The sequence below is a fragment of the Amycolatopsis thailandensis genome (genome assembly GCF_002234405.1).
Classification (GTDB): domain Bacteria; phylum Actinomycetota; class Actinomycetes; order Mycobacteriales; family Pseudonocardiaceae; genus Amycolatopsis; species Amycolatopsis thailandensis.
Genome location: NZ_NMQT01000161.1, coordinates 1 through 47,973, shown reverse-complemented (window position 1 = coordinate 47,973; position 47,973 = coordinate 1). Strand labels below are relative to the sequence as shown.

Sequence of the window (47,973 nt, the reverse complement as noted above, 5' to 3'; positions counted from 1 at the left end):
CGCGAGCACCACGGCGAGCGGGACGCCCAGCAGCACGCAGGCCACAGTGGACAGTCCGGCGGTGATCAAGGAGAGCTTGAGCGCGTTCAGCGACGACGTCGAGGTGATGAGGTCGGGGAAGCGAGTCAGATCCGAGCGCACCAGCAGGCCGACGACCGGCAGCACCACCAGGGCCAGTGCGCAGATCGCCGGCGGCCAGAGCACCCAGGGGACCCCGCCCCCCGCGTTTCGTCCTCTGAATGCGGTACTTGCGCGTGCATCTACCGCGTCCAGAGGACGAAACGCGTGATCAGGGCGCGCCAAAACCGACCTTCGCCAGTTCCTTCTTGCCTTCGGCGCTCAGGACGACGTCGGTGAACTGCTTCGCGAGAGCCGCCTGCGGAGCGTCTTTCACCACCGCGATCGGGTAGTTGTTGATCGCGCCCGCGGCCTCGGGGAAGTCCACTTTGTCCACCTTCGCGGCCGCGGACGTCGCGTCGGTGACGTAGACCAGCCCCGCGTCGGCGTCGCCCGACTGGACTTTCGCGAGCACGGACTTGACGTCCTGCTCCTCACTCGCGGGCTTGAGCGTGACCCCGGACGACTGCTGGACCTTCTTCGTCGCCGACCCGCACGGCACCTGCGGCGCGCAGACGACCACGGTCAGCCCGTCCTTCGCGAGATCCGCCAGCCCCTTGACGCCCTTGGGGTTGCCCTTGCCGACGGCGATGGCGAGCTGGTTGGTGGCGAACACCGACGGCTGCCCATCGATCACCTCACCCTTTGTGGCTTTGTCCATATTGGCCTGATCGGCGGAGGCGAAGACGTCCGCTTTCGCGCCCTGGGTCAGCTTCTGGACCAGAGCCGAGGAGCCCTCGAAGCTGAACTTCACCGTCACCCCGGCGTGCTGCGCCTCGAACTGCTTGCCGAGCGCCCCGAAGGACTCGGTCAGCGACGCGGCCGCGAACACGGTCAGCGTCTTGGCCTCCGCCTGCTGGGCCGAGGGCTCCTCGGAGCCGCAGGCCGTCGCGGCCAGTGCCAGCGCGAGCAGGGCTGGAACGAGTCTCCTCATCGGCTTCCTTCCGGGGTTTCGATCACGACGGTGGTCGCCTTGACGACGGCGACCGCGAGCACCCCGGGCCGCAGCCCGAGTTCGCGGACGGCTTCGGCGCTCATCAGGGAGACCACGCGATGCGGGCCGCACTGCAGCTCGACCTGCGCCATCACCTTGTCCGTGATGACTTCGGTGACGAGGCCGACGAACCGGTTGCGCGCGGAGCGGCCGACGTTCGACGGATCTTCGGGCTGTTCGGCCTGCGCCTTGGCGAACGCGGCGAGCTCGGCTCCGTCGACGACCTTGCGGCCCGCCGAGTCGTCGAACGCGGTCAACTGGCCCGCGCGCACCCAGCGGCGGACGGTGTCGTCGCTGACGCCGAGCAGACGAGCGGCTTCAGACAACCGAAATTGCGGCATGTCTGGAGAGTACTTGCCGCAGATGCGGAAAAGCTATGGACGTGAAGAATTGCCGGGCAGTTCGTCGCGGAGGCCATCGAGCACCGCGCTCTGGAAACGTTCGAGCACTTTCCGTTCCTCCGGAGAGAACTCCTCAAGGACCGTCTTCATGTTCGTGTACGCGGATTCGAAGAGCGGCGCGTGGCGCTCCATGGCACCGGGAACGACCTCTATCAGGACCTTCCGGCGATCGACGGTGTCGCGGACACGGCGGGCGAGACCCGCTTTCTCGAGTCTGTCCATGACGCCGGTCACAGCCCCCGTCGACAACCCGGTCAGTTCGGCGATCCTGCCCGCTGTCAACGGTCCCGGCGCCTGACCGGCGAGTTCGAGCACCTTGTGATCGGTGGCCGACAGGCCCATCAGCTCCGCGATCCTGGCGTGCCGGAGGACGGTCAGCGTGCTGCTTTCCCTGCCGAGATGGGCGAACCGGGCCAATTCCTCCGCCGAAAGCGGATATTTCGCCATCCGGAAACCCTTCGGGAAGAAACCGATTCACTGGGAATGGAGATTCTAGACAGTCGGCTTTCGCCCGCTTCGGGGTTAGTCTGGTGTCAATGACAGCAGTCGATCTCGGGTTTCCCCGTGTCCCCGGTACACGAGGCCGCCCCAGCGTGCCCAGGCCGGACAATCCCGCTCTGATCGACACCTTCGGCCGCGTGGCGACCGACCTCCGGGTGTCGCTCACCGACAAGTGCAATCTGCGCTGCACCTACTGCATGCCCGCCGAAGGGCTGGAGTGGATGCCGAGCGCGGACGTGCTGACCGACGACGAACTCGTGCTCCTGCTGCGGATCGCCGTCGAACGGCTCGGCATCACCGACATCCGGCTCACCGGCGGCGAACCGCTGCTGCGCCAAGGGCTGGAGAAGATCGTCGAACGGGTCGCGGCGCTCGAACCGCGACCGCGGCTTTCCATGACCACCAACGGGATCGGGCTCGCGAAGCGCGCGAAATCGCTCGCCGACGCGGGCCTGGACCGGATCAACGTCTCGCTGGACACCGTCGACCGCGCGCTGTTCGAGACGATCACGCGCCGCGACAGGCTGTCGCACGTGCTGGCCGGCATGGCCGCCGCGCGTGAGGCGGGCCTGGACCCGGTGAAGGTGAACGCGGTGCTGATGCGCGGGCTGAACGAGCACCAGGCCGTGCCGCTGCTGAAGTTCTGCCTCGCCGAGGGCTACCACCTGCGGTTCATCGAACAGATGCCGCTGGACGCGCAGCACGGGTGGAACCGGCGCGACATGATCACCGCCGAGGAGATCCTCGGCATGCTCGGCGAGGAGTTCTCGCTCTCGCCGTTCCCTGCCGCGCGGGGCGGCGCGCCCGCCGAACGATGGCTGGTCGACGGCGGCCCCGGCGACGTCGGCGTGATCGCGTCGGTGACGCGGCCGTTCTGCGGCGCCTGCGAGCGGACGAGGCTGACGGCGGACGGCGCGGTGCGCTCGTGCCTGTTCAGCAACGACGAGACCGACCTCCGTGCCCTCGTGCGCGCGGGCGCGCGCGAAGAAGAGGTGGCGGACGCGTGGCGGGCGACCATGTGGGGCAAGCTCGCCGGGCACGAGATCAACGAGGCCGGCTTCGCGCAGCCGATCCGGCCCATGAGCGCGATCGGCGGCTGACATGGTGACCATCGTGGTGCGGTACTTCGCGTCGGCCCGCGCGGCCGTGGGCCTCGACGAGGAGAAGGTGTCACTGCCGGACGGCGCCCGCGTCGCCGATGTCGTCGCCCACCTGCGCGAACTCCACCCGGAGAAGCTGGCGAAGCTGCTCGACGCGGTCTCCTATCTCTTGGACGGCGTCGCGGTGCGGGATCTCACGCGGCCGCTGTCCGACGCGTCGGAACTGGACGTCCTGCCCCCGTTCGCCGGCGGCTGACCCGGCTCTGACCTGCGCGAACGGCGAAAAGTGATAGCAAAGGTCCCTTGCTCCCCCGGTGAGGCGTTCCGGGGCCTTTGACCCGCCGTCCGCCCGGAATTCACCACCCGGACGCCGAAGCCGCCGAGGATGCGCCAGTGATCACTCCCCGCCGTATCCTCGCCGCGCTGCTCGCCGCGGTCGCCGCCACGAGTCTGGCGACAGCGCCGGTCTCCGCCCACGAACGCGGCGTCCGGCCGCTGCCGCAGGCGCACAGCCACAACGACTACGAGCACACACGCCCGCTTCAGGAAGCGCTCGATCAGGGCTTCACCAGCGTCGAGGCCGACATCTATCTCGTGGACGGGCAACTGCTGGTCGCGCACGACCTCGCGGACACCCGCCCGGACCGCACCCTGGAGTCGCTCTACCTGGAGCCGCTGCGCAAGCGCGTCCTGGCCAACCACGGCGGCGTCTACCGGCAGCGGCAGGAGTTCCAGCTGCTGATCGACGTCAAGGGCGACGCGAACAGCACCTACGCGGCCCTGGAGAAGCGGCTGTACGACCCGCGCTATTCCTTCCTCTTCTCTCTGTACGCGTTCGGGCACGTCCAGAAGCGGGCCGTCACCGCGGTGCTGTCCGGCGGGCGGCCCAAGGACGTGATGCTCGGACAGCGGTTCCGGCTCGCCTTCTACGACGGCCGCATCAAGGACGAGAACGACCTCGGGATCGGTTCCGACCCCCGGGTGACCCCGTTGGTCTCCGACTCCTGGACCGGACTGTTCACCTGGACCGGCGCGGGCCCCTTCCCCGCCGAAGAGCGGGCGAAACTACACAAACTGGTCAAAGACGCCCACGCGGCGGGTCAGCGCGTGCGTTTCTGGGCCACGCCGGATACCGCTGGACCAGCACGTGAAGCGTTATGGAAAGAGCTGGTCGCCGCCGGGGTCGACCACCTGAATACGGATGACCTGCCAGGGCTGGCGAACTTCTTGAGGGCTCGCTAAAGTGCGCGGCCCATTCGCGCGCGAAGGCGCACGAATGGGCCAGTCATCCCTTAATCCACGTGATGCAAGCCTCACGATCCGTGAATTATCTCGGCCAGGAAACGGTCCGGTAACGGCCCACTGACCAGGGAAAACAGTCGAATCGCCGGAGGTTGCGCGCCGTTACTGTGACGTAGGTCACGGCTCGAATAATTTCCGTTGGGCTCGTTCGTTACGTACCGTCGCTTTTCGGTTGGCCCCGACCGACCACGCAACACCGGGAACCCGTAGCGCCTAGCCCTGTCCAACGGATTCCCGGACCCAACCCCGAGCGAAAGCATTTCCGGACAGGGACGAGGGGACCGAGCCGACGCGGCGTGCGTCAGGCGAAGTCAGCTGGCCTGAGACGGCCGGCCAGACCCCTGGGTCTTCCCTCAGCACCGGCTCGTAGGCGCAGGGAGCGAGATTTACTCACATGTCTTACCGAGGCAAGCACCGCAAGATGTCCGCCGCCACCCGCCACATCGCTCGCGTTGCCATTGCGGGCGTCGCGGTCGGCGCTCCCCTCGCAATCGCCGCGACCCCCGCGTCGGCGACCAACTGGGACGCCATCGCGCAGTGCGAGAGCGGCGGCAACTGGAGCACCAACACCGGTAACAGCTACTACGGTGGTCTCCAGTTCTCGCAGAGCACCTGGCGCGCCTACGGCGGCACCGGCAGCGCGCACAACGCTTCGCGCGAGCAGCAGATCGCCGTCGCCGAGCGGGTCCTCCAGGGCCAGGGCATCGGCGCGTGGCCGGTCTGTGGCAAGAAGGGCGGCTCCGCCAGCCCCGCCAAGGCCAAGTCGAGCGCCCCGAAGGCCACCAAGAAGGTGACCCCGAAGAAGTCGACCGCCCCGGTCCAGAAGCAGCAGGCTCCGGTCCAGGCGCCGGCCGCCAAGGTCGCCAACTCCAACCCGGCCGGTGACTACACCGTCGTGGCGGGCGACACGCTGTCGAAGATCGCGTCCAAGTTCAACGTCCAGGGCGGCTTCCAGAAGCTCCAGGACCTGAACAAGGACTACGTGTCGAACGCCGACTTCATCGTCGTCGGTCAGAAGCTCGCCACCAAGTGAGCTCTTGAGCACCAGTAGGTCGTGATGCCCGCGGGGATCCCCCGCGTGGCCACGTCACGGCTGTCAAGGCCCCACCGCGCTGTTCCCCCGGCGGTGGGGCCTTGTCGTATCCGGAGCCGGTACCGCGTGGGTCGGGCTGGTCGTGAGTGGCGATTCGGGTTCTGGCGAACTCGTTTTTGCCTGCCCACTGGTGTGACCGGTCGAGTGTGGAGGATTTGGGACGTTCAACGTCCCAAATCCTCCACGCTCGGTCTCGTTGGTGAGGGAGACCGGGACTGTGAACGTCCGGATCCGTCGTCGGTGGGGCCTTGTTTCGTCGTGGTGCTGGATGGTGGTGTGGTCGACGGGGGAAGATTCCGGACGCTCAACGTCCGGAATCTTCCCCCGTCACCTCGTCTGCCACCGGTCGCTCCTGGCACGACCTCGATCAACGGAAGATCGGGGACGTTGAGTGTCCCAGATCCTCCGTTGATCAAGGTCCGAAGCCGGGGCGACCCCACGGTGAAGGAATTGGGACGTTCAACGTCCCAATTCCTTCACCGTCGCGCCCGGCAGACGCGAAACCACCACCCTCGCCCAGTCAGGCGCAGGTAGGTAAACACCGGTCCGCTCTAACCCGAATCGCCACTCACGACCACCGAAGCGCTCCACCCCTCGCTACGGCGAATTGACCCACTCGTCGCTGCCATCGGTGAAGTGCTGGTGCTTCCACACCGGCAGCCGCGCCTTGACCTCGTCGACCAGCTCCGAGCAGGCGGCGAAGGCCTGGCCACGGTGCTCGGCCGCCACGGCGCACGCCAGCGCGACGTCCCCGATCGCCAGCGCGCCCAACCGGTGACTCACGGCGACCGCCCGTACCCCGGTCCACTTTCCGGAGAGATCCGCGACGACCTCCGCGAGCACCTCCGAAGCGCTGGGGTGACCTTCGTAGGCGAGCCGTTCCACCGACCGCCCGCCGTCGTGGTCCCGCACGACCCCGCCAAAGGTGACGACGGCGCCCGCGGCCGCGTCGTCCACCAGCCGGGCGTGTTCCTCGACCGAAAGCGGCTCGTCGACCACCGCGGTCCGTGCGACCCGAACGCTCACTGCTGTGCCTCCCGTGGGTGGTCGCCGCCCGCCAGCTGGTCGACGGCATGGTCGAGGATCCCGTCCAGTACGCCCAGGCCGTCCTTCACGCCACCGCGTGAGCCGGGCAGGTTCACCACCAGGGTCCGTCCGGCGACGCCGGCGACCCCGCGCGAGAGCACGGCCGTGGGCACCTTGGGCAGTCCGGCGGCCCGGATCGCGTCCGCGACGCCGGGGAGTTCGTAGTCGAGGACTGCGCGCGTGACGTCCGGGGTGCGGTCCGTCGGCGAGATGCCGGTGCCGCCGGTGGTCACGATCACCTGGACCCGGGCCGCGACGGCGTCCCGCAAGGCCTCGCCGACCGGTTCGCCGTCCTCGACGACCACGGGTTCCGGCACGTCCCAGCCGCGCTCGGCGAGCCACGCCGTGATGACCGGGCCGGTCGTGTCCTCGTAGACACCCTTCGCGGCGCGGTTCGACGCCACGATCACCCTCGCGACCCGGTTCACGGCCGCTCCCAGGTCCCGGTCTTGCCGCCGTCCTTGCGGATCAGGCGGACGTCGTCGAGGGTCGCGGCGGGATCGACGGCCTTGATCATGTCGTGCAGGGTCAGCCCGGCGACGGCGACGGCGGTCAGCGCCTCCATCTCGACGCCGGTGCGGTCGTTCGTCTTCGCGGTCGCGGTGATGTGCACGGCGGTCTCGTCGAGAGCGAACTCGACCTTCACCCCGGACAGCGCGATCTGATGGCAGAGCGGGATCAGCTCGGGCACCTTCTTCGCGCCCATGATGCCCGCGATCCGGGCGGTCGCGAGGGCGTCGCCCTTGGGTAGCCCGTCCGTCGCCAGCAGGCCGAGCACCTCGGCCGTGGTGTGCACGGTGCCGCCCGCCAGCGCGGTGCGGGCGGTGGGCGTCTTGCCGGAAACGTCGACCATACGGGCGGCGCCCGTATGGTCGACGTGGCTGAGTTCACTCACGCCAAGCAGGCTAGTCCTCAGAACATGCGCTGCTTCGAGCGAACCTCGTCGAGCGCCTTCTCGCGTTCCTGGCGCCGCTCCGGCGACATCGAGCCGAAGTACCCGCCGTTGTCCGCGGCGCAGGCCGTGTCGTGCGCGGGACGCTTGCCGTCCACGAGGAACCGGTTGACGGCGTTGTTGCCGCAAGCGTTCTCCGAGCTCAGCCAGACCCCGTGCCCGCCGTCGTCGACCGACACCATCCGCGCGCGGTCACCCAGCGCGCGCCGTGTCTCCTTGGCCCCGCTGAGCGGAGTGGCGGGGTCACGCAGGTTCTGCACCACCAGGATGTTCGACGGGCCACGGTCGCCGATCCGCACGGCAGGCTCGATCGACTCGGACGGCCAGTACGCGCACGCCCAGATGTTGGCCCCGGCGGCGCCGAACATCGGGTACTTGACCCGGTCCTTCTCGACGTTGCGCTGATACGTCCCGACGTTCTCGGGCCAGTTCGCGTCGTTGCAGACCACGTGCAGCTGGCCGGACAGCACGTTGCCCATGTCGATCTGCGCGGCCTGAGCGGACTGCTTCAGCACGCCTTCGCCGTCGAGCGCCTGCCACTGCTGCGCCAGCGTGGGGAAGGACCTGGTCGAATACAGCGCGCCGAACGTGCCCATCCGGAACGCCGCGCCGTCCACGCCGGGGACCGCGCGGCCGTCGAGCTTGGCGGCGAGTTCGTAGAACTTCGCCGTCACCTGCCGCGGGGTACTGCCGAGCCCGTAGCTGGCGTGCCGTGCCGCCGCCCACTTCGCGAAGTCCGGGAAGCGGTCTTGGAAACCCTCCGCGAGCCGGCGAGAAGTCGACGGGTCGAGCCCGCCCGGGCCGACCACGCTGTCGAGCACGATGCGGTCGGTCCGCTGCGGGAACAGCGTCGAGTACACGGCGCCGAGATAGCTGCCGTACGAGACGCCGTAATACGAGAGCTTCTTCTCGCCCAGGGCTTCCCGGATCCGGTCCATGTCGCGGGCGGTGTTGGCCGTGGTGATGTACGGCAGGATCCCCGCGGTCTTCGACTCACCGCACTGCTTCGCGACACCGGCCACTTGCGTCGCCCGCTCCGCCACCGCCGCCGCGTCACGCGCGTACGGCGGGACGTTGCTGACCAGCTGCTCGGGCTTGAGATCGCAGGTGACCGGCGTGCTGTGCCCGATCCCCCGCGGGTCGAACCCGATGATGTCGTACGCGTCGAGCACACTCGCCGGCATACCCGCGGCGCGCAGGGATTCCGGCATGGTCAGCCCCGGGCCACCGGGGCCGCCCGGATTCGTCAGCATGACGCCGCGCCGCTTCGCCGGCTTGGTACTGGCGAGCTTCGAAACGGCGATGTCGATGGTCGGCCCGCCCGGGTTCCGGTAGTCGAGCGGGACCTTCAAGGTGGTGCACTGCAGTGTGGGCGCGTCCGGACAGGCTTCCCAGTCCAGCGCACCGGCCGCGGCGGACGCCGAGGCCGGTACGAGTACCGCCGTGGTGACCACCGCGGCCGTCAGTGTCCCGATTTTGCTCAGGACAGAGCGATTCATCCCCAACCCCCGTCATGATCGACTTCTTGGTCGAAATCGAGACTAGGAGCGGGGCACGTGCGGAGTCGTCACCCTGGAGTCGGCCCCCGGGGTCGGCCTCAGTGATGACGATGCCGCCGAATGGAGCAAGGGACCTTTGGTATCGCGCCCTACTGCTGACCTGCTTTGGCCGCCTTCTTGACCGCCTCGGCGACGGCGGGGGCGACGGCGCTGTCGAAGACGCTCGGCACGATGAACGAGGCGTTCAGCTTGCCGTTGTCCACGACGTCCGCGATGGCGTCGGCGGCCGCGAGCAGCATCGAGTCGTCGATGTGGTGCGCCTGCGCGTCGAGCAGCCCGCGGAAGACGCCGGGGAACGCGAGGACGTTGTTGATCTGGTTCGGGAAGTCGCTGCGGCCGGTGGCGACCACGGCGGCGTGCTTCCCCGCTTCCAGGGGGTCGATCTCCGGGTCCGGGTTGGCCAGCGCGAACACGACCGCGTCGGACTTCATGGTCGCGACCTGCTCGGCCCCGAACAGGTTCGGCGCGGAGACCCCGATGAACACGTCGGCGCCGACGAGCGCCTCGTGCAGCGTGCCGGCCTGCTGTTCCTTGTTGGTGTGCTCGGCGATCCAGGTCAGGTTGTCGTCGAGGTTGCCGCGCGCGGAGTGCACGATGCCGTCGATGTCGGCGGCCACGATGTCGCCCGGGTTCTTGCGCAGCAGCAGGCGGATGATCGCCGAGCCCGCCGCGCCGACACCGCTGACGACGATCTTGCAGTCTTCGATGTTCTTCCCGACCACGCGCAGGGCGTTGCGCAGCGCGGCGACCACGACGATCGCGGTGCCGTGCTGGTCGTCGTGGAACACCGGGATGTCGAGCTGCTCACGCAGGCGCTTCTCGATCTCGAAGCAGCGCGGCGCGGCGATGTCCTCGAGGTTGATGCCCGCGTAGACCGGCGCGAGCGCCTTCGCGATCATGATGATCTCTTCGGTGTCCTGGGTGTCCAGGCAGACCGGCCACGCGTCGACGTCGGCGAACTTCTTGAACAGCGCCGCCTTGCCCTCCATCACCGGGAGCGCGGCGGCCGGACCGATGTTGCCCAGCCCCAGCACCGCGGAACCGTCGGTGAGCACCGCGACCGTGTTGCGCTTGATGGTCAGGCGGCGCGCGTCCTCGGGGTTCGCCGCGATCGCCTGGCAGACGCGGGCGACACCCGGCGTGTACGCGCGGGAGAGGTCGTCACGGTTGCGGAGCGCGACCTTGGGGCTGACCTCGATCTTGCCGCCGAGGTGGATCAGGAACGTCCGGTCGGAGACCTTGCGGACGCGGACGCCCGGCATCGAGTCCAGGGTCTGCGTGATGTCCTGCGCGTGATTCTCCGACAGGGCGTTGGCGCTGATGTCGACGACGATCGAGTCGGGGTGCGACTCGACGACGTCGAACGCGGTCAGCACGCCGCCGACCCGGCCGACGGCCGTGGTCAGGTCACCCGCCGCGGTGGACGACGCGGGGGCCTCCACCCGGACGGTGATCGAATATCCGGGACCGGGAACCGGCATGGCACTACCCCCGCTGAGGAACGCTCGAATAGGTCGATCGAAAACCTACTCCCGTGACGACCGCCACGAACCCTCGCAGGGGGTAACTGACCAGTAGCTTTACCGGTTGATCTCGGTTTCGGGGTGCACGTAGGGCACCGCTTCGAGCGGGAAGGTCACGTCGCCGAACGGGGACAGGGCGCCCTGCCGATCCGATGCGAGCTCGGTGACCGGGTGCTCCCCGTCCTCACCGGGCCACGTCGGGTCGATCCCCGCGCGCTTCTTGTTCTCGCCCTTCGCCACAACGTCCTCCCGAGCATGGTCAAGCCGTTCTCAAGGGACAGTCTGCCCGAACGTGGCTGCCGGGCCTCCACCCGCCCGGTATCCTGGTCCTCTATGCCCGCGCCCTCCCTGGCGGACTGGCTGCGCCAGGAGTCCGACGACGCCCTCGCGGCACTGCTGCGCGCGCGTCGAGACCTGTCCACGCCACCTCCGTCCGACACCATCGTGCTCGCCACCCGTGCAGGCACGCCGGGTTCCGTCGCGCGCGCCTGCGAAGACCTCGACACCTTCACCCTCGCCGTGCTCGACGCCCTGCTGCTCGCCGGAGCGGACACCGATCCGGTCCCCGCGGCCGAGGTATCCCGGCTCGCGGGCGCCGGGATCGGCGCGGCGCTGACGCTGTTGCGCACGCGGGCGCTGGTCTGGGGTGACGACGACGCGCTGCGCGTCCCGCCGTCGGCCCGCGACGCGCTCGGCCCCTTCCCCGCCGGTCTGGGATCGTCTTCGCCCTCGCTCGCCGGAACGGACATCCAGGCCGCGCTCGCCGACGTCGGCGAGGACGAACGCGCCCTGCTGACGACGCTCGCCGCCGGGCCGCCGATCGGCCGCACCCGCGACGCGTCGGCCGACGTCCCGCTGGAGCGGGCGCAGAACCCCGTCCAGCGGCTGCTCGCCCGGGGACTGTTGCTGCGCCGGGACGATCAGACCGTCGAACTGCCGCGTGAGATCGGGATCGCCCTGCGCGGCGGGACGGTGTTCGAACCCGCGTCGCTGCGCGAACCGGAACTCCCCGTGCATCCGCATCAGCAGTCCACAGTGGACACGACGGCGGCCGGCGAGGTGATGGAGTTCTTGCGCCAGACCGAAACCATGCTCCGCTCGTGGTCGGAAACGCCGCCGCCGGTGCTGAAGTCCGGCGGGCTCGGGGTCCGCGAACTGAAGAAGCTCGCCAAGGATCTCGACGTCGACGAGACGCGGGTGACCCTGCTGGCGGAGCTCGCGGTCGGCGCCGGGCTGGTGGCCGACAGCGAGGCGACCACGCCGGAATGGGTGCCGACGACGCTCACGGATTCGTGGCTCGCGTCGCCGACGGCGCAACGCTGGATGACGGTCGCGCAGGCCTGGCTCGAACTTCCCCGGCTGCCCGGTCTCGCCGGCGGACGCGACGCGAAGGACAAGCCGATCGCGCCGCTTTCGGAGGATCTGCGCCGTCCGCTGGCACCCACCTCGCGGCGGCGGATCCTGCTCGCCTTGGCCGCGCTGCCCGAAGGCGCCGGGGTGAAGAGCATCGACGAGCTGGTCGCCGCGCTCGCCTGGCGCGCGCCGCGGCGGGGCGGGCGGCTGCGGGACGAGACCGTGCGCTGGACGATGGCCGAGGCGTCCGCGCTCGGCCTGATCGGGCTCGGCGGGCTCACCACGGCGACGAGGGCGCTGCTGGCCGAGGACCGGCCAGGAGCGATCGAGGCGATGCTCGACGCGCTGCCGCGTCCGGTGGACCACGTCCTGGTCCAGGCCGACCTGACCGTGGTCGCGCCGGGACCGCTGGAAGCCGAGCTCGCGGCCGAGATGACCGCCGTCGCCGACATCGAATCGGCCGGGCACGCGACCGTCTACCGGATCACCGAGACGTCCGTGCGGCGCGCGCTCGACACCGGGCGGACCGCGGGTGAACTGCACCAGCTGTTCACGGCGAAGTCGGCGACGCCGGTGCCGCAGTCGCTGAGCTACCTGATCGACGACGTCGCCCGGCGGCACGGGCGGCTGCGCGGCGGGGCCGCCGAGTCGTTCTTGCGCTGCGATGACGCGTCGCTGCTCGCGGAGGTCATGGGGAGCCCCGTCGCGACCGAGTACGGCTTGCGCATGATCGCGCCGACAGTGCTCATCAGCGCGTACCCGCTCGCCGAAGTCCTCGACGCCCTTCGCGCCGCCGGGTTCGCCCCGGCCGCCGAGGGACCCGACGGACGCGTCATGGACATCAGGCCGTCCGGCCGTCGTCTGCCCGCGAAGGCGCGTGCCGCGCGTCGGGCCCCTGGGGAGCCTGCCGGGCTGACGGACGACCAGGTCGGCAAAATCGTCGCGCACGTCCGAGCCGGTGACGCCGCTTCGGCGCGTCGTCGCGGCGAGACCGTGCGGGCGCCGCAAGGAGGCGGCGCCGGGGACACGTCCGCGACGCTGGCGTTGCTGTCGCAAGCGACCATGGAGCGCCGGGAGGTGTGGATCGGGTTCGTCGACTCACGCGGGACGGCGAGTCAGCGGGTGGTGCGGCCGATGCGGGTCGGTGGCGGGGTCCTGGAAGGGACCGACAACGAGCGGTACCCGCTGCACCGGATCACCTCGGCCGCCCTCGTCGAAGACTGACCTGGCGGTGGCGTGCTTTGCCGCGACGACTGGTCTAGACTGTGTTCGGAGCGTGACGTCGCGGACGTCAGGCGAGTCGCAAGGCCAGGTGCACCCGGGGCAGACCGGGACCCTGGCCTTACGCATGTCCGCTAGCAGTCCGTCTCGACGGCTATCTCGCACACGAGATCCTCGATCAACCGACGATAGCCGAGGCGCCCGTCCTTCCCTGCCTTGATCGCACCGGCGACGATGTCCGCCGCCCAAAGCAGTGGTTCGTCTTTGCCCGGCTCGTGGGCTACCCGGAAAGCGGTGCCCTTCGGAAGGTCGAACCGGGCACCTTTGACCGTTTCGACGTCCCGAGCGTTCAACGTGGCTGTCCGTGACTCGAGCACGAGCATCTCGACGTCGAACGCGGAGAGTTCGAGAACCAACCGCCGGAGACAGCGGGCCCGGGCACGTTCCTGCCGTCGCCGGGGTACCGGGGAACCGATCGCGACGAGGTGAAAGCCGTCGAGTCCGGCGAGCGTCTTGACAGCGGCCTCCTGTTCCGCCGGATCCATCTCGTTCCAGTGAAGTTTCGGGATACGCCGCTTGCCTCGAAGCTCCGACATGACCAGACGGACCTCGTCATGCACGGCTCGGTCGAAGACCGCGGCTGCCAGCACATAGAACCCGTCGACATCGGATTCCTTGAAGGACTCGTCACCGAACGCGCGGATCACCAGCCGGTCATTTGATGACATAGCGTGATTTTATGTCACGACATGCAATCGAATACTTTCGGTACGGTCCCTGACGTAGCCGCAAAGCGCCGGAAAGCACCGGGCCGCGGCACTCACGAAAGCGAGTACCGCGGCCCGGCGAGAACGACATCAGCCCCAGCGCAGACCCATCTCCCACTGAACGGTGAACGGCTCGTTCCGCCCAGTCAGCGTGTAGAAGCTGGCGGGCAGGGTGCAGGTGAAGGACCTCGGCGGGTCCGCGACGTAGGCACCGCCCTTGCAGTTGCCCAGCGTCCAGGTGAAGTAGTAGTTCTGCCCGATCGCGTCGATGTCGACGTGGATCTGCCCACCGGGGAAGAAGCCCGACGCGAGCTTGCATTCCTTGGTGGGCGTGAGGCACTTGGTGCCCCTCTTCTCCTCTGCGCTGGCCACGCCGGCTCCCGCGAGCGAGGCGGCCAGGACGGTTCCGGCCACAAGGGTGACCGCTCCGATTTTCTTCACAATGACTCCCCAGTCAGGTGTTCTTCGCTCGACGGCGAAGTAGCCGAACCCTACCGGACCGGGCAAAGTGGACACACCGGAACTTCCGAGAAAGTCCTAAAGGTCGCGAAGGCCTTGAAGCACGCGCTCCATGAAGGCGCGCGAGGAGGAGTCGCCGAGGATCAGCTCCGTCTGGTGAATCAGCACCAGGCCCGCGTCCGCCATGTCGCCGACGAGCACCTTCACGACGCCCAGCGGCAGCCGCAGGTGCGCGGCGATCTCCGCGATCGACCGGGTGTCCAGGCACAGGTCGCAGATCTGCCGGTGCTCGGGAGTCCGCACGCCGCGATACCGGCGGCCGTCCTCGCTGGTCGACACCAGCGCCTCCAGCGCCAGGTCGTGCGCGGTGCGGGTGCGCCCGCCGGTGCGCGTGTAGGGCCGCACCCGGGAGCCCGAAGTGGGCAGGTAGACCGAAGCGGGTTCCGCCCTGGAGCGAGGCGGCGGCGACTGCCGGATCGGCGAAGGCATCGACGAAAGCGCCGACGGGGGCGGAGGAGGCGTCGGGACCGGCTCCGGCGGCTTGGCCGGGCGCCGCGGCATGACCGTGCTGATCGAGCTCAGCTCGAACCGGCTCGGTGAATCGAAAGACTCGCGTTCGGTGCCCTGATAGAGGGAGTCCCAGCCGGAGGGTTCCGGTTCGGTGAATCCGGTGATCTTCATCGGCGGTTACCCACGTACGCCGCCCTGCAGCTGCGCCCGCAGCTCGGGGGTGATCTGCTGCCCGACCCGCTCGACGAGCAGGGTCATCTCGTAGGCCACGGTGCCGATGTCGCAGGTCGGCGCCGCCAGGACGGCGAGCGAGGAGCCGTCGGCGACCGACATGAGGAAGAGGTACCCGCGTTCCATCTCGACGACGGTCTGGTTGACCCCGCCCGCGTCGAAGCAGCGCGCCGCGCCGGCGGTGAGGCTGATCAGCCCGGAGGCGACCGCGGACAGCTGTTCGGCGCGCTCCTGCGGCAGCCCGTCCGACGGCGCGAGGAGAAGCCCGTCCGCGGAGACCAGCACGGCGTGCGCCGCGCCGGGAACCCGGCGCGCGAAATCCGTGATGAGCCAGCCGAACGAGCTCTGCTGCCCGGATGCCGTCACAAGTCCCTCCTCGCTGCGTCAAGACCACCTGGGCGGCGTGGTCCGGGCGTCTCCCGATGACCAGCACAGACCAGCACCGATCGCCGGTACCGCCGAGCACGAAGACGCCTCCACCCAGCGTATTCGTCCCGCCGATCGTGTCGAGCCCGCCACCCGGCGGAGGGTGTTAACCGAACGTGAACGTCCAGCCGCTCACCGCGTCGACACATGCCGAACCACGCATTCGTGGGTCACCCCTTGGTGGCCTGGGGCGACCAGGGGTGAATCGACGTCCACGCAGGTCACCGACGTTTCGGCCACCCGATCGGGCACTACCGGCACCGGATCGCGTGAAAGGGATCGCCCCGCGTTCGATCCGACAGGTGGCACCATCCCCGAAGCGGGTGAAGCCTGCCGAGTTCACTCCAACGGCCGCATCCGCTCCGGGCTTTCGTCTGTTTTTTACCCCGCGCGCACGCTCTTGTGTCGTCTTTTTACCCCGCGCGCACTCTTTCTCGTCCGGCCTCTACCCCGCGCGCAACGCCGAATCGTGCGCGATGGCGTGCTGCACGACCGAGATCAACACCTGCTTGGCGGACTCACGCTCCCGTGCGTCACACGCCATGATCGGCACGGACGGTGAGATCGTCAGCGCGTGCCGGACGTCCTCGATCTGGTGGTGCAGCAGCCGGTCGAAGCAGTTGATCGCCACGACGTACGGCAGCTTCCGGTTCTCGAAGAAGTCGATCGACGGGAACGCGTCGGCGAGCCGCCGCGTGTCGACCAGCACGACCGCGCCGATGGCGCCGACCGCGAGGTCGTCCCACATGAACCAGAACCGGTGCTGGCCCGGCGTACCGAACACGTACAGCACCAGGTCCGAGTCCAGCGAAATCCGGCCGAAGTCCATGGCCACGGTCGTCGTCGACTTGTTCGGGGTGGCCGAATTGTCGTCGACGCCGGTACTGGCCTCGGTCATCATGGCCTCGGTGGTCAGCGGATCGATCTCCGATACCGCCCCGACCAGCGTGGTCTTCCCCGAGCCGAATCCGCCAGCGACCACGATCTTGGCCGACGAAGTCGGTCCGGTCACCTGCGGCGCATTCGCGTCGGAGTCAAATTCTCCGAAGCCCACTGAGCACCCTCTCCATGAACTCGATACTCGGCCGGTCACCCACGTTCTGGCTGGCGGTGTGCACCAGGACCAGACCGAGGCCGGCCACGTCTCCGATCAGCACCCGGACCACGCCGAGCGGCAGGCGCAACAGCGCCGCGACTTCGGCGACGGACCGGGTGTCCAGGCAAAGGTCGCAGATCGACCGGTGTTCGGGGACGCGGACCCGGTCGAGCACCCGTCCCTGTTCACTGGTCGAGATCAACGCCTCGATGGCAAGGTCGTACGTCGGCTTGGTCCGCCCCCGCGTGCGGAAGTACGGCCGGACCAGGCCGGAGGATTCGACGTCGGTGGTGTACTGCTCGTCGACGTACTCGTTCTGCGCCTGCTGCGGCAGTGCCGCGGCGAGCGGGTCGGCGGCCGCTGCCGCCGCCCTTCGTTCCTCCTCCTTGTCGAAGGAGAACCTGGCGAACTCGCCGGAGTCGTAGAGCGGACCACTGCCACCACCGAACAGTTCCGCCCCGGGGCCGCCGAGGAGGCGTTCCCGGTAGTCCGAGACGCTGAAATCGGCGGGTCCCTGTCCCGCGTTCGAATCGGTCAGCCAGCGGGAGGCCTCGTCCGGGGACACGGGGTCGCTGTCCGACCCCTGTGCCCGGCGCGAGCGCCATTCGCGGTCGACCCGGTCCCGGAAGGACGTCCAGTCCTCCCGGCCGTCGTCACGTTCCGACCACCCGCCGTTGAAGTCGTCACCGAGCCGGCCATCGCCCCTCAAGCGCCCGTCGTCCACGGCAATCTCCTCGGTTCCCGGTCGCTCAGCGGCGGACCGACGCGCCCTGCAGCTGCGCGCGCATCTCCGGTGTCAGCTGTTGCCCCACCCGTTCCACCAGCAAGGTCATCTCGTAGACGACCAGGCCGATGTCACTCTCCGGCGACCCCAGGACCGCCAGGCAGGAACCGTCGGACACCGACATCAGGAAGAGGAAGCCATTAGCCATCTCGACCACCGTCTGCGCGACCGTGCCGCCTTCGAACACCTTCGCCGCACCGCGCGCGAGGCTGGTGAGCCCCGACGCGACCGCGGCCAGCTGATCGGCCCTGTCCTTGGGAAGCCCCTTCGAGGAGGCCAGCAGCAAACCGTCCGCCGACACCACCACGGCATGCGCCGCGCCCGGGACCCGGTGCACGAAATCCGTGATCAGCCAGGCAAAGCTGCTCGTGTGTCCTTTACCCTGCGCCTGGCCGCCAGGCTGCGCCGGACCACCCGGCTGCATCGCACCCGCCCGTGTCACTGTCACTCCTTACTGCTGTCATCGGCAGGGGAATCCGCACCCCTGCCAGTCACCGGAACGCCGTTGTCATCCAGCGCATCGAGCGGGCGGTCCTTCAACGCGTGCCGTCCCGACTTGTAACCCTGCTGGAAGCTTGCCATCCGGCTGCGGGCCGCCGTCGCCGAGCGGGCGATCGCACCCGTACCCGGCATTCCGGAAGTCTTGTCGGCGAACGAGTCTTCCTTCTTCGGCTCGTTCCCGCCGATCGAACCGGGGACGAGGTACTGGTTCGGCACCCGTTTGGGCAGGCCCGCCGGGGTGATCTCGTCGTTCCGATCTTCGTACAGGACCTGCGCCGCCTGCCAGCCGTCGTCCGACGCGCTGCGCCAGCCATTGTCCTGGAGCACCGTCTCCGGCGGAACACTCTGCGGGGTCCGAGTGGGCAATGCCTCTTCGGGCCCGTCCTCGACGGCGGGTTCCGCTGCTTCGTCGCCACCGTTGCGGGCCTGCTCGGGCACGTCGGACCCGACCGGCTCGGTGTAGGTGGTCGGGGTGTCGCTCCCGGCCTCGTCACCTTCGCTGAACCAGCGCGAGAGCACCGACTGGTAGATCGGCAGCCGCCGCGTGGGCACGTCGTCCTCGAGCGCCGACTTGCCGGCGTCCGAAGGCTCCTCGGACCGCCGAGGCGGCTCGGGCGGGGTCACCGGGACGTACTTCGGCTCCCGCTTCGGCAGCACGAGCGGTGCGAACTGGGTGTCCGTGCCGCTGGAGGCACCGTCGCCGTTCGACGACGGGAGGTCGTCCGCCGTCGGCCACGCCGGGGACTCCTCGGCGGGGGCCGCGGGGCTGAGGAACGGCCCCGCCGCGTTCTTGCCCGCGACCAGGTCGTCGAGGCTGATCGGCTGGTCGAGCGGGACGAGTCCGCCTTGCTGCGCGACCGGCTGCGGCGCCGGGGGCTTCGACGGCGGCGGCGGGGTCATCTCCAGGCCGCGGTCGGAGGCGGGGACGCTCGGCAGCGAACTCGACATCTCGGACACCGACGGCATCGAAGGCATCGACGTTTCCGAGCGGTTCGGCGGGGGCGGGGTGTTCCGCACGCCGGGCCGCATCTGCGTGAGCAGCTCGGCGGGCACGACGACCCGCGCGATCACGCCGCCCTCGATGTCCTCGTTCTCCCGGAGCCGGACCTCGATGCCGTGGCGGCGCGCCAGGCGCGCGACCACGTACAGGCCCATCCGCCGGGTCACCGAGACGTCCAGGTCCGGCGGGTCGGCCAGACGCTGGTTGACCTCGGCGAGGCGCTCGTCGGTCATGCCGACACCGTGGTCGGTGACCTGGATGGCGAGCGCCTTCTTGCGGGTGATCACCGCGCGGACGGTCACCTTCGTCTCCGGCTCGGAGAAGTAGGTGGCGTTGTCCAGCAGTTCCGCGAGCACGTGCACGAGGTCGTGGATCGTCAGGCCCTGGACGGCGACCTCGGGGACGATCCCGATCTCGATCCGGGCGTACTGCTCGATCTCCGAGACCGCGGCGCCGATGACGTCGGCGGCGGGCACCGGCTTGGGCACCGACTTCGCGAGACCGGCGCCCGAGAGCACCAGGAGGCTTTCACCGTTGCGGCGCAGCCGCGTGGCGAGGTGGTCGAGCTCGAACAGGCTGGCCAAGTGGTCCGGGTCCTGCTCGTCGGCCTCCAGCCGGTCGATGACGCCCAGCTGGCGTTCCACCAGCCGCTGCGACCGGCGGGACAGGTTCACGAAGATGCCGTTGACGTTCTCGCGCAGGAGGGCCTGTTCGGCGGCCATCTTGACGGCCTGTTCGTGGACGACGTCGAAGGAACGCGCGACTTCACCGATCTCGTCACGCGAAGTGACGGGAACCGGCTCGACCGACCGCTTCGAGGCGTTGACCGGGTCCGGGTCGTCCAAGATGGCTTGCACGGTTTCCGGCAGTCGTGTGTAGGCGACGTCGAGCGCCGTCTTCCGCAGCACCCGCAGCGGGCGCAGCATCAGGCGGGCGATGACGAGCATCAGGAACAGCGCCGCGAGCAGGGCCAGCAGCACGATCGCGCCGCCGATCCAGGCCGAGTTGATCGCGTCGGTGGCCAGGCCGTCCGCCTGGGCCCGCAGCTGGCCGAGCAGGTTCGTCTCGACCGCGCGCAGCTTGTCCAGCGCGACCCGGCTGTCGTTGCCGAGCGCGACGTTGTCGATCGACGGCGTCTGGTTCTGCTGCTGCAGGGAGAACGCCATCGTGGTGATCCGGCGGCGGTCGTCGACCTCGGGGCCCGAGAAGGTGTCCGAGTAGAGCTGCCGCTGTTCGGGGCTGGCGTTGGCGATGAAGGCCGCCGTCGAGGCGTCGCCGCTCGCGACCGCCGAACGGGCCTGGTCGAACAGGTCGCCGGGGAACGAGGAGCGGAAGGAGGCGATCAGCAGCGCCGCGTCACCGCGGGCGATGAACTCCTTGCTCTCACTGATGGCCTGCACGGTGACGCCGAGCCGGAGCACGTCGCGGTTGGCCACCGCGGTGGTCACCTCGCGGCCGAGCTGGACCAGCGAGTCGAGGATGCCGGAGTAGGCGATCAGGACCGGGGTGTCGCCCAGCAGCGAGGTGTTCATCGCGCCGCGCAGCGGGCGCAGCGCGTCGAGCCGCTGCAGACCACGCGAGTAGCGGTCCCTCGTGTCCTGGTCGTCCGGGTTGATCTGGTTCGCCGAAGCCCGCAGGTCGTCGACGGCGCGATCGACCTTGGCGATCTGCGCGTCGAGACCGGTCTGCCGCGACGGGTCACCGGAGGAGATGCGGGCGACGGCGAGCGCGCGTTCGCTCTGCAGCTCGTGCACCACGAGGGTGATCTTGTCGGCGAACGCGACCTGATCGGCCGTGTCCTGGAACCGGGCCGCCTCGCTGCTGTCGTCGATCACGCGCAGCGTGCCGAGCGCGAGCGCGGTCAGCGTCGGGATGATCAGGACGGCCGCGAGCTTGGATCGCAGACGCCAGTTACGCAGGCCGAGGAACGACCCTGCCTTCCCCCCAGGACCGTCTCCGGTTTCCCGCGCAGGGGTCCCTCCCACCCCCGCGGTGTCTTCGTTCGGCACCGCCGCACCACCATCATCTTCATCCGGGCCGGGAAAGCCCATTTTGGACATGCCGTACTGCTGCTGTCTGGGTCGGTTGTCGGAGACCACTACCCGCACGCTCCTGCCGGCCGGCAGGGGGACGCATGACGCGAGTGCTCACTCTGACGAATGAGGAAGTCGTCTTTGACGCAGTCTCTCAAGTGCACTTGGCCGAATTCCCGCCTGGCGTCATTGGTCTGTTCGGCCTAACCCGCCAGTGCGCGAGCGCGCACCAGTGAAGCACGGACGTGTCCGAAGTGTTCAACACCGGGTTCTTGTTCAACACAGAGTGCCTTGCACCTCGGGAAAGGTCCAGAGCGTTCGGCCATCCAAGGCACTCTCTTTCACTACATCAGTGGTCCACACCTCACTACCGGTGCATGAGGGTAGCGAACGGTAGCCCCAGATGTAACCCTTTGGACAAGACCTCCAAGAAGACACCGGACGGGTCTTGACCTGTCCGCGCTCAATCGTCAACAAGTCCCCGGCACGAACACGCCGAGTTGTGTTCACTTCTGACAAACAGCCTGTTCGGGTGATTGTTACCACTTGGGATCATGGGATGACCACCCATTGTGAGCGCGTTGTCCGTTCTCTACAGTGAGCCCGTGACTCCGACAAAGAGTCACTTCCGAATTCCACATCTGGCCACGTCATCACGTGTCCCTCGCTTGATCAGGAGCATCACTTGCTTGGCTCTGCAAGCTCGAAGAAGGCCTTGAGCGCCAGCCGGGGCCGGCGCGGAGCCCTCGCCTTCGCGATGGCGGCCGTCGTATCGGTATCGGTCAGCGGCTGCGGCCTCCTCGGCGGTGACGATTCGTCCTCCTCCGGTGGCTCGGGCAACCTCGAGAAGTCGAAGATCAAGGTCGCCGTGATGTCGACCATCGACCTCGCGCCCCTGCGCCTCGCCCAGGACGGCGGCTACTTCAAGAACGAAGGCCTCGACGTCGAGGCGATCGAAGCCGGCACCGGCCAGATCTCCCTGACCAAGATGATCAGCGGCGAGGTCGACATCGCCTACGCGAGCTACACGCCGTTCTTCATCGCGATGAGCAAGAACACCGCCGACATCAAGCTGGTCGCGGACGCCTCCTCGGCGGGCCCGAAGAGCACGATGCTGGTCACGCTGCCGTCGTCGTCGGTGAAGAGCGTCAGCGACCTGGCGGGCAAGAAGATCGGCATCACCGCGCCGAACACCGTGTCCGACACGCTGTCCAAGTCGGTCATGAAGGACCACGGCGTCGACGCCAGCAAGGTCACGTGGGTGCCGATCCAGCTGCCGAACGTCGGGGCCGCGCTCAAGAACGGCGACATCGACGCCGGCTTCCTGACCGAGCCGTTCATCACGCAGACCGCCAAGCAGGCGGGCACCGTCCCGGTCGTGGACACCGCCACCGGCGCCACCCAGGACTTCCCCACCGCGGGCTACGGCTCGCTCGGCAAGTTCGTCTCGGAGAACCCGAAGACCGTGGCCGCCTTCCAGCGCGCCATGCAGAAGGCCACCCGCGACGCGGCCGACCGCTCCAAGATCGAGCCGCTGCTGGTCAAGTACGCCAAGATCGACCAGGACACCGCCGCGCTGACCACGCTGCTGACCTTCCAGTCCACCTTGGACCCCCGCCGCATCCAGCGGGTCCCGGACCTGCTCCTGCAGATGGGCGCCATCCCGACCAAGATCGACGTCGCCCCGATGATCGCGGCCCAGGCCACGAGTTGATGACGCGCGGTTACTCCGAATAGCCGACTAATCCGGAATTCGGTCACTGAAAGTGATGTTGTCCAAGCGGGTGATCAAGTGATCGGGCGAATGGCCTAAAATGATCACCCGCTCACGACACCCATTGTGAGCAGGTGGGCAAATCTCTAAGGTGACCGCGTGCCTGGCGAAATGAAGCCACGACACGGATGAAAAAACCCAAACGGTGATTCATTGTTTCCGAGGAGCTGGCTTTGTTTCGAAACACCATGAGCAGGAGTGGTGCACGTAGAGGACGGACTGCCGTCGGCGTCGCCCTGAGCGCGCTCATGCTGGCCACATTGGGCGCCTGTGGCGCTCTCGGCGGCGAAGACACGTCCAAGGCGTCCGGTGGGGACGGTGCCCTGGAGAAGCCGAAGATCAAGGTGGCCCTGCTGCCCGTCGTCGACCTCGCGCCGCTGCGGCTCGCGCAGGAAGGCGGCTACTTCAAGGCCGAAGGTCTCGAGGTCGAAGCGGTCGACGCCCCCAGCGGTCAGCAATCGATGACCAAGATGATCGGTGGCGAGGTCGACATCGCCTTCTCCACCTACATGCCGTTCTTCGTCGCGAAGGCCAAGGGCGCGGCCGACATCCGGCTCGTCGCCGACTCCGTGTCGGCCAGCCCGAAGAGCAACGCGGTCGTCACGGTGCCGACCTCGTCGGTCAAGACGATCAACGACCTCGCGGGCAAGAAGATCGCGATCACCGACAAGAACACCGCTTCCCACCTGCTCACCGTGTCGGTGATGAAGGACCACGGCGTCGACACCAGCAAGGTCCAGTGGGTGCCGATGCAGCTGCCGAACATCGCCGCCGCGCTCTCTTCGGGCCAGGTCGACGCGGGATACCTGCCCGAGCCGTTCCTGACCCAGGCCTCCAAGGTCGTCGGCGCCACCCCGGTCGTCGACATCGCCACCGGCGCCACCACGGACTTCCCCCTGGCGGGCTTCGGCGCGCTCGGGTCCTTCGTGGACAAGAACCCCAAGACGCTCGCCGCGTTCCAACGCGCGCTGGCCAAGGCCGTGCGCGATTCGGCCGACCGTTCCAAGATCGAGCCGATGATCGTCAAGTACGCCAAGGTCGACGCCGAAACCGCGTCACTGCTCACGCTGCCGACGTTCGGGGCCACCCTGGACGCCCGTCGCCTGCAGCGCGTGCCGGATCTGCTGCTGCAGACCAACGTGATCGCCGCCAAGCTCGACGTCGCCCCGATGCTCGCCCCTCAAGCTGGATAAAGGTAAAGGTGCCACGACTTCTCCGTGCCCTGGCCGGTCTGGCCGGTTTCTTCCTCCTGTGGGAAGTGATCGTCCAGGCCGGCCTGGTCCGTAAAGAGTTCCTCCCCCCGCCGTCCGTCGTCCTCGTGACGATCGTCGAACAGTTCGGGGAGACGCAGTTCATCCGGGACCTGATCGCCACGTTCCTGGCGTGGGCGATCGCCCTGCTGATCGCCGTCGCCATCGCCGTGCCCGCCGGGCTGCTGCTGGGCAGCATCCCCGGCCTGCGTACCGCGACCGCGGTGGTCGTCGAGTTCCTGCGGCCGATCCCCGCCGTGGCGCTGATCCCGCTGGTGCTCCTGCTGATCGGCGGCGGTCCCGAAGCGAAGATCACGCTGGCCGTGTACGCGTCGTTGTGGCCCATCATGTTCAACACGATCTACGCCCTCGGCGAGATCGACCCCGTGCTGCTGGACACCGCGAAAGCCTGCGGCACGAACAAGTTCCGGACGCTGACGTCGGTGGCGCTGCCGCATACCGCGCCGTTCGTGTTCACCGGGGTCCGGCTGTCCGCCAACATCGCGCTGATCGCGGTGGTCAGTACCGAGTTCCTGGCGGGCGCCAAACTCGGCATCGGCAACTTCATCATGCAGGCCAGCACCGGCTCGACCAGGTTCGACCTCGTGCTCGCCGGCACCGTGGTGGTCGGCGCGCTCGGCTTCCTCATCAACGGCGGACTCGAAATGATCGGCAGGCGGGCGTTCCGCTGGAGCACGGTCGACCGGGAGGCGGTCTCGTGACGACCCTCACGCTGACCAGCCGCGTCGGCAGGCGCGTGGGCCGGGGCCTCGGCATCCTGGTCCGCAACTGGCTGCTGTTCTTCGCCTTGCTCGGGCTCTGGGAGCTGGCGTCCCGGCTCGGGGAAAGCCCCTTCTTCCCACCGCCGACCGAAATCGTGGCCGCGTCGGTGAAGCTGTGGTTCACCGGCCCGGCCTCGCAGCTGTTCCTGACCGACACCGTGTTCGACAACGTGCTGCCGAGCCTCGGCCGGACGCTCGGCGGCTGGCTGCTGGCCGGTGCCCTCGGCGTCGCGCTGGGTGTCGCGCTGGGACGGTCGAAACACGGGATGGACTACGTCGGCCCGCTTTTCGCCTTCTTCCGCTCGGTGCCGCCGCCCGCGCTGATCCCGGTGTTCATCGTCCTCTTCGGACTCGGGCCGGGGATGCAGACCGGGTCGATCATCTTCGGCGCGATCTGGCCGGTGCTGCTCAACACCGTGGACGGCGTCCGGTCGGTGGACCAGGTGAAGATCGACACCGCGAAGTCGTTCAGGACCCCGCGGTCGTACTGGGTGCGCTCGATCGTGCTGCCCGCCGCCGGGCCGAAGATCTTCGCCGGCCTGCGGCTGAGCCTCTCCATTTCGCTGCTGCTGATGGTGATCTCGGAGCTGGTCGGCTCCTACAACGGCATCGGCCGGTCACTGATGGACGCGCAGCAGGCGTTCGACTTCCCGCTCATGTGGTCGTGGCTCGTCCTGCTCGGGCTGCTCGGCTTCGGGTTCAACGCGGCCTTCCTGGCGGTGGAGCAGAGAGTGCTTCGCTGGCAGCCCACCCGCAACGGCCGTATCTAGTTCTTTCGAAGGGTCAGCAAGATGTCAACCATGCTCGAAGTCTCCGGGCTGAACCACCGGTACGGCGCGGGAGAAAAGGCGCACGTCGCGGTCAACGACCTGTCGTTCACCGTCGAAGCGGGACAGCTCGCGAGCATCGTGGGCCCGTCGGGCTGCGGCAAGTCGACGCTGCTGCGCTGCATCGCCGGGCTGATCAAGCCGACGTCCGGCCGGGTCAGCCTGCACGGTGAGGCCATCTCCTCCGGCGTGCCTGACGACCTCGCCGTGGTGTTCCAGGACTACAGCCGCTCGCTGTTCCCCTGGCTCTCGGTGGAGAAGAACGTCGAGTTCCCCTTGCGGTGGCGTGACTTGAGCCGCTCCGAGCGCCGCAAGCGGGCACAGGAGTCGCTGGAGTCGGTCGGCCTGTCGGGGGTCGGTTCGAAGTTCCCGTGGCAGCTCTCGGGCGGTATGCAGCAGCGTGTGTCGATCGCGCGGGCCTTGGCCAGCCGTCCCGCCCTGCTGCTGATGGACGAGCCGTTCGCGTCGGTCGACGCGCAGACGCGGTTCGAGCTCGAGGACCTGACCCGGCGCGTGCAGCGCGAGAACGGGAGCACGATCCTCGTCGTCACGCACGACATCGACGAGAGCGTCTACCTTTCGGACCGGGTGCTGGTGCTGTCGAAGTCGCCCGCCACGATCGTCGCGGACCTGCCGGTCGGGCTGCCCTCGGAGCGGGACCAGATCACCACGCGCGAGTCGGCCGAGTTCGTGACGCTGCGCGGTGAGGTGGCGCGGCTGCTGCACGGTGGCGCGCCCGAAGCCGTCACCGCCGCTTCGGACGCGGCCGAGTACGAACTGGCGCAGCAGGAGGCGGCCGCCGACTCCTCCGCCTCCGCCTCCGCCAAGACCTCCTGACGCCTGGGCCGCTGTACATGAAGGCCCCCTTCACTGCGTCTAGCGCAATGAAGGGGGCCTTCATGTACTTGAGGGGCAGGGCGCGTAAGCGGGCCGTGAGTGGCGTTTCGGGCTAGAGCCGACCGTGTCTTAGGTGGCTGCTGGGTTCCGGCTGTGGCGGAGCGCGCGCCCGGTCCGTGAAGGCCTCCTTGCCTACCCTGAAGGTAGTGAAGGAGGCCTTCACGGACCGGGGTGATCGTCACTTTCAGCTCAGACGCACCAGCGACCACAGCGGCTGCGCGTGAAGGCCCCCTTCCCACGGCTCAGCCGAGGAAACTCGGCCTTCACGGCGGAGCAAGTACATGATGGCCCCCTTCCTTGCGCCAGGCGCAAGGAAGGGGGCCATCATGTACTGGCAAGCGGGCAGGAGCGGCGGTGACCGTTCGGTCCGGGTGGTCGTGAGTGGCGATTCGGGCTAGAACACGAATCGCCACTCCCTCGGCCCAGTGCGGTCCCGTAGGTCGGCGACGTTGCGAAAGCCACTTTCGCAACGTCCTTGACCAGTGGAGAGGCGACTTCGCCGAGCCCCTGACTCGCAAGGTAGAGACAGAAGCCTTCACGACTTTCCCGAGACGGGCACGGCGCCCGGCAGCGCAAGTTTCCTTCCCTGAGCGACGGAAGGCCCTCGCCGGACGTCTCGTGAAGTCCGTGAAGGCCTCCTTGAGGGACCTAGGGTCCCTCAAGGAGGCCTTCACGGACTTGTTGCTGTGTAGGGACGGTCGCCTGGCGAGAACTCCTGACGAACGCCATGAAAGGCCCTTTCATGGCAAATTTTGCAAGGAAAGGACCTTTCATGGCACGCGCGTGAAGGCTCAGGCGGGACGTACCGGTCAGTACAGCGTGCGCGGGTTCGCGTCGATGCGGACGTGCACCAGGTGCGGCCGCTCGTCCGGCAGCGCGGCTTCCAGCGTCGGCTTGAGGTCCTCCGCCCTCTCGACGACCGACGTCCCCAGGCCCAGACTCTTCGCCAGCGCGGGGAAATCGATGCCGCCGAGGTCGACGCCCGGCACCTTCTCGCCACCGGCAGCCTCGCCGAGGATACGCACGGCGGCGTACTCCGAGTTGTCGAAGATCACGAAGGTCACCGGCAGGTTGTGCTGCGCCGCCGTCCACAGTGCCTGGACGCAGTACATGCTCGACCCGTCGCCGAGGATGGCGACGACCTTGCGGTCCGGGCGGGCCAGCGCGGCGCCGACGGCGGCCGGGAGGCCGTAGCCCAGGGTGCCGCTGGCGACGGTGAGGAAGCCGGTGTCGGTGGACTTGATCGGCAGGTGGTCGTGCAGTTCGTTGCGGTGGCTGGGTGTCTCTTCGACGACGATCGCGTCGTCCGGCAGGACTTCCGAGATCGTGGCGTAGGCGAAGCCCGGCGTGATCGGTGTGGTCGCGGCGGGCTTTTCCAGCCGGGTGCGCGCTTTCGGCGCTTCCCGAGGCGCCACACGGTCCAGCAGCGCGCGGATCGCGAGCTTCGGCGTGGCCCGGATCCCGGTGCCCTCGGCGGCCCTGGCGAGGATCTGCTCGTCGTCGCTGATCAGGAACAGCGGCGGCAGCGCGGTCTCCGACTCGCCCCGGTACACGTGATAGGTGAACGCCGGGGCGCCGATGACGACCACGAGGTCGTGCTCGATCAGCGCGCTCGCGAGCATTTTCCGTTCCGGCTGAAGGAAACCGAAGAACTGCGGGTGGTCCTCGGGGAAGGAGCAGCGCGCCCCCATCGGCGGCGCCCAGACCCCGGCGCCCACCTTCTCGGCCAGTGCGACGACGTCCGGCACGGCGCCCTCGCCGTCGATGCCGGGGCCGACCACGATCGCCGGGCGCTCGGCGGCGTCCAAGGCGGACACCAGCTCGTCCACAGCGGACGGATCGGGCGCGAAGCCGCGGATCGCCGGCCGGGAAACGATCGGCTTCGAGGTCTCGACGTCCCAGTCGTCCACGGGTACCGAGACGAACACCGGACCCATGGGCGCCTGCGTCGCGATGTGATACGCCCGCGCCAGCGCCGCCGGGACGTCCTCGGCCCTGGCGGGCTCACAGCTCCACTTCACGTACGGCTTGGGGAAGTTCGTCGCCTCGACCGCACCGAGGAACGGGTCGTCCGGCAGCAGTGACCTGGTCTGCTGACCGGCGAGGATGATCAGCGGGGCGTTGTTGCGGTAGGCGGTGAAGACGTGCCCGAGCGCGTGGCCGACGCCGCCCGCGGAGTGCAGGTTCACCAACGCCGGCCGCCGCGAGGCGCGGGCGTACCCGTCGGCCATCGCGACGACGGACGCCTCGTGGAGCGCGAGCACGTAGGTGAAGTCGTCCGGCCATTCCGTGAGGAAGGCGATCTCGGTCGTGCCGGGGTTGCCGAAAACCGTGGTCAGGCCCAGTTCGCGCAGCAGTTCCCTGGTCGCGTCACGTACGGTGCGGGTAGCCATGGCGCACACGGTATCTCGTCGGACGGCGATAGTTGAAGATGCAACCTCATGTCACCGTGTGTGGTCTGGACCTGACCCGGTGTTCACTTGACCAGGGCCGCCCATTCGCGGACGGCGGCGACGTCCACATCGGACTCCCAGCCGCCGGGCCGGACCGCGCTGCCGACGTGGAAGGCACGCACCCCGCCCGCCCGCAGCAGATGCACCTGCTGCGCCCGCAGGCCACCGCCGACCAGCAACTGGGGCCCGTCTTCACGCCGGGCGAGCCGCTGCAGGACCGAAAGGCCGTGCGCCACGCCGTGCGGATGTCCGGCCGCGAGCACCGTGTCGCAGCCGAGCGCGGCCAGCTGGTCGTAGGCGCGCAACGGGTCCCGCGCGCGATCGATGGCCCGGTGGAACGTCCACGGCAGACCGTCGAGCTCCTTGACCAAGGTCTCGCAGGCGTCGACGTCGATCTCGCTGTCCAGGTCCAGGAAACCGAAGACGAACTCGCGCGCGCCCGCGTCGAGCAGCCGCACGGCGTCCGCGCGCAGCCCGTCGAGATCGCCCGCGGCGAAGGACATGTTGTCGCGCACCATGACCCGCACCGGGAGATCGGTGGCGGTGAGCACCTCGCGCAACGTCCCGACCGACGGCGAAAGACCGTCGCTGGCCATGTCACTGACCAGTTCGAGGCGATCGGCCCCGCCCTCCTGTGCGCGCTCCGCGTCCGCCGCGGTCAGCGCGATCACTTCCAGCAGGCCGGTTTTCGAACTCATGGACCTTCCAATTCGCTAAGCCGAGGGGTTGTCTTCACCCCTGGCGTGGCGACCGCGCCGGAATCCGCCTTGCAGGCTGGTCATCCGTTCGCGGACCGCTTCGGGGGAAAGTGAGAGTATCGGCCTCTCCCCCAGCGGCTTCTCCGGCCTGTCGTCCTGCGACCGGGCCTCGGGGACGACGGCGGGCAGCACCGGCCAGGTCTCCTCCGCCCCGTCCTCCTGTTCCAGCTCGGCGGACGTCGGCCAGGCGGGCTCCGGTTCCTTTTCCTTCGGCTCCGGAGGCGCGAGTGGCTTCAGCGTCGGCTCGGTCGGCTCGTCCGGATCCTGCGCGGGCTCCTCGGGCACGGCGCTCTTCACCGGTTCGAACGACGGCAAGGAGGGCGGGCCGGGCTCGGCGGGCGAGGGTCCTTCACGCGGGCCGCCGTGGTCGAACCACTGCGAAAGCACGCTCTGGTACTTCGGCATCCGCTCGGTCGGCGAGTCCAGTTCGAGATGGTTGGCGGCGTCGTCGTCCGACGAAGGCCACTCCGGCGGGGTCTCCCGCTCGACGACGGGCGCGCGCCGCAGCGGCCCCGGGTCCAGCACGGGCGCGAACCGGGACTCGTCGGCGCTCTCGTCCGGTTCGGCCGGCGGAGGAACTTCCAGCGGCGGTTCGGGCTCCGGCTCGGGCGCGACGACGACGGGCGGGGGTTCCGGCAACGGGGCCGCTTGGGGCGCTTCGACGATGAGCCCGGCGGGCACGACGACCACCGCGGTGATCCCGCCGCCGTCGGCGGATCGCAGGCGGACGTCGATCCGGTGCCGGACGGCCAGCGTCGCGACCACGAACAGGCCCATCCGCCGGGAGACCTCGACGTCGACGTCCGGCGGGTTCGCCAGCCGCGTGTTGGTCCGGTCGATCTCCGCCTGTGGCATCCCGGCGCCGTGGTCGGTGATCTCGATCTGCCATTCGCCGCGTTCGGTCTCGTGCCCCTCGACCTGGACCATCGTGCTCCGGTCCGAATAGCGGGTCGCGTTCTCCAGCAACTCGGACACCACGTGCACGAGGTCGTTGACCGCCTCGCCGCGCACCGCGATCCGCGGCGCCGCACCGAGTTCGATGCGCTGGTAGTGCTCGACCTCCGACAGCGCGGCACCGATGATCTCGTCGGCGACGACGGAACCGCCGTCCTCACGGACGACGTCGGTTCCCGACAGCACCAGCAGGTTCTCGCTGTTGCGCCGCATCCGCGTCGCGAGGTGGTCGAGCTCGAAGAGCCCGGCGAGGGTGTCGGGATCCTGTTCGTCGGCCTCCATGCGGTCCAGCACGGAAAGCTGGCGCTCGACGAGATCCTGGCTCCGCTGCGACAGGTTCACGAACATCGCGTTGATGTTCTCCCGCAACATGGCCTGTTCCCCGGCGAGGCGGACGGCCTCGCCGTGCACCGCGTCGAACGCCCGCGCCACCTGGCCGAGCTCCTCGCGGCTGAACACCGGGACCGGCGCGACGGCCAGCCTTCGCCGCAGGTTTTCCGGCTGCGGCTCGGGATCGCTGAGCAGGCCTTCGACCGCCGCCGGAAGCTGGTGCTCGGCGACCTGGAGCGCGCTGCGGCGCAGGATCCGCAGCGGCCGCAGCAGCGAACGCGCGATGATCACGGAGAGCACTCCCGCGACCACCAGGACACCGAGCACGATGCCGCCGTCCCAGATCGCGGAGGTTCTCGCTTGCGCCGCAAGGGTGTCCGTACGTTCTTGCAGCTGCACGAGCAGCGCCTGCTGCACCTGGTGGACCAGATTGACCGTGTAGGTGGCCGAGGTGTCCCACTGGTTCGCGTCCAGGCCGCCGAGCCCCTGGTCGTTCTCGGCGCGGATGAGCGCCGACTCCACCATGTCGTTGCCGATGTCGACGATCAGGCCGATGACCGTGTCGTCGTACATCCGCTGCTGTTCGGGAGTCGCGAAGGTGCGGTAGTCGTTGCGGGCGGCGGCGAGTTCGGCCTCCGCGCCGAGCAGCGCGCGGGTCCGGTCCCGGTTGAGGCCGCCCTGGGCGAGCGCGGCCGCCAGGATCGCGCGTTTGACCGACATCTGATCCTTGACCCGTGCGAGCGCGTTGCCCGCGAGGCGGAGCTTCCCCAGGTCCGGGTCGGAGACGTCGGCGGCGGTCGAGTCACTGATGTCGAGCAGGCCGGAGATCAGTTCGCTGTAGGAGCGCAGCACCGCGTCGGCGGGAAAAGCCGAGTGTTCCGCGGAAAACCGCAGTCCGGTCAGCACGCGTAGCCGGTCGCTGGTCAGCTGGAGACTGGTCGCGGCCTTGTCGCCGAGCCTGCTCTTGCTTTCGCCGAGCGTGCGGTCGAAGGTGCCGATGGCTTCGTCGGCACGCTTGCGCTGTTCGGTCAATTCGGACACGTCGCCCTTGCGATCGCCCGCGACGAACCGGACGGTGAGGTCCCGTTCGCGCTGAAGCTGGTGCACGGCCTCGGCGACGGTGCTGTCGACCCGGCCACGGGTGGCGAATTCGGCCAGCTGCCGGGCATCCCGCAGATCCGAGTCGACCCGGAGCCCGACGAGGGCGACCACCGCGAGCGCGGGAATCAGGACCACCACGAAGAGTTTGGTACGCAGGTGCCAGTTCCGCAGCCGCCAGCGTCCACCGACGCGAGGGTGCCGTTCCGCCGCGTCGCCCCCACGGGGACGCTTGTCGCGACGGGCCACCTGGTTTCCTTTTCCCACCACGGGACCCTTTCCCATGGCTGATATCGGGGACGAGAGCCCGAACCTACTGTAGAGTAACAAGGTTCGAGAACGATCGAAAGCCGCGCAATCCGGCGTCTCCCGCACGCGATCGTATGGGGCCCGGACCATACGATCCAGAAGGAGGAGCACATTCTCTCGGTAGGTGAGCGGTGACGAAGATGCGCGTCTTGGCGATTCCGCTGGTAGCGGCTCTGCTGGCGACGACCGGTTGCGGAGTGTTTTCCCGTGGTGACGCAAGCACCGACGCGCCACTCGAACGGACGGAACTGCGCATCGGTGTCGGAAGCCCCATCGACACGGCGCCCTTGAGGGTCGCCGTCGCCGCGGGGAAGTTCACCGCCGCCGGCCTTTCCGTCACCCTCGTCGACGTCCCCGCCGACCAGGCGATCGGCAAGCTTTCCGCGGGCGAGATCGACTTGGCGTTCGCCAGCGACGTCTCCATCTTCCGCGCCGCCGCGGCCGGGACGGCGCTGCAGTTGCAGGGCGAGGCCTACACCGCCGGCCGCAACACCATGGCGCTCGTCACACTCCCCGGCTCCGAATACACCGAGCCGACGCTCAAGAAATCGCCGAAGATCGCGGTGAACATGCTCGACGACGTCGGTGTGCTCGCGGCCAGGTCGGTCCTCGGCACCGCAGGCGTCGACGTGAACCGGATCCAGTTCAAGCAGCACCCGTTCGACCGGATGCCGCAGGCGCTCCAAGCGGGCGAGGTCGACGCCGCGTGGATGGTCGAGCCGTACATCACCAGGGCCGAGAAGGAACTCGGGGCGAGCATCCTCGCCGACGGTGCCCGCGGCGCGACGCTGGACTTCCCGATGTCGTCCTACGTTTCGACCGGGGGCTTCGCCCAGGGCAACGCCCGCACGCTCGCGGTCTTCCGGGAAGTGCTCGGCGAAGCGCAGGTGCGGGCCGCCGACCCGGCCACCGTCCGCGACGCGCTGCCGTCGTTCTCCGACATCGACCGGACCACGGCGTCACTGATCTCGCTCGGGAGTTACCCGGTGTCCCTCAACGGCATCCGGCTGCAGCGGGTCGCCGACCTGATGCACAACTCCGGCATGCTCGGCGCCCGGCTGGACGTCCAAGCGATGGTGCCGCGCTCTTAGATGTTTTCGCCGGTCGGCCTGAGACACACGGTGCGCTCGGGCGGCCCCGTGTAGTGCAGCGCGGTGTCGTCCGACGAACAGGCGCTCTCCGACGATCCCCGCGTCACCACGGCCCGGGCCTCCGCGCTGATGTCGGTGCAGCGGACCTTCGCGATCCGCGTCTCATGCACGACGTCGCGCAGACAGTCCCCGGTCTCGACGTTCAGCGCGAGGCAGAGCGTCTTCTCGGCCCTCTTGCTGGACGAACTCCCGTACAGCTCGAACTGGACGTAGTCCGAATCGCGGCATTCCGACGAGCCGGTGCGCACCTCGTCGATGCGGAAGGTCGCCCGGTTCGACGAGCAGCTGGTGGTCGTGTAGCTCTGGCCGCCACCCGCCTCGTCGGTCAGGTACAGGCACTTGCCCACCTCGACCCTGGCGAACTTGCCGGACTGCGAGATCCCCCAGGCGACCAGGCTCCCCAGGCCCAGCGCGGCGATGACGCCGAAGACGATGGACACCTTGGCCAGCACGCTGATCCGCGGCGGCTTCGGGAACGGCGTCGGCATCCCGGTGTCCGCCATCGCGGGCAGCGGCGCGGGCGCGTTGAACGGGTCGTACTCGGGCATCCCGCCGGTCGGTGTAGTCGTCAAGGTCCCCTCCAGTCACCTTCCGCACATCCTTCCACCAGCGGTGCCGCGACGGGAGCCGGTGTGGCCGGAACGTATAAAGGAGGATGTGACCGATGGCCCGCTGATCGTCCAGTCCGACAAGACCGTCCTGCTCGAGGTCGACAACAGCCAGGCCGACGACGCGCGGATCGCCATCGCGCCGTTCGCCGAGCTGGAACGCGCGCCCGAGCACGTCCACACCTACCGGATCACGCCGCTGGCGTTGTGGAACGCCCGCGCGGCCGGCCACGACGCCGAACAGGTCGTCGACGCGCTGACGACGTACTCGCGGTTCCCCGTGCCCCAGCCGCTGCTCATCGACATCGTGGACACGATGGGCCGGTTCGGCCGGCTCCAGATCGCCAACCACCCGGCGCACGGCCTGGTCATGTCGACCATCGACCGCGCGGTGCTGGAGGAGATCCTCCGGCACAAGAAGATCAGCCCGATGCTGGGCGCGCGGATCGACGAGGACACCGTCATCGTGCATCCGTCCGAACGCGGACGGCTCAAGCAGGCGCTGCTGAAGGTCGGCTGGCCCGCTGAAGACCTCGCCGGTTACGTCGACGGCGAGGCACACCCGATCGACCTCGCCGAGGACGACTGGGAGCTGCGCGACTACCAGCGCAAGGCCGCGGAGGCGTTCTGGGCGGGCGGGTCCGGCGTCGTCGTGCTGCCCTGTGGCGCGGGCAAGACCCTCGTCGGCGCGGCGGCCATGGCGCACGCGAAGGCGACGACGCTGATCCTGGTGACCAACACGGTCGCCGGACGGCAGTGGAAACGCGAGCTGATCGCGCGGACCTCGCTCACCGAAGAGGAGATCGGCGAGTACTCCGGGGAGAAGAAGGAGATCCGGCCGGTCACCATCGCGACGTACCAGGTGGTCACGCGCAAGACCAAGGGCGAGTACAAACACCTGGACCTGTTCGACTCGCGGGACTGGGGCCTGGTCGTCTACGACGAGGTCCACCTGCTGCCAGCGCCGGTGTTCCGGATGACCGCGGACCTGCAATCGCGGCGGCGGCTGGGGCTGACGGCGACCCTCGTGCGCGAGGACGGGCGCGAGGGTGACGTGTTCTCCCTGATCGGCCCGAAGCGGTACGACGTCCCGTGGCGGGACATCGAGGCGCAGGGCTGGATCGCGCCGGCGGAATGCACCGAGGTCCGGGTGACGCTGACCGACGCGGAGAGGCTCGCGTACGCGACGGCCGAGGCCGAGGAGCGGTACAAACTCGCGGCGACCGCGGACACCAAGACCAAGGTGATCAAATCGCTGGTGGACCGGCATCCCGGCGAGCCGACCCTGGTCATCGGGGCCTACCTCGACCAGCTGGAGATGATCGGCGACGAACTGGACGCGCCGGTGATCCAGGGCGCGACGCGGAACAAGGAACGCGAGGAACTGTTCGACGCGTTCCGGCGCGGCGAGATCAGGACGCTCGTCGTTTCGAAGGTCGCCAACTTCTCGATCGACCTGCCGGAGGCCTCGGTCGCGATCCAGATCTCCGGGACGTTCGGCTCGCGGCAGGAGGAGGCTCAGCGGCTCGGACGGCTGTTGCGGCCCAAGGGCGACGGACGGCAGGCGCACTTCTACTCGGTCGTCTCGCGGGACACCGTCGACACGGAGTACGCGGCGCACCGGCAGCGGTTCCTGGCCGAACAGGGCTACGCGTACCGGATCGTGGACGCGGACGACCTGCTGCGCCCGATGTGACCCACCGCGCGGCACTTTCGCGTGCCGGCGCCGATCCGCGACGCCGACACCGGTAGGTGGACGAGCCGGTGAACACGTCACTTCGCCTTACCCTCAATAACCCGAATCGCCACTCACGACCGACCTGGCCCGTGCGACACCCGGCGATCATGCCGCGAAAGCCACTTTCGCAACGTTGAAGGTTGCGAAAGTGGCTTTCGCGACGCTTCGGCACCTCCGCCACCCCGAGAAACCGCAAGGCCTGCCGCGAAGGGGACTTCACCGCTCGTGCGATGAGAGGAAAGTCCCCTTCACCTCGCGGAGCACCGGTCTATGAAGGCCTCCGTCGGTTCAAGGAATGAAGCCCGTCTCGGGAAAGTAGTGAAGGCCTCCTTCCCTACCCTGAAAGTAGGGAAGGAGGCCTTCACGGACTTCCAAGACGCCACTGAGCGTCCACTGTGGACGGTGCCACTGGGGTCGTTGTGACACCAGAGGCGAGTGGGGCGACGGTCGCGAGATCCCGCAAACGGGGTATCGAAAACTGTCGGTGCTTCGAACTAGTGTTCGGGTAGAGTTGACCGAACACCAGTTCGAGGGGAAGCCGATGACGATCGCACCGTTCCGCCCGGGTACGCCGCCCGTCCAGACCTTGCCTCCCGGCCGCTGGCACGGCCGGATCTGGGTTTCCGACCTGCCTTTGGCCAGGCCGGAGCGCTACACCGGCTGTGTCGCCGAGTTCGACCGGTCCGGGCTGTGGCCGGTGCTCATCCCGCACGACCAGCGGTTCGCGGCCAACGGCGAGGACTGGATCGACGACCGTGGCAGGCTCGCCCCCGCCGATCACCGGATCGCCTCGGTGGACCCGGGCGAGGTGCTGGCCCGCTGGTGGGACACGTCGTGCTGCGACGGCGCCTGCCTGCGCCCGTTCGGCGCGAAGTTCCCCGGCCTCGCGCGTCGTCCGGCGCGCCGCGCGGATCCGCTGGCCGAGGCGGGCAACACCGGGTCGATCCTGGCCGCGCGCGGACAGCACCGGCTCGCGCTGGTGCAAACGGAGCGGCCAGCCGACATCCCGGCGATCCTCGGCTGGACGGGCATGATCAAGGCGACCGACCAGGTCCACGAGCTGTCCGCCGTCCTGCGCAGCTGGGAAGACCGCTTCGGTGCCACGCTCACAGTTTTGGGCTTCGACTCGATGGAGTTGTCGGTGGCCGCGCCGCCGCGCACCCAGGGCCGGGCGCTCACCGTCGCCGCCGAGCACCGCTCGTTCTGCCTGCCCGAGTTCGCCGGTCAGCCAGGCAACCTGCGCGAGTTCGCCGCCAGCCTGGTCCAGACCCGCCGGTGGCGGTTCTCGTGGGCGTGAGCGGGCGTTTGCGCCGGAAGGAGAGGGGGAATCAGGGCATCGGAAGGCGGTGATCGACGTCGCGGAGCTGAGAATAGGCACTTCGGGCTGGCGCTACCCGTCCTGGCGCGGGGACTTCTATCCCCGCGGGCTGGTGCAGCGGCGCGAGCTGGAATACCTGGCGGGCCGGATGAACTCGGTCGAGCTCAACGGCTCGTTCTACTCCCTGCAACGGCCCGAGCGGTACCGGGCGTGGGCCGAAGAGACACCGGATGACTTCGTCTTCGCCGTCAAGGGCGGCCGCTTCATCACGCATCAGAAGCGACTGCGCGACGTCGAGACGCCGCTGGCGAACTTCTTCGCCTCCGGGGTGCTGGCGCTCGGCCGGAAACTGGGGCCGATCCTTTGGCAGCTGCCGCCGCGGCTGGCGTTCGACGCAGAGCGCGTCGAGGCGTTCTTCGAGCTCCTCCCGCGCACCAGTCACGCCGCCGCCAAGCTCGCGGGTGGGCACGACGACAAGCTGAAGGCCGAACCGCACACCGACGCGAAGCCTCGCCGGAAGCTCCGGCACGCCGTCGAAGTCCGGCATCCGAGCTTCGCCGAACCCGAAAGCCTCGAACTGTTCCGGAAGCACGGCATCGCGCTCGTGGTCGCCGACACCGCCGGGAAGTTCCCGTTCGTCGACGAGATGACGAGCGAGGACTTCGCGTACGTCCGCCTGCACGGCGCCGAGGAGCTGTACGTCAGCGGCTACGGCGAAAAGGCACTCAAGCAGTGGGCTCGCAAGATCGAAGGCTGGCGTCGCGACACGTACGTCTACTTCGACAACGACGTCGAAGTAGAGGCCCCGAAGAACGCGATCGCCCTCGCGAAACTCCTGGCGTGAACCGCGCGAGCTGCACAGTCAGCGCACAGTGAGCGGTGTCCTGTTAAGTAGCGCGCGAGGTCACGGGCGTACTCGCGTGCTGCGACTGGGGGTCGGCACGCCGGGCGCCCGTGCCTCACTCAAGCCTGATCGGCTTGACCGTTTCGCCGACGAGCGACGCGAGCTTCGTGCGGACATCCTCGGCGTCCGGATGCGCGAGCTCGGTCAGCACCCGCACCGAACGCAGCCAGCAGTCCCGCGCCGACGAGGGATCGCCGAACCGCAGATGGATTCCGCCGAGCTGGGCCAGCACGTCGGCCGCCTCGTAGAGCTCGCCGTGGGCGAAGAACATCTCGACGGCGCGCTTCATACAGGCGATGCCCTCGTCGTGGCGGCCGAGCCCGACCAGCGCGGTCCCCTTGGTGTGCAAGGTGAAGCGGGCTTCGTCGGGGAGCGCGTGCGCCTCCAGCGCCAAGGCCTGGTCGGCGAAGTCCAGCGCCTGCTCGAAGCGGCCGGCCTGGGTACAGATGTCACCGAGAGCCTGCAGCGCGCTGGCCTCCATGCCCGCGCCGACGTTGGACTCCCGGATGAGCCGCAACGCGCGCGTCCCGTATTCCCATCCGGTGTCGGGATCCTGGCTGGCCAGCGTGAGGTTGTAGAGCGCCCGTGCCTCCCCTTGCCGGTCCCCGACCTGTCGTTGCAGTTCGACGACCTGCTTGAGGTAGACGATGCTGTCCTCGTACTGGCGGGCGACGCCGCAGGCCACGCCGAGCCCGCTGAGGATGGCGGCCTCGCCCGAGCGGTCTCCCAGGTCGCGGGCCGCGCGGAGCGCCACGCCGAACACCGAACGCCAATCCTCCAGCCGGGCCCGCACGATGAAGTACGACTGGAGCAGCCACGCCAGCTGCCAGCACTCCCGGTGCCGCTGCTCCCGGTAGGCGATGTTCACCGCGGCGATGAGGTTCCCCGCCTCCTCGTCGAACCAGTCCAGCGCCTGTTCGTAGTGCCCGAACTTCAGCCCCGCGCCGTCGAACCGCTCGGGCTCGACGAGCCGGTAGTGCCGGTCCGAACGCAGGAGCCTCGACGCGTTCAGCGCGGAGGCCAGCGACGCGTGGAGCAGCCTGTCCAGCACTCCCGACCGTGCCTCGGGCCCGTCGACCTTCGCCGAAAGCTCGGCCGCGTACGCGCGGATGAGGTCGTGGAACTGGTACCGGCCTGGTCTGGACCGCGCGATCAGGTGCGCGGAGGCCAGCTTCGCCAGGTCCGCGTGTGCTTCGGCGATGTCGACCCCCGCCACCGCCGCGGCGGCGGGCACGCTGAAGTCGCCACCGGTGGGCAGGCCGAGCAGCCGCAGCATCCGCGCGGCCCGTTCGTCGAGCGCCCGGTACGAGTACGAGAAGACGGCCCGGATGTTCGTCTCGTCGCCGTCGGCGAGGTCGAACGAATCCAGCCTGTCCTGTTCGGCTTCCAGCAACCGGACGAACTCCCGCAGCGGGAGATCCGGGAACTGCGCCGCCCGCACCGCGAGGATCCGGATGGCCAGCGGCAGCCCGCCGCAGTACCGGACGAACCGTTCGGTGGCCTCGGGATCCTCGGTGACCCTGTCCAGCCCGATCGTCGAAGCGACGAGCGCGATCGCGTCCTCTTCCGGCAGTTCCTCCAGCGCCACCCGCCGCGCGCCGTGGGTCGCCACGAGCGCCTGCAACTGCCAGCGGCTGGTCACCAGCACCAGGCAACCCGGGCCGGGCAGCAGCGGCCGGATCTGCTCGGTGCTCGCGGCGTTGTCGAGCAGGATCAGCATCCGGCGGCCGGCGCTGTGACTGCGCCAGGTGGCCGCGCGCCCGTCGACGTCGGCGGGGATCCGATCGGCGGGGACGCCGACGGAAACGAGCATGGTCTCGAGCGCGGTCGCGGTTTCGACGGGCTCTCCCGGACCGTATCCGCGCAGGTTGAGGTACACCTGCCCGCCGGGGAAGCGTTCGCCGACCTCGTGCGCGAAATGGACGGCGAGGGTCGTCTTGCCGATGCCGCCCATGCCCTCGATCGACGCGATGGACGTCGACCGTTCGGTGTCCAGCGCTTCCGGGACGAGTCCGTGCAGTGCCTTGAGATCGCGCTGACGGCCGGAGAACACCCGGAGGTCCGCGGGAAGCTGACGCGGGATCAGCGGTTCGGTGCCGAGCCGGTACCGCGTCAGCTCGGAGTCCAATGTGGTCTCGACGGACTCTTCGCCGGTCAGGATCGCCTGGTGCGCCCGCTGGAGCGACGCGCCCGGGTCCAGGCCCAGTTCCTCGGCCAGCACAGCGCCGATCCGGCGGTAGACGGCCAACGCCTCGGCCTGTCTGCCGGAGCGGTAGAGCGCGAGCATGAGCTGCTCGTGCAGGCGCTCCCGCAGCGGGTTCTCCCGGCACAGCCTGGTCAGCTGGGGGATGACGGTGGCGTGGTCGCCGAGGGCGATGAGCGCGTCCGCCCACTGCTCGCGGACGCGTAGTCGCTCTTCGCTCAGCTGATCGGCTTCGTCCCGAAGCAGCGCTTCGGAGTGGACGTTCTGCAGCGCCGGACCTCGCCATTCGGACAGCGCGGCGGCGAACCGATCGGCCGCCTGACGCGGGTCGCCGTCCCCCGCGGCCTGCGCTCCCGCCGCGGCGAGCGCGCGGAAACGGGCCAGGTCGAGCAGGCTCTCGTCGAGTTCGAGCAGGTAGCCGCCGCGTTCGGTACGGAGGGCGACCTCGTCGCCGAGCGCCCGGCGGACCCGCAGGATGTAGGTCTGCAGGGCGCCTTTGGACCGCCGCTGGTCGTCCGGCCACAGCCAGCGGCCCAGCTCCTCGACCGACACGACCTTGTTCGCGCGCAGCAACAAGCCCGCCAGCACGATGAGCGGCCTGCTGCCGCCCAAGGGCACCGGCAACCCGTCCGCCGTGACCTCGGTGGGTCCCAGCACGCGAAAGTCGAGCGCCACGCCGCTCATTCTGTCCGGAATCAGAGGAAACGGCACGTGATTCCACCGGTGGCATGATCGGTGCCGATGGACGTCTACTCGATCCCCTTGCGCACGCGCTTCCGCGGCATCACGGTCCGTGAAGGACTGCTGGTGCGCGGCGAAGCCGGCTGGGGCGAATTCTGCCCGTTCTCCGACTACTCGGACGCCGAAAGCGCGCCGTGGCTCGCGTCCGCGCTGGAGGCGAGCGAACGCGGGTGGCCGTCGCCGGTGCGGGAGAGCGTCGAGGTGAACGCGACCGTCCCGGTGGTGTCCCCGGAGAAGGCGTACGAACTCGTGTCCGCGTCGGGCTGCCGTACGGCGAAGGTCAAGGTCGCCGACCCCCGGGTGAGCCTCGCCGAGGACTGCGCGCGGGTGGAGGCGGTGCGGGCGGCGCTGGGCCCCGGCGGCGCGGTCCGCGTCGACGCGAACATGGCCTGGGACGTCGACACCGCGGTCAAGGCCATCGGCGAACTGGACCGCGCGGCGGGCGGGCTCGAATACGCCGAGCAGCCGTGCCCGTCGATCGAAGAACTGGCCGACGTCCGGCGCCGGGTCGGCGTCCGGATCGCCGCGGACGAATCGATCCGCCGGGCCGAGGACCCGCTCAAGGTGGCCGTGGCCGGAGCGGCCGACATCGCCGTGCTAAAGGTCGCGCCGCTGGGAGGGGTCCGGCGCGCGCTGGAGGTCGCCGAAGCCTGCGGCCTGCCGTGTGTGGTGTCCTCCGCCGTCGAGACGAGCGTCGGGCTCGCCGCCGGACTGGCGCTCGCGGGCGCACTGCCCACTTTGGACTTCGCCTGCGGACTGGGCACGATGTCCTTGCTGACGGGGGACGTCTGCTCCGACTCACTGTCCCCTGTGGACGGACGCCTGCCGGTGCCGCTTCAGGCTCCCGCACCCGACCTGTTCACCGCTCACGCCGCCGCTCCGGACGTCCGGGCGGCTTGGGAGTCTCGCTTCACCCGCGTCCGCGCCCACCTCCGGATGTCATGAGGGGTCCCCTTAGGACACTTTTTGTCCTAAGGGGACCCCTCATGACACGCGCGGGGGACAGGATCAGCCGCAGTGTTCCAGCGGGGATTCGTAGCTGGACGAGCCCGCCGAGCCGCCCCACCTGACGCACTTCGCGCCGGCGGCCGCGCTCACCGGACCCGCGTAGTACTCGAAGCTGCCGGAGTCGGACTTCCTGGCCGCGCCTTCCACTTCGAGGAAGGCCGAAACCGCGCTGGCCGTGCCGACCGAGGTGGCCTTGATGGTGGTGACGCAGTTGTTCTTGTTCGTGCTGTTGTACAGCAGGTACGTGGTCGCGGCGCTGCCGAGCGCCTGCGAGTCGATCACCTTGTAGCCGTCGCCGCACACCTCGACGGCGTCGTACGGGTTGGGGTTCCCGTTGCCGCTGCAGGTGTTCTTGGAGGTCACGTTGGCGTTGGGGTAGCCGAACTTCACGCCGTTGAAGTACGCGGGCTTGATGTTGCTCGGCCACGAGGAGTCGTTGGTGCGGACCTCGTAGTGCAGGTGCGGGCTGATGTTGTTGCCCGGCTTGGAGGTGTTGCCGACCTCGCCGATCTTCTGCCCCTGCGCGACCTGCGCGTTGAGCCCGACCGAGCGGACCTTCAGATGCGCGTAGTAGGTCGACCATCCCCCACCGTGGTCGATCTTCACCAGGTTGCCGAACCCGTTGTCCGACCCCTGGTGGGCCGAGATGACGACCTTGCCCGCGGCCGCCGCGACGACGGTGTCGCCCAGGTCCGCCCCTGCGGAGCTGCCGCGGTTGAAGTCGATTTCGTACGCCTTGTGCGCGCTGGAGTTGTCGTTATCGCCGTTCCACACCTGGTTGCAGGGGAAGGGCAGCTGGAAGTTGGGACGGGGCCCGACGGCGGCTTCGGCCGACGTCGCGGTGATCGCGAGTCCGGCCATGCCCAGCAAGGCGGTGGCGGCCGCGGTGACCACTCGTCTGAGTCTCATCGGTTTGTCCTTTCTCGGCGTTTCGCGAGAAAGCGTCCCGAAAGGGCGTACAAGCGAGATACAAACGACCACGAGTCCTCCCGGCCGAGGGGGACCGGGAGGACTCGTGCCGCCGCCGCACCGGATCTGTCCGCGCCTTCCCCGATCCGATGCGGGTGCCTCAGCCGACCCGCTCGATGGTGGCCCGGCGGATCAGGAACTTCCCCGGTTCGCGGACCTGTTCGAAGGCCGCGTTGTTCAGCAGCGCGCAACTGCCGGAAGTGCCGGTGACCTCGACGGTCGTGGACTTGTCGTTGTCCAGGTTCGTCACCTTCAGCTTGGTGCCCTCGGGAAACTCGCCACTCGACGCGGCCGGCGCGCCGCCCTCTCCGGACAGCGTCACGGTGGAGCCCTGGCAGACGACCTCGCCGCCCCCGGCGGCGTCCTTCTGCCCGGCCGCCGCGTCCTCCCGCATCGCCGCCTCGTCCTCGCCCGCCATGGCGTCGTCCATCCCGGCGTCCTTTTCGGCGGCTCTCTCCGCCTCGTCGGCGGCCTGGTTCCGCTCCTGCTTCCCGCCGTCCGCCCGCACGTCTTCGGTGCAGCCCGCGGTCTGGCGGCGCTGCTGGATGAGGTCGACGACGGCCTGCCGGTTCCCGATCCGCGCTTCGGAAAGAGCGTCCGGCTTCGCTTGCTGGCCAGCGATGAAGTTGAGGTTGTTCCGAAGGGCGGTGTCGAGCCCCTGGCAGCTTTCCGCGGCCTGCCCGTCCGGAGTGCTGACCGCGAACATCGCCGCGGCGATCGCGGCCACCCCGAGGACGGACGCGATGCCGATCGTCGCCCGCTTGCGGTGTTTCCCGGCGCTGTTCATCATCCGTGTTCCTCCGGTCTGGTTCCTCCTCACCCACATCCAGGAATACGGCCGGATAACGAAAGTGGTTCAAACCGATTTCAGCCGAGCCACGGCTTCGCGATGCGCGCGTAAGTACCGTCGTTCAGCGCGAGGTGCAACCACTGATCGGTCCATTCCTTGAACACGACGTCGCGCGGCAGCAGGTACGCCTTCTCCGAAAAGGTGAACGGCTCGTCGGGATGCACCGCGCACAGGTGCGGGTTTTGCTTTGCCTGCCAACGGGTTTCGGTCGCGTCGGTGATCATCAGGTCGGCACGGCCCGCCATGATCTCGGCGAAGATCGTGGTGTTGTCCGGATGCCGCACGATCCTCGCCCGCTTGAGGTTGGCGTCCGCGAACTGTTCGTTGGTACCACCCGGATTCACGATCGCCCGGACGCCTGGCTGATCGATCTGCTCCAGGGTCCGGAACCGATTTTCATTCTCGCACAACGTGATCGGCGTCTTGCCGTCACGAAGGTAAGGGCCGGTGTAGAAACCCTTCTTCGCCCGGTCCAGGGTCACCGACACACCACCCATGGCGAGGTCGCATTTCCGCCCGACGTCGTCGGCGATCTCCTTCCAGGTGGTCTGGACCACCTGGAGCCGGGCGCCAAGCCGCCGGGCCAGGTCGCCGGCGAGATCGATGTCGATCCCGCTCCACGCTCCGTCGGCGTCGCGATGGGTGAACGGGCGATAGTCCCCCGTCGAGCACACGCGGATCTCGCCGCGCGCCTGGACGACGTCTAGCCTGCTCCGCGCGCCCTGATCTTCGGGCGCGGCACTGGCCGTGCCGATTCCCAGCACGGTCAGCACCGCGACTCCGAACGTGAGCGCTTTCGCCTTGATCGTCATCAAGGCATCTTCCACGCCCTGAGGTAGGCCTGCACGAGCCAAGCGTCGACCCAGCCGGTGTCCGGCTCCTCCGGCAGCGGCGACGCCCCGCGCACCAGTTCGTCGAGACGGCGCTCGAGAGACTCGGCCGCTTCCAGTGCTTCCTCGCGAGACTTCTTGCCCTGCCTCAGATCGCGGAGCCAGCCCAGCCACGGCTCGGGGACCGGCAGTGTGATCCGCCCGGTCTCCAGCAGCTCCACACCCTGCACGCCGAGGCGCACCATGTGCATGGCGAACTTCGTGTCGAAGCCGTACTTCTCGATCAGCTCCGGCCTGCCCGCCTTGCCCCGCAGTCCCAGCATCCGCTCCTGCTGGGCGCGCGAGTAGCCGAGGAACCGCAGGCCCGCGACGCGCGAGACGATCCGGTGCGCGTTCTCGCGCAGTTCGGCGCCGAGCTCGTCGATCGCGACGATCTCGCTCTCCGGCACGAACAACGGCAGCAGGACGGTCGGGTTCCCGTTGAGCGCGAGGCGCAGCCACTTGCGCAGTGAGTAGACGGTCAGGTCGAGGTCGCCGGGACCGGACCGGACACCTTCGGGCCGCGTGCGGAAGATGTACTGCTCGAACCGCTTCAGGCCGATCACGTGACTGGGCGGCTCGACGCAGATGCCGAGCTCGTCCCGGTCGTCCTGGCCCAGCACGGCGGTGCCGTGCAGCCCGGACCCGACCTGGCAGCGCAGGATCGTGCCCTGCTCGGCGATGGCGGCGAATTCGGGGCTGTCGTGTTTCACCCGAGAAGTCATACCGCCGAAGACACTCGCCGGGCATCCGGTTTTCGGTCTCTCAGGGTCGGATTCCAGGGTCGTCCCAGGGCCGTTCCCCGATGTGCCGGGGGTCGGTCCCGGGCGAACATGGATCCATGACGAACAGCGTGTACACCCCTCAGGCCACCAAGAAGCTCTACCGCAGCCGGACCGACAAGATGCTCGCGGGCGTCGCCGGCGGCTGGGCCGCCTACCTCGGCGTCGACGCCGCGATCCTGCGCATCGCCCTCGTGGCGGGCGTGTTCTTCACCGCCGGCTTCGCGATCCCGCTCTACGCCGCCGCGTGGCTCCTGACTCCGGAGCAGCCGGGCGAATCCTGATCGGGGCGGACGCCGCGCGCAGGGGACGCGGCGTCCGCCCAAGGGGGCAGGGGGATGGACGAAAGGCCCGGACATGGGGATGTCCGGGCCTTTCGCTTTTCGGGCGCGCGAACCCGGCGATGCCGTTACACTTCCCCTGACTTTGTCACAGGGAGTGGGAAGCGGGGGCCTCCATGGCCGGCAAGTACCTCAGCCTCAGCGAGTACAAGCGGATGCTGGAAGAAGCATTGAACGACTTCCACAAGGCGCTCACCAAGCGCTGGATGGAAGACGCCGTCGACGCCATGACGCACCTTTCGCCCACCGTTCCGTGCTCGGCGGAGTCCTGGGCCTGGCAGTGGCCTCCCGAGGCGTACGGACACCTGTCGGGCTCCGAGGACTTCTGCGGATACCTCACGTGGGTCGAAGACGGTATGAACGGCCACTACAAGGACGTCCACTGCGACGGTCACAACCCGCAGACCGGAAACGACATCGAGTGCCATGTCGAACGGAACCTGGCGCAGATCGAGCGGCTGGCCTGGAACCGGCGGCAGGAAGTGGCCAAGTTCGTCCCGCAACTGGAGGGGCCCGACCTCGCGAAGCTCGAGGCCGCCCACGACACCTACCTCAAGATCGCGGGCAACCTGGGCTTCAAGGACACGAAAGAGAACGTGACCGCCCTGCTCGGGAAACGCGAGGTCGTCGACAACGTCCAGTATCTGGCGGGCCGGACCGGCGAGGAACAGCTGTGGTTCACCGGATGGACCGGGCTGGCCGCCGCGACCTTCAAAGCCGGGTTCTTCGCCTCCGTGGCGCCGACCCTGCAGAACCAGTCCCTCGTGCTCGCCAGCCTGGCGACCCTGTACTCCACCCGTGCCACGACGATCGAGGCCACCCGCCGCAACATCATCCGCTGCCTGAACTGGGCCACCCCGAAACTCGACGAGAAGATCACCGTCAAGACCTTCGAGCTGGGCGACAAGATGGACACCCTCGACCGCGTGCGATCGACCCTCGGGGTGGTGACGAGCCTTTCGAAAGAGGTCGGCAAGGTCATGTCGCCGATCGGCACCGCGCTCGGTCTGCTCGGCTACCTCGGCGGCATCGCCCAGGAGATGACCGAGACACGCAACGCCATGAGTCTCCAGGAGATCTTGCAGGGGCTGGACACCTCGCTCCACGAGCAGCATGTCGCGCTGGACACCCTCGAAGAGGACTTCACCGCGGACGTGACCCGGTTGCAGCGGGCGATCGCCGAGGTGCACAGCTTCAACCTGGAGCTCTACGACCTCACCGCGAACTCCGCGACGGGCAGGCCCGACAAACGGAGGTTCGAGGTCGATCTCAAGTTCGTCATGGACATCGCGAAAGCCTGTTTCGACGCGGCCGAGTCCTATTCGGGGCAACTGCGGACGCTCATGACGGCGGACGCGGCCGACCGGCACCTCTCCGGCCGTGACTGGGCGACGTGCACGGGGGACGACACGACGCTGGAGATCCGCGACGCCCTCGAACAGTTCATGAGGACCGCCTGCGCGCGGTTCCTGCTGGCGGGCGAACAGGTGATGAAGGCCGCCGAGGCCTACGCGAACACCGACGCCGAAAAGAAGGCGATCCTCCAGGAACTCCTCAAGGACTGGAAGGACGAGGGGATCGCCAGGAACCGGGGCAAGATCGACCCCAATCCCGAGACCACGGAACGGGAAGACCCGGGCAAGGAGGCCCAGGGCACCGACCGGCGAGGCCTCGAACCGCGGAAGCCCGAAGATCCGAACTTCCTCGACCCGTACGAGAAGGACCGGCGGAAGGACGGCGAGGAGTACCGGATAGACGGCTAGGACCAGCGACGGATCTTGACTGTTTCGCGTCGTTCTCTTGAGGGGCAGGGCGATGGTGTCCTGTCGGATGTCAAGTCCGTGAAGGCCTCCTTGAGGGACTCTGGGTCCCTCAAGGAGGCCTTCACGGACCGGCGCTCGACGGTGACGACCGCGGCGAAGGGGACTTTCCCCGCATCGCATGAGCGGAAAGTCCCCTTCGCCGCGGGGCTTGCGGTCGTCGTGGGTGACGGAGGCCCGGAGGTGTCGCGAAAGCCACTTTCAGGACACCTGATGTCCCGAAAGTGGCT

41 protein-coding genes and 2 pseudogenes are annotated in these 47,973 nt (G+C 68.7%); 17 read left to right on the top strand and 26 right to left on the bottom strand.

Annotation, left to right across the window (positions count from 1 at the left end):
* The 4 genes and pseudogenes from CFP71_RS37755 to CFP71_RS37740 form a co-directional block, all read right to left on the bottom strand.
* A pseudogene (locus CFP71_RS37755) lies at window positions 1-204 on the bottom strand (molybdate ABC transporter permease subunit); the annotation flags it as partial.
* Between the two features lie 85 nt (window positions 205-289).
* Complete coding sequence (gene modA, locus CFP71_RS37750) at window positions 290-1,051, bottom strand: molybdate ABC transporter substrate-binding protein (protein WP_093938690.1); 762 nt, start codon at window positions 1,049-1,051, stop codon at window positions 290-292.
* Window positions 1,048-1,452, bottom strand: a complete 405-nt coding sequence (locus CFP71_RS37745) for a TOBE domain-containing protein (RefSeq protein ID WP_020631846.1) — start codon at window positions 1,450-1,452, stop codon at window positions 1,048-1,050. The genes modA and CFP71_RS37745 overlap by 4 nt, the downstream gene beginning before the upstream one ends.
* A 33-nt stretch (window positions 1,453-1,485) precedes the next feature.
* The gene (locus tag CFP71_RS37740) at window positions 1,486-1,959 is read right to left on the bottom strand and encodes a MarR family transcriptional regulator (RefSeq protein WP_093938689.1); all 474 of its coding nucleotides are present in this window, start codon (window positions 1,957-1,959) and stop codon (window positions 1,486-1,488) included.
* An 89-nt stretch (window positions 1,960-2,048) separates the two neighbouring features.
* Here CFP71_RS37740 and moaA point away from each other — a divergent pair, with 89 nt between their 5' ends.
* The 4 genes from moaA (at window position 2,049) to CFP71_RS37720 (ending at window position 5,448) form a co-directional block, all read left to right on the top strand.
* Entirely contained in the window at window positions 2,049-3,113 is a 1,065-nt protein-coding gene (moaA, locus tag CFP71_RS37735) for a GTP 3',8-cyclase MoaA (protein ID WP_167406413.1), read from the top strand.
* Between the two features lies 1 nt (window position 3,114).
* The gene (locus CFP71_RS37730) at window positions 3,115-3,369 is read left to right on the top strand and encodes a MoaD/ThiS family protein (protein ID WP_093938687.1); all 255 of its coding nucleotides are present in this window, start codon (window positions 3,115-3,117) and stop codon (window positions 3,367-3,369) included.
* Window positions 3,370-3,506: 137 nt separating this feature from the next.
* Window positions 3,507-4,355 (top strand): phosphatidylinositol-specific phospholipase C/glycerophosphodiester phosphodiesterase family protein, encoded by an 849-nt coding sequence (locus CFP71_RS37725; protein ID WP_093938686.1) that lies wholly within the window; start codon window positions 3,507-3,509, stop codon window positions 4,353-4,355.
* Between the two features lie 454 nt (window positions 4,356-4,809).
* Window positions 4,810-5,448, top strand: a complete 639-nt coding sequence (locus CFP71_RS37720; RefSeq protein ID WP_093938685.1) for a LysM peptidoglycan-binding domain-containing protein — start codon at window positions 4,810-4,812, stop codon at window positions 5,446-5,448.
* A gap of 657 nt (window positions 5,449-6,105) precedes the next feature.
* Here CFP71_RS37720 and CFP71_RS45465 read toward each other — a convergent pair.
* The 5 genes and pseudogenes from CFP71_RS45465 to CFP71_RS37690 all read right to left on the bottom strand — a co-directional run bounded on the left by CFP71_RS45465 (window position 6,106) and on the right by CFP71_RS37690 (window position 10,868).
* Window positions 6,106-7,022: pseudogene (locus tag CFP71_RS45465) on the bottom strand (molybdenum cofactor biosynthesis protein MoaE).
* Window positions 7,019-7,489, bottom strand: a complete 471-nt coding sequence (gene moaC, locus CFP71_RS37705; protein WP_039917570.1) for a cyclic pyranopterin monophosphate synthase MoaC — start codon at window positions 7,487-7,489, stop codon at window positions 7,019-7,021. Before moaC ends, CFP71_RS45465 begins: the two are co-directional and overlap by 4 nt.
* Before the next feature lie 17 nt (window positions 7,490-7,506).
* Entirely contained in the window at window positions 7,507-9,045 is a 1,539-nt protein-coding gene (locus CFP71_RS37700) for an alpha/beta hydrolase (RefSeq protein ID WP_093938683.1), read from the bottom strand.
* A 149-nt stretch (window positions 9,046-9,194) separates the two neighbouring features.
* Window positions 9,195-10,586 carry an NAD-dependent malic enzyme gene (locus CFP71_RS37695; protein ID WP_093938682.1) on the bottom strand — a complete coding sequence of 464 codons (1,392 nt, stop codon included), beginning with the start codon at window positions 10,584-10,586 and terminating at the stop codon, window positions 9,195-9,197.
* Between the two features lie 99 nt (window positions 10,587-10,685).
* Window positions 10,686-10,868 carry a hypothetical protein gene (locus CFP71_RS37690; protein ID WP_005156172.1) on the bottom strand — a complete coding sequence of 61 codons (183 nt, stop codon included), beginning with the start codon at window positions 10,866-10,868 and terminating at the stop codon, window positions 10,686-10,688.
* Between the two features lie 93 nt (window positions 10,869-10,961).
* Here CFP71_RS37690 and CFP71_RS37685 point away from each other — a divergent pair, with 93 nt between their 5' ends.
* On the top strand, window positions 10,962-13,205 hold the full coding sequence (locus tag CFP71_RS37685; RefSeq protein ID WP_093938681.1) for a helicase-associated domain-containing protein: 2,244 nt from the start codon (window positions 10,962-10,964) through the stop codon (window positions 13,203-13,205).
* 131 nt (window positions 13,206-13,336) lie between these two features.
* Here the strand turns inward: CFP71_RS37685 and CFP71_RS37680 are convergent, their stop codons facing one another.
* The 8 genes from CFP71_RS37680 to CFP71_RS37645 form a co-directional block, all read right to left on the bottom strand.
* Complete coding sequence (locus tag CFP71_RS37680) at window positions 13,337-13,930, bottom strand: hypothetical protein (protein WP_093938680.1); 594 nt, start codon at window positions 13,928-13,930, stop codon at window positions 13,337-13,339.
* Between the two features lie 129 nt (window positions 13,931-14,059).
* Window positions 14,060-14,410, bottom strand: a complete 351-nt coding sequence (locus CFP71_RS37675; protein ID WP_093938679.1) for a hypothetical protein — start codon at window positions 14,408-14,410, stop codon at window positions 14,060-14,062.
* Window positions 14,411-14,506: 96 nt separating this feature from the next.
* Window positions 14,507-15,109: a DUF742 domain-containing protein gene (locus CFP71_RS37670; RefSeq protein WP_093938678.1), complete on the bottom strand. Its 603-nt coding sequence runs from the start codon at window positions 15,107-15,109 to the stop codon at window positions 14,507-14,509.
* 6 nt (window positions 15,110-15,115) lie between these two features.
* On the bottom strand, window positions 15,116-15,535 hold the full coding sequence (locus CFP71_RS37665) for a roadblock/LC7 domain-containing protein (RefSeq protein WP_005156190.1): 420 nt from the start codon (window positions 15,533-15,535) through the stop codon (window positions 15,116-15,118).
* Between the two features lie 505 nt (window positions 15,536-16,040).
* Window positions 16,041-16,649 carry a GTP-binding protein gene (locus tag CFP71_RS37660; RefSeq protein ID WP_007033392.1) on the bottom strand — a complete coding sequence of 203 codons (609 nt, stop codon included), beginning with the start codon at window positions 16,647-16,649 and terminating at the stop codon, window positions 16,041-16,043.
* Entirely contained in the window at window positions 16,630-17,415 is a 786-nt protein-coding gene (locus tag CFP71_RS37655; protein WP_093938677.1) for a DUF742 domain-containing protein, read from the bottom strand. The genes CFP71_RS37660 and CFP71_RS37655 overlap by 20 nt, the downstream gene beginning before the upstream one ends.
* A gap of 25 nt (window positions 17,416-17,440) precedes the next feature.
* A complete protein-coding gene (locus CFP71_RS37650) occupies window positions 17,441-17,899 on the bottom strand; it encodes a roadblock/LC7 domain-containing protein (RefSeq protein ID WP_085939650.1) in 459 nt (152 codons plus the stop codon).
* Between the two features lie 20 nt (window positions 17,900-17,919).
* Window positions 17,920-21,036, bottom strand: a complete 3,117-nt coding sequence (locus CFP71_RS37645; protein WP_093938676.1) for a sensor histidine kinase — start codon at window positions 21,034-21,036, stop codon at window positions 17,920-17,922.
* A 730-nt stretch (window positions 21,037-21,766) separates the two neighbouring features.
* Between CFP71_RS37645 and CFP71_RS37640 the strand changes: the two genes are divergently transcribed.
* From CFP71_RS37640 to CFP71_RS37620, 5 genes are all read left to right on the top strand, one after another.
* Window positions 21,767-22,723 (top strand): ABC transporter substrate-binding protein, encoded by a 957-nt coding sequence (locus CFP71_RS37640; protein WP_093938694.1) that lies wholly within the window; start codon window positions 21,767-21,769, stop codon window positions 22,721-22,723.
* Window positions 22,724-23,031: 308 nt separating this feature from the next.
* Window positions 23,032-23,976: an ABC transporter substrate-binding protein gene (locus CFP71_RS37635; RefSeq protein ID WP_093938675.1), complete on the top strand. Its 945-nt coding sequence runs from the start codon at window positions 23,032-23,034 to the stop codon at window positions 23,974-23,976.
* Window positions 23,977-23,984: 8 nt separating this feature from the next.
* The gene (locus CFP71_RS37630) at window positions 23,985-24,755 is read left to right on the top strand and encodes an ABC transporter permease (RefSeq protein WP_093938674.1); all 771 of its coding nucleotides are present in this window, start codon (window positions 23,985-23,987) and stop codon (window positions 24,753-24,755) included.
* The gene (locus CFP71_RS37625) at window positions 24,752-25,585 is read left to right on the top strand and encodes an ABC transporter permease (protein WP_093938673.1); all 834 of its coding nucleotides are present in this window, start codon (window positions 24,752-24,754) and stop codon (window positions 25,583-25,585) included. Before CFP71_RS37630 ends, CFP71_RS37625 begins: the two co-directional genes overlap by 4 nt.
* 21 nt (window positions 25,586-25,606) lie before the next feature.
* Window positions 25,607-26,479 carry an ABC transporter ATP-binding protein gene (locus tag CFP71_RS37620; RefSeq protein WP_093938672.1) on the top strand — a complete coding sequence of 291 codons (873 nt, stop codon included), beginning with the start codon at window positions 25,607-25,609 and terminating at the stop codon, window positions 26,477-26,479.
* 869 nt (window positions 26,480-27,348) lie between these two features.
* On the opposite strand, the gene mdlC is transcribed toward CFP71_RS37620, so the two are convergent.
* From mdlC to CFP71_RS37605, 3 genes are all read right to left on the bottom strand, one after another.
* Window positions 27,349-28,932, bottom strand: a complete 1,584-nt coding sequence (gene mdlC / locus CFP71_RS37615; protein WP_093938671.1) for a benzoylformate decarboxylase — start codon at window positions 28,930-28,932, stop codon at window positions 27,349-27,351.
* A gap of 83 nt (window positions 28,933-29,015) precedes the next feature.
* Window positions 29,016-29,690: a copper homeostasis protein CutC gene (locus CFP71_RS37610; protein WP_093938670.1), complete on the bottom strand. Its 675-nt coding sequence runs from the start codon at window positions 29,688-29,690 to the stop codon at window positions 29,016-29,018.
* 15 nt (window positions 29,691-29,705) lie between these two features.
* A complete protein-coding gene (locus CFP71_RS37605) occupies window positions 29,706-32,381 on the bottom strand; it encodes a sensor histidine kinase (RefSeq protein ID WP_208636133.1) in 2,676 nt (891 codons plus the stop codon).
* A 191-nt stretch (window positions 32,382-32,572) separates the two neighbouring features.
* Here CFP71_RS37605 and CFP71_RS37600 point away from each other — a divergent pair, with 191 nt between their 5' ends.
* Complete coding sequence (locus CFP71_RS37600) at window positions 32,573-33,532, top strand: ABC transporter substrate-binding protein (RefSeq protein ID WP_093938668.1); 960 nt, start codon at window positions 32,573-32,575, stop codon at window positions 33,530-33,532.
* On the opposite strand, the gene CFP71_RS37595 is transcribed toward CFP71_RS37600, so the two are convergent.
* On the bottom strand, window positions 33,529-34,164 hold the full coding sequence (locus CFP71_RS37595; RefSeq protein WP_093938667.1) for an LppU/SCO3897 family protein: 636 nt from the start codon (window positions 34,162-34,164) through the stop codon (window positions 33,529-33,531). The genes CFP71_RS37600 and CFP71_RS37595 overlap by 4 nt on opposite strands.
* Window positions 34,165-34,249: 85 nt before the next feature.
* Between CFP71_RS37595 and CFP71_RS37590 the strand changes: the two genes are divergently transcribed.
* The 3 genes from CFP71_RS37590 (at window position 34,250) to CFP71_RS37580 (ending at window position 38,100) form a co-directional block, all read left to right on the top strand.
* On the top strand, window positions 34,250-35,896 hold the full coding sequence (locus CFP71_RS37590) for a DNA repair helicase XPB (protein ID WP_093938666.1): 1,647 nt from the start codon (window positions 34,250-34,252) through the stop codon (window positions 35,894-35,896).
* A gap of 583 nt (window positions 35,897-36,479) precedes the next feature.
* Complete coding sequence (locus CFP71_RS37585; RefSeq protein ID WP_093938693.1) at window positions 36,480-37,235, top strand: DUF4253 domain-containing protein; 756 nt, start codon at window positions 36,480-36,482, stop codon at window positions 37,233-37,235.
* 49 nt (window positions 37,236-37,284) lie between these two features.
* Window positions 37,285-38,100, top strand: a complete 816-nt coding sequence (locus tag CFP71_RS37580; RefSeq protein ID WP_093938665.1) for a DUF72 domain-containing protein — start codon at window positions 37,285-37,287, stop codon at window positions 38,098-38,100.
* A 115-nt stretch (window positions 38,101-38,215) separates the two neighbouring features.
* Here CFP71_RS37580 and CFP71_RS37575 read toward each other — a convergent pair whose 3' ends face one another.
* A complete protein-coding gene (locus CFP71_RS37575; protein WP_482746725.1) occupies window positions 38,216-41,038 on the bottom strand; it encodes an AfsR/SARP family transcriptional regulator in 2,823 nt (940 codons plus the stop codon).
* 66 nt (window positions 41,039-41,104) lie between these two features.
* Between CFP71_RS37575 and CFP71_RS37570 the strand changes: the two genes are divergently transcribed.
* Entirely contained in the window at window positions 41,105-42,049 is a 945-nt protein-coding gene (locus tag CFP71_RS37570) for an o-succinylbenzoate synthase (protein WP_093938692.1), read from the top strand.
* Between the two features lie 63 nt (window positions 42,050-42,112).
* On the opposite strand, the gene CFP71_RS37565 is transcribed toward CFP71_RS37570, so the two are convergent.
* From CFP71_RS37565 to CFP71_RS37550, 4 genes are all read right to left on the bottom strand, one after another.
* Window positions 42,113-43,021 (bottom strand): M23 family metallopeptidase, encoded by a 909-nt coding sequence (locus tag CFP71_RS37565; RefSeq protein WP_244199981.1) that lies wholly within the window; start codon window positions 43,019-43,021, stop codon window positions 42,113-42,115.
* Between the two features lie 160 nt (window positions 43,022-43,181).
* Entirely contained in the window at window positions 43,182-43,871 is a 690-nt protein-coding gene (locus CFP71_RS37560) for an RlpA-like double-psi beta-barrel domain-containing protein (protein ID WP_093938662.1), read from the bottom strand.
* A 77-nt stretch (window positions 43,872-43,948) separates the two neighbouring features.
* Complete coding sequence (locus tag CFP71_RS37555) at window positions 43,949-44,743, bottom strand: transporter substrate-binding domain-containing protein (protein ID WP_093938661.1); 795 nt, start codon at window positions 44,741-44,743, stop codon at window positions 43,949-43,951.
* The gene (locus CFP71_RS37550) at window positions 44,743-45,513 is read right to left on the bottom strand and encodes a nucleotidyltransferase domain-containing protein (protein ID WP_093938691.1); all 771 of its coding nucleotides are present in this window, start codon (window positions 45,511-45,513) and stop codon (window positions 44,743-44,745) included. The genes CFP71_RS37555 and CFP71_RS37550 overlap by 1 nt, the downstream gene beginning before the upstream one ends.
* Before the next feature lie 128 nt (window positions 45,514-45,641).
* On the opposite strand from CFP71_RS37550, the gene CFP71_RS37545 reads away from it, so the two are divergent.
* Both CFP71_RS37545 and CFP71_RS37540 read left to right on the top strand, forming a co-directional pair.
* Window positions 45,642-45,866, top strand: coding sequence for a PspC domain-containing protein (locus CFP71_RS37545; RefSeq protein WP_007033414.1), 225 nt, complete (start codon window positions 45,642-45,644; stop codon window positions 45,864-45,866).
* A gap of 173 nt (window positions 45,867-46,039) precedes the next feature.
* The gene (locus CFP71_RS37540) at window positions 46,040-47,686 is read left to right on the top strand and encodes a hypothetical protein (RefSeq protein WP_093938660.1); all 1,647 of its coding nucleotides are present in this window, start codon (window positions 46,040-46,042) and stop codon (window positions 47,684-47,686) included.
* Window positions 47,687-47,973: the final 287 nt, after the last annotated feature.

Excerpts from the sequence above, each read along its gene's own strand:
- modA (WP_093938690.1), bottom strand. The coding sequence starts at position 1,051 with ATGAGGAGACTCGTTCCAGCCCTGCTCGCGCTGGCACTGGCCGCGACG.
- CFP71_RS37745 (WP_020631846.1), bottom strand. The coding sequence starts at position 1,452 with ATGCCGCAATTTCGGTTGTCTGAAGCCGCTCGTCTGCTCGGCGTCAGC.
- CFP71_RS37740 (WP_093938689.1), bottom strand. The coding sequence starts at position 1,959 with ATGGCGAAATATCCGCTTTCGGCGGAGGAATTGGCCCGGTTCGCCCAT.
- moaA (WP_167406413.1), top strand. The coding sequence starts at position 2,049 with ATGACAGCAGTCGATCTCGGGTTTCCCCGTGTCCCCGGTACACGAGGC.
- CFP71_RS37730 (WP_093938687.1), top strand. The coding sequence starts at position 3,115 with ATGGTGACCATCGTGGTGCGGTACTTCGCGTCGGCCCGCGCGGCCGTG.
- CFP71_RS37720 (WP_093938685.1), top strand. The coding sequence starts at position 4,810 with ATGTCTTACCGAGGCAAGCACCGCAAGATGTCCGCCGCCACCCGCCAC.
- CFP71_RS37700 (WP_093938683.1), bottom strand. The coding sequence starts at position 9,045 with ATGAATCGCTCTGTCCTGAGCAAAATCGGGACACTGACGGCCGCGGTG.
- CFP71_RS37695 (WP_093938682.1), bottom strand. The coding sequence starts at position 10,586 with ATGCCGGTTCCCGGTCCCGGATATTCGATCACCGTCCGGGTGGAGGCC.
- CFP71_RS37685 (WP_093938681.1), top strand. The coding sequence starts at position 10,962 with ATGCCCGCGCCCTCCCTGGCGGACTGGCTGCGCCAGGAGTCCGACGAC.
- CFP71_RS37680 (WP_093938680.1), bottom strand. The coding sequence starts at position 13,930 with ATGTCATCAAATGACCGGCTGGTGATCCGCGCGTTCGGTGACGAGTCC.
- CFP71_RS37670 (WP_093938678.1), bottom strand. The coding sequence starts at position 15,109 with ATGAAGATCACCGGATTCACCGAACCGGAACCCTCCGGCTGGGACTCC.
- CFP71_RS37650 (WP_085939650.1), bottom strand. The coding sequence starts at position 17,899 with ATGCAGCCGGGTGGTCCGGCGCAGCCTGGCGGCCAGGCGCAGGGTAAA.
- CFP71_RS37645 (WP_093938676.1), bottom strand. The coding sequence starts at position 21,036 with ATGTCCAAAATGGGCTTTCCCGGCCCGGATGAAGATGATGGTGGTGCG.
- CFP71_RS37640 (WP_093938694.1), top strand. The coding sequence starts at position 21,767 with ATGGCGGCCGTCGTATCGGTATCGGTCAGCGGCTGCGGCCTCCTCGGC.
- CFP71_RS37635 (WP_093938675.1), top strand. The coding sequence starts at position 23,032 with ATGCTGGCCACATTGGGCGCCTGTGGCGCTCTCGGCGGCGAAGACACG.
- CFP71_RS37620 (WP_093938672.1), top strand. The coding sequence starts at position 25,607 with ATGTCAACCATGCTCGAAGTCTCCGGGCTGAACCACCGGTACGGCGCG.
- mdlC (WP_093938671.1), bottom strand. The coding sequence starts at position 28,932 with ATGGCTACCCGCACCGTACGTGACGCGACCAGGGAACTGCTGCGCGAA.
- CFP71_RS37610 (WP_093938670.1), bottom strand. The coding sequence starts at position 29,690 with ATGAGTTCGAAAACCGGCCTGCTGGAAGTGATCGCGCTGACCGCGGCG.
- CFP71_RS37585 (WP_093938693.1), top strand. The coding sequence starts at position 36,480 with ATGACGATCGCACCGTTCCGCCCGGGTACGCCGCCCGTCCAGACCTTG.
- CFP71_RS37570 (WP_093938692.1), top strand. The coding sequence starts at position 41,105 with ATGGACGTCTACTCGATCCCCTTGCGCACGCGCTTCCGCGGCATCACG.
- CFP71_RS37565 (WP_244199981.1), bottom strand. The coding sequence starts at position 43,021 with ATGAGACTCAGACGAGTGGTCACCGCGGCCGCCACCGCCTTGCTGGGC.
- CFP71_RS37560 (WP_093938662.1), bottom strand. The coding sequence starts at position 43,871 with ATGATGAACAGCGCCGGGAAACACCGCAAGCGGGCGACGATCGGCATC.
- CFP71_RS37555 (WP_093938661.1), bottom strand. The coding sequence starts at position 44,743 with ATGACGATCAAGGCGAAAGCGCTCACGTTCGGAGTCGCGGTGCTGACC.
- CFP71_RS37545 (WP_007033414.1), top strand. The coding sequence starts at position 45,642 with ATGACGAACAGCGTGTACACCCCTCAGGCCACCAAGAAGCTCTACCGC.
- CFP71_RS37540 (WP_093938660.1), top strand. The coding sequence starts at position 46,040 with ATGGCCGGCAAGTACCTCAGCCTCAGCGAGTACAAGCGGATGCTGGAA.